Raw genomic sequence first — 57,671 nt, 5'->3', positions numbered from 1 at the left:
GAGGCTTCAGAAGGCCGGCAATTTCACTCTCGAAGCACTCTGCAGTACAAATGTTGCGAACTGATGCAGACAGGTCCGCAAACCTTTCACCGGCTGCTGGCAAAAGGCTAAGCTACGGATAATTCAGTGTCGGCATCGTCGACACTTGTCATGGTTTTTCTGTCCGGACGTCTCATGCGCAGTCGCCTTTTCAATCTTTTGTCGTGTTTTTTACTTTCTGCCGCTGCCGTTCAATCCGCCCAGGCGGTGGACCTGTCCACCCAACGCCAGTATTACGATGAAGCCAAACGCGCCCTGGCCAAGGGCGACACCGGCCCCTATTTCCGTTACAGCCAGGCCCTGGCCGACTATCCGCTGGAACCTTACCTGGCCTATGACGAGCTGACCGCACGCCTGAAAACCGCGAGCAATGCCGAAATCGAAAAATTCCTCGCCGAACACGGCGACCTGCCCCAGGCCAACTGGATGAAGCTGCGCTGGTTGCGCTGGCTGGCGGATCGCGGCGACTGGGCGACCTTCGTCAAGTACTACGACCCGAAGATGAACTTCACTGAACTGGACTGTCTGAACGCGCAGTACCAGATCAGCCACAACCTCAAGGCCGAAGGTTACGCCAACGCCAACAAGCTCTGGCTGACCGGCAAGTCCCAGCCCGCAGCCTGCGATGCGCTATTCGGCATGTGGGCCGCCGAAGGCCAGTTGACCGAACAGAAACGCTGGGAACGCACCAAGCTTGCAGCCCAGACGCGCAACTACCCGCTGGCCACCAGCCTGGTCAACGGCCTGACCACCCTCGCCCCTCGCGGTCGCCTGCTGATCGATGTGGCACAGAACCCCGAACTGCTCAATCAGCCGTCACGCTTCACGCCGGCGGATGAGGCGATGTCGGACGTGGTCAGCCTTGGCCTGCGCCGTCTCGCCCGACAGGACCCGGACCGGGCCATGAACCTGCTGGACGGTTACGCCAGCAGCATGCACTTCTCCCGCGATGAAAAAGTGGCGATCGCCCGGGAAATCGGCCTGACCCTCGCGCGCCGTTTCGACAGCCGCGCGCTGGACATGATGACCAAGTATGACCCGGAACTGCGCGACAACACGGTGTCCGAATGGCGCATGCGCCTGCTCCTGCGCCTGGCTCGCTGGGATGATGCCTATCAGCTGACCCGCCGATTGCCTCAGGACCTGGCCACCACCAATCGCTGGCGCTACTGGCAGGCCCGCAGCCTGGAACTGGCACAGCCGCAGAATCCGGAAGCGCAAACCCTGTACAAGAGCCTCGCTCGTGAACGCGACTTCTACGGTTTCCTCGCCGCCGACCGTTCGCAATCGCCTTATTCGCTACTCAACAAGCCACTGGTGCTGAGCCAGGCCACCATCAACAAGGTGCGCAACACGCCCGGCATTCGTCGCGCCCTGGAATTCCATGCCCGCGGGCAGATCGTCGACGGTCGTCGCGAGTGGTACCACGTCAGCCGCCACTTCAGCCGTGACGAAATGGTCGCCCAGGCGAAGCTGGCCTACGACCTCAAGTGGTATTTCCCGGCCATTCGCACCATCAGCCAGGCCCAGTACTGGGACGATCTGGACATCCGTTTCCCGATGGCCCACCGCAACACCCTGGTGCGTGAAGCGAAGAACCGCGGCCTGCATTCGAGCTGGGTGTTCGCCATCACCCGTCAGGAAAGTGCCTTCATGGACGACGCCCGTTCCGGCGTCGGTGCCTCCGGCCTGATGCAGCTGATGCCCGCGACCGCCAAGGAAACCTCGCGCAAATTCAGCATTCCCTATGCTTCGCCGCAGCAGCTGTTCGATCCGGACAAGAACATCCAGCTCGGCGCCGCTTACCTGAGCCAGGTCCACAGCCAGTTCAACGGCAACCGCGTCCTCGCCTCCGCCGCCTACAACGCCGGCCCCGGCCGTGTTCGTCAGTGGCTGCGCGGCGCGGACCACCTGAGTTTCGATGTGTGGGTGGAAAGCATTCCGTTCGACGAAACCCGTCAGTATGTGCAGAACGTGCTGTCGTATTCGGTGATCTACGGGCAAAAACTCAATTCGCCGCAGCCGCTGGTGGATTGGCATGAGCGGTATTTTGATGATCAGTAATTCGTGAATGCACTACCCGTGCAGGAGCTGCCGAAGGCTGCGATCTTTTGATCTTGAAAGATCGCAGCCTCGTTTCACTCGACAACTCCTACACAGCTCCTACACAGTTTTTACGGGTAAAGATCGAATTCGCTCTTGCCATCACTGAACTGCAACGCCGCCAACCGCGCATACAGCGCATTACTGGCAATCAACTCCTGATGCGTCCCCACCGCCACCAGCTTCCCTTGATCCATGACCGCAATGCGATCGGCATTCTTGACGGTCGCCAGTCGATGGGCGATGACCAGGGTCGTGCGGTTTTTCATGAGGCTAGGTAGCGCCTGCTGGATCAGGTGTTCGCTCTGGGCATCGAGGGCGCTGGTGGCTTCGTCGAGCAGCAGAATCGGCGCATCCACCAGCAGCGCCCGGGCGATGGCCAGGCGCTGGCGCTGACCGCCAGACAAACCTAGCCCACCATCCCCCAGATGCGTCTGATAGCCGTTGGGCATCGCCTGGATGAAGTCATGGGCGTAGGCGATTTTTGCTGCTTCCTGAACCTCTCTCAAAGTCGCCGTCGGCTTGCCGTAGCGGATATTGTCTTCAATGCTGCCGAAAAACAGCGCCGGGGTTTGCGAGACCAGGGCGAAGCAGCGACGCAGGTCCAGTGGTTCGAGCTGTGTCAGTGGCACGCCATCGAGCAGAAGGCGCCCTTCGGCGGGGTCGTAGAAACGCAGCAACAAGTCATACACCGTCGACTTGCCCGCACCGGACGGCCCGACCAGCGCCAGGGTTTCACCGGCCCTGACCGTCAGATTCAAGCCATCGACCGCGTAGCTTTCCGGACGTGACGGGTAGGAAAAGCGCACGTCCTGCAGTTGCAAATTGCCCTGCACCCGCGCAGGCAGCTTCACCAGGTCGCTAGCCGGTGGCACGATGATGTTTTCCGAACGCAGCAATTCCGCGATTCTTTCCGCGGCCCCTGCCGCACGCTGCAATTCGCCGATCACCTCGCTCAAGGTGCCGAACGCACTGCCCACGATCAGGCTGTAGAAAACAAACGCCGCCAGTTCGCCCGCGGAAATCCGCCCGGCAATCACGTCCATGCCGCCCACCCAGAGCATCACGCCCACGGCGCCCAGCACCAGCAGAATCACCAGGGTGATCAGCCAGGCACGTTGAAAAATACGTTTGCGCGCGGTGTTGAACGCCTCTTCCACGGTCGCGGCAAACCGTTGCTCGTCCTGCGCCTGATGGTTGTAGGCCTGCACGGTCTTGATCTGGCCGAGGGTTTCCGAGACGTAGCTGCCGATATCGGCGATGCGGTCCTGGCTCAGGCGCGACAGATTGCGCACTCGGCGGCCGAAGATCAGGATCGGCGCGATGACCAGGGGCAAGGCGACAACCACGATGCTGGTGAGCTTGGGGTTGGTGACAAACAACAGAACGATCCCGCCAATGACCATCAGCAGGTTGCGCAGGAACATCGACAGCGAAGAGCCGATCACCGATTGCAGCAGTGTGGTGTCGGCGGTCAGGCGTGACTGGATTTCCGAGCTGCGGTTGTTTTCGTAGAACCCGGGGTGCAGGTAAATCAGATGGTTGAACACCCGCTGGCGGATGTCGGCGACGCAGCGCTCGCCGATCCACGACACCAGGTAAAACCGCGCGAAGGTGCCCACCGCCAGGCCCATCACCAGCAGCATGAACAGACCGATGGACTGATTGAGCAAGTGTGGCGACTGGGTCATGAAACCCTGATCCACCAGCAAGCGAATGCCCTGCCCCATGGACAGGGTGATGCCCGCCGTGACGATCAAGGCGAACAAGGCGCCCAGCGCGTGCCAGCGATACGGCGCGATGAAGCGACTGGCGAGGCGAAGGGCGCGGCGGTGGCGAACTGAAAGCATCGGCATCATCCAACAGGAACAATTGACAGGTTCACCCTGCACTACTCAACGGAGCGGAACTCGGTGAATCACAATGAGTCAGGTTAATTATGACCGGCAATACCAGACCCTAGTCGTTATCGATCTAAAGTCCGGGTAGCAACGTCGAGTTATTTCTGGTGGACTGGTGTTGCCGTCATGAATGGATCGCAGGGAGTTGTCACAGCCCGGTCACCTGACGGATTTACATTAGGCACACAACCTGAAGAGGAGACAGGCCATGTCCTTGCAAAAAAGCAGCGATGACAAGATTCAAGTGATCCGCACGCAGCCACACCAGTCTCTGGGTTGCTCGATTATCGATAAGGACGGGCGCGAAGTACCGATCACTGAAGACATGATCCAGAAAGCATGCCGCGATCTGGACAAGCGATTGGTCAAGCCTGCCGAACAAAAGTGATATAGCCACCGTCTTCTGAACCCGGCCCTTGTTGGCCGGGTTTTTTATTGCCCGGAGTTTGATCGGCCCTGGTGCACTCGACAGCTCCTACAGAGTGAATGGGTTCAGCCAGTTAGATGGCGGTTGCGCCGAGGGCCGCTACGATCTGCCGCAATGCCGCGCTCTCGCCTTCGATCCGCACCTTCAACCCATCGATTTCCCGCCGCGACGGGTAGTTCTTGCGCAAGGCATCGAACGCTGCACGCTGCTGGCTGACGCTGCCGACCAGGCTGCGGCGGAAATCCGCGTCGTCACGGCGCGGGTCGTAGACGCCACGGCACAGCATCGCCAGCGCCCAGGCCGGGTCGGTTTCGGCGTCCAGGGCCACTTGTGACAGCCAGGGTGCAGGCAGCAAGTCGCTCAGGCTGACTTGAGCCGGCTGGCCGAGAAAATCGCAGTACGCCTGATAGATCTGCGCCGTGCCCCGCTGCTTGCCGTCGAGGCTGTAGCCGGCAATATGCGGCGTCGCCAGCACACAGAGATCGGCCAGCGCCGCGTCGACTTCCGGCTCGCCTTCCCAGACATCCAGCACTGCTTGCAGGTCTTCCCGGTCCAGCAGCACATCACGCAACGCCGCGTTGTTGACCACCGGACCGCGGCTGGCATTGATCAGCCAGGTACCGGGTTTGAGTCGATTCAGCTGCTTCTTGTCGAACAAATGCCAGGTCGACTGCGGGCCTTTTTTGGTCAGCGGCGTGTGCAGACTGATCACGTCGCATTGCTCGATGATCTGCTCCAGGCTGACGTAATCGCCCCCTTCGGCGGCTTGCCGTGGCGGATCGCAGACCAGGGTTTTCCAGCCCAGGCCCTGCAGGACCTTGACCAGACGCCCCCCGACCTGCCCGGCCCCGATGACGCCGTAGGTGCGTTGAGTCAGGTCGACGCCTTCGATTTCGGCCAGGGTCAGCAGGCTGCCGAGCACATAGTCGACCACGCCCCGGGCATTGCAGCCCGGCGCGCTGGACCAGGCGATGCCGGCCTGGGCGAAGTAATCCAGATCCAGGTGATCGGTGCCGATGGTGCAGGTGCCGACGAAGCGAACCTTGCTGCCCTCGAGCAGTGCGCGGTTGACGTTGGTCACCGAGCGCACCAGCAGCACATCGGCCTGTTCGACGGTGGCGCGGTCGATGGAGCGCCCCGGCACCCGGCGGATTTCGCCGAAACCTTCGAAGAAGGCGTCGAGCAGGGGGATATTTTCGTCGGCAACAATCAGCATGGCAGGCTCCTTTGGCGGATCGGCAGTGTAGGCGCAGAGCACGCCCGACGCCTAGCGCATTGATCCCCTGGAGCTGCCGAAGGCTGCGATCTTTTGACTTTGTTTTTAAAGCAAGATCAAAAGTTCGCAGCCTTCGGCAGCTCCTACAGGGAATCGGGTGAAGTTGCAGGTTTACAAATCCCCAACACAGTCTTTTCCTGACCATTGCGTCAAGGCGTAGAATGCGCCGCCTCGCGCATCAAAACCCTGGACGCTTTGCCTGTGAATTCCGTAACTGACACCACCGCTCAACTTCGTACGACCCCGGTTCGCGTCGAACTCAAGGGCCTGCTCGGGCTGGCCGTGCCGATCATGGTCGCGCAGCTGGCCACGACGGCCATGGGCTTTGTCGACGCGGTCATGGCAGGGCGTGTCAGCCCGCGGGACCTGGCCTCGGTGGCCCTGGGCAACTCGATCTGGATTCCGGTCTACCTGTTGATGTCCGGCGTGCTGCTGGCCACTACCCCGAAAGTCGCCCAGCGCTTTGGCGCCGCGCAGTTCGAGCAGATCGCTCCGCTGGTGCGCCAGGCGCTGTGGCTGGCGCTCTGTGTCGGGTTGATCGGCAGCGGTCTGCTGCTCAACGCCGAACCGATCCTGCACTGGATGAAAGTCGATCCGCAGTTGATCGAGCCGAGCATGGGCTACCTGCACGGCATCGCCTTCGGTTTTCCCGGCATTGCCTTCTATTACGTGCTGCGCTGCTACAGCGACGGCATGGGTCGCACCCGCCCGAGCATGGTCATCGGCCTGTGCGGTCTGCTGCTGAACATCCCGCTCAACTATGCGCTGATCTATGGCCATTTCGGCTTGCCCGCCCTGGGCGGCGTCGGTTGCGGTTGGGCCAGCGGCATCGTGATGTGGTTCATGGCCCTGAGCATGGCCGGCTGGACCTTCTGGGCGCCCTTCTATGCCCGCACCCGGGTACTGGCGCGTTTTGATCGTCCGCAATGGGCCGTGATCAAGCGTTTGGTGAGCATCGGCCTGCCGATCGGCATCGCCGTGTTCGCCGAGTCCAGCATCTTCGCGGTCATCGCTCTGTTGATCGGCAGCCTCGGCCCGACGGTGGTCGCCGGGCACCAGATCGCCCTGAACATCAGCTCGCTGCTGTTCATGATCCCGTATTCCCTGGGGATGGCGGTGACGGTGCGGGTCGGTCAGGCGTTGGGCGCCGGCAATCCCTATCAGGCGCGTTTTGCGGCCAAGGTCGGGCTGGGCGCGGCACTGGTGTTCGCGGCGTTCTCCGCCAGCCTGATCATGCTGCTGCGCGAGCCGATCGCTTCGATCTACACCCCTGACAGGGCGGTGATCCAGATCGCTTCGATGCTGATCGTGTATGCCGCGCTGTATCAGTTTTCCGATGCCATCCAGGTGATCTGTGCCGGTGCATTGCGCGGTTACCAGGACACCCGGGTGACGATGATCCTGACGCTGTTCGCCTACTGGGGCATTGGTTTGCCGGTGGGTTATGTGCTGGGGTTGACCGACTTGTTCGGCCCGGCCAGCGGCCCGAGCGGGCTGTGGGAAGGTTTGATCGCCGGCTTGAGCTGCGCGGCGCTGATGCTGTCGATCCGCCTGACACGCAGTGCGCGCAAGCGGATTCGCAGCGGCCATTCGGCGGGCTGAGCCCTCAAGCCGTACACAACCTGTAGCAGCTGGCGAAGCCAGCTGCTACATGGATTATCGTCAATTGGACTTCTTGCGAATCCAGTACAGATAGGTACCGGCGTCTTCGTGCTGCGCCACCAGTTCGTGGTCGAGAAACACGCAGAACTTGGGGATATCGCGGCGGGTCGACGGGTCGGTGGCGATCACCTTGAGCAGGCCGCCAGGCACCAGGTCACGGATGTGCTGGTGCAGCATCATCACCGGTTCCGGACAGTTGAGGCCGGTGGCGTCGAGGGTGCCGTCAACCGGCGTATCAAGCATTTCACTCATGATTCACTCCTGAAACTGGCCGGCATTGTCGCGCATTGTCGGGGGGCATAACAAATAACCTGACACACGACCATCCTCTGTAGGAGCTGCCGCAGGCTGCGATCTTTTGACTTTGCTTTGATGAAACAAAATCAAGATCAAAAGATCGCAGCCTGCGGCAGCGCCTACAAGGGAGGCGCGTACATTCCCGGGTTTAGCGGGACTTCGGCTTTTTCACGTCCATTCGACGCAAATGGCAGGTGACCTCTTCACGATCGTGGTACAGCTGCTTGCAGCCCACCTCGACCTTGATGCCCCGCGCCTTGAAGCCGTCGGCGATGCGTTCCAGCAGGCGTTTCACCTCGGCATACCGCTGTTTCATCGGCAACTTGAGGTTGACCACCGCTTCGCGGCAATGCCCCTCGCCGATCCACTCCTCCAGCATCGCTGCGTTGCGCGCCGGCTTCTCCACGATGTCGCAGACCATCCAGTCCACCGGTTGCTTGGGCTTGAAGGTGAAGCCGTCGGCCATCAGGTGCTGGACCAGGCCGGTTTCCATCAGGCTCTCAGCCATCGGGCCGTTGTCGATGGCGGTCACCAGCATGCCGCGGTTGACCAGTTGCCAGGTCCAGCCGCCAGGCGCGGCACCGAGGTCGACGCCAGTCATGTCGCTGTGCAGGCGTTCGTCCCACTGATCCCGCGGGATGAAGTGATGCCAGGCTTCTTCCAGCTTCAGCGTCGAACGGCTGGGCGCCTCCCGGGGGAACTTCAGGCGCGGAATGCCCATCGGCCACATCGCCTGATTGTCGGATTCCGCCAGGCCGACGAACACTTCACGGCCGCTCTTGAACGTCAGCAGCAGGCGCGGCTTACTGGCGTCGTCCACCAGCTTGCCGGCACCGACCAGCGCCTTGCGCAGCGGGCCCTCGAACTTCTTGCAGAAGGTCGACAGCTCCTTGCCATCGTTGGTGTCGAGCACTTCCAACCAGAGGCTGCCGCAGGTCGGAAAGTCCGCCAGATGGGCGAGGATCACGCTGATACGGTCGGTTTCCGGCAGTTCGACGAACATGCCTCGAGCCCATTGACGCGGGAAGATCAACTGGTCGAAACGCTGGCCGTGCATCAGGCGCTGGGCGCCGTCCGCTTCGCTGCAGACGAATTCGGCGCAGGCGCTGGCCGGCTTGGCCTTGGCGTAACCGGCCACGTTCAGCCGGGCGGCGATGTCGGAAATCTCCGAGCAGACTTCACCTTCGAAGCCCGGCCGGCAGTGCATAAAGAGGGTATTCATTCTTACTCCTGGGCAGATGGCACATTCGGCCACTGCGCGATGCCCAGACTTGCGCTGGAGCAAAGCCTGTCACGAAAACCGGCGCATGATAGCCGAGTTCGCAGCCCGGGACTTGCCTGATATCCATTGGTTTAGTGGCGCCACACCATCGGACGATGGCTGCCATCGAATCGAACGATCAGCATTGTCGTGGACTCTGAGTATCGTACCCACCGAGATGCCACACAGATCATCCGGTGGTTCGCCTTACGCACCAAACAGGGCTAGGTTTAATGCTCTGCCCGTTCCCTCAGTCCGTAGCCGTGCGGATGCAAAGGAGTGATCGCAATGCCGTCCCTCGATAGCCTGAACACCCTCAAAACCCTGCAAGTCGACGACAAGACCTACCACTATTTCAGCCTGCCGGATGCCGCCAAAAGCCTGGGCGATCTGGAGCAGTTGCCGATGTCGTTGAAAGTGCTGCTGGAAAACCTGTTGCGCTGGGAAGACGCAAAAACCGTCACCGGCGCCGACCTCAAGGCGATTGCCGCCTGGCTCAAGGAGCGCCGCTCCGACCGCGAGATCCAGTACCGCCCGGCGCGGGTCCTGATGCAGGACTTCACCGGTGTACCCGCCGTGGTCGACCTTGCCGCCATGCGCGCGGCGATGGCCCAGGCCGGCGGCGATCCGCAGCGAATCAACCCGCTGTCGCCGGTGGATCTGGTGATCGACCACTCGGTCATGGTCGACAAGTTCGCCAGCAGCAGCGCCTTCGAACAGAACGTCGACATCGAAATGCAGCGCAATGGCGAGCGTTATGCGTTCCTGCGCTGGGGCCAGAGCGCTTTCGATAATTTCAGCGTGGTGCCGCCGGGCACCGGGATCTGCCATCAGGTGAACCTGGAATACCTGGGCAAGACCGTCTGGACCAAGGACGAGGACGGACGCACCTATGCCTTCCCGGACACCCTGGTGGGCACCGACTCGCACACCACCATGATCAATGGCCTCGGCGTGCTTGGCTGGGGCGTCGGTGGTATCGAGGCGGAAGCGGCGATGCTGGGCCAGCCGGTGTCGATGCTGATTCCGGAAGTGATCGGCTTCAAGCTCACCGGCAAGCTCAAGGAAGGCATCACCGCCACCGACCTGGTGCTGACCGTAACCCAGATGCTGCGCAAGAAAGGCGTGGTCGGCAAATTCGTCGAGTTCTATGGCGATGGCCTCGCCGACCTGCCGCTGGCAGACCGTGCGACCATCGCCAACATGGCCCCGGAATACGGCGCCACCTGCGGCTTCTTTCCGGTGGATGAGGTCACCTTGGAATACCTGCGCCTGTCCGGTCGTGCGCTGGAAACCGTGAAACTGGTCGAGGCCTACAGCAAGGCCCAGGGCCTGTGGCGCCTGCCGGGCAAGGAACCGGTGTTCACCGACAGCCTGGCACTGGACATGGCCAGCGTCGAAGCCAGCCTCGCCGGCCCCAAACGTCCACAGGACCGCGTGTCGCTGCCGAATGTCGCGCAGGCGTTCAGCGATTTCCTCGGCGTAGCCCTCAAACCCACCAGCAAAGAGGAAGGTCGCCTGGAAAGCGAGGGCGGTGGCGGCGTGGCGGTGGGCAACGCGGACATGGCCGGGGAAGCAGACTATGAATTCGAAGGCCAGACCCACCGTCTGAAAAACGGCGCGGTGGTGATTGCCGCGATCACCTCCTGCACCAACACCTCCAACCCGAGCGTGATGATGGCGGCCGGTCTGGTGGCGAAAAAGGCTGTGGAAAAAGGCCTGCGGCGCAAGCCCTGGGTGAAAAGCTCGCTGGCGCCCGGCTCCAAAGTGGTCACCGACTACTATAAGGCGGCCGGTCTGACGCAATACCTGGACGAGCTGGGTTTCGACCTGGTCGGTTATGGCTGCACCACCTGCATCGGCAACTCCGGGCCCTTGCCGGAACCGATCGAGAAAGCCATCCAGCAAGCCGACCTGACCGTGGCCTCGGTACTGTCGGGCAACCGCAACTTCGAAGGCCGGGTCCACCCGCTGGTGAAAACCAACTGGCTGGCCTCGCCGCCGCTGGTGGTCGCCTACGCCCTGGCCGGCACCGTGCGTATCGACCTCAGCCGCGAGCCCTTGGGCGAAGACAGGAACGGCCAACTGGTTTATCTGCGCGACATCTGGCCGAGCAGCCAGGAAATCGCCGACGCCGTGGAACGGGTCAACACTTCGATGTTTCACAAGGAATACGCCGAGGTGTTCGCCGGTGACGCCCAGTGGCAGGCCATCGAAGTGCCGAAAGCGGCCACCTATGTCTGGCAGGACGACTCGACCTACATCCAGCATCCGCCGTTCTTCGACGGCATCGGCGGCCCGCCGCCGGTGGTCAAGGATGTGAAGGCGGCGCGGGTGCTGGCATTGCTGGGCGACTCGGTGACCACCGACCACATCTCGCCGGCCGGCAATATCAAGGCCGACAGCCCGGCGGGACGCTACCTGCGGGAGAAAGGCGTGGAACCGCGGGACTTCAACTCCTACGGCTCGCGACGCGGCAACCATGAAGTGATGATGCGCGGCACCTTCGCCAACATCCGCATTCGCAATGAAATGCTCGGCGGCGAGGAAGGCGGCAACACCCTGTACATCCCGACCGGGGAAAAGCTGGCGATCTACGACGCGGCCATGCGCTATCAGGCGGCAGGCACGCCGCTGGTGGTTATCGCCGGCCAGGAATACGGCACCGGATCGAGCCGCGACTGGGCGGCCAAGGGCACCAATCTGCTGGGGGTCAAGGCGGTCATCGCCGAAAGCTTCGAGCGGATTCACCGCTCCAACCTGGTGGGCATGGGCGTGCTGCCATTGCAGTTCAAGCTGGATCAGAACCGCAAGAGCCTGAACCTTCGCGGCACCGAGACGGTGGATATCCTCGGCCTGACAGGCGTCGAGCTGACGCCGCGAATGAACCTGACCCTGGTGATCACCCGTGAAAACGGCATTCAGGAAAAGGTCGATGTGCTGTGCCGGATCGATACGCTCAATGAAGTGGAATACTTCAAGTCCGGCGGGATCCTGCATTATGTGTTGCGACAGCTGATCGCTTCGTAGCGTTGCCGCTGACAAAAACACCGCCTTCGGGCGGTGTTTTTCTGGACGCAATTTCATGACTGACACAAAGCTGATGTGGGAGCGGGCTGCAGCACGCTGTAGATTTCACACCATTCAAGGATTTCACATGCTCGCTCTGCCATGGACCTGCCTGGCCCTCCTCTCCCTCGGTTACGGCATGGCTCTCGCCTACGGCCATCTTGGCGGATTCGCCGCCCTCTCCGTCGTGTTGCTGCTGATCGCCGGCTTCGCCGTCCGCCAACAGAGACTCGCCCTGGTTCGCTACCTCGGCCACGGCCTGTTCGTCGTCCTGGCTTTGGCCCTGGCGATCCACTGGCTGCCCGGTTTCTACAACGGCCGGGTCATCGACCCGCAACGCTTCACCAATGATGCCGTGCCGTTTTCCATGTACCTGAACCTGGACAAGCCCCTGATCGGCTTCTGGCTGTTGCTGGCCTGCCCATGGATCATGCGCCGACGCTCGCTGCCAATGATCGCGTATGCCACCGTTCTGTCGATGGCGCTCAGCGCGGTGCTGGCCTTGGGCGGTGCCCTGTTGCTGGGGGTCATCGGCTGGGCGCCGAAATGGCCCGAACACGCCTGGTTGTGGCTGCTCAATAACCTGCTGCTGGTGACCCTGGTCGAAGAGGCACTGTTTCGCGGATACCTCCAGGGCGGCCTGACTCGATGCTTCGAACGTCTGCCCCACGGAGCGAATCTGGCCCTGCTGCTGGCGTCGATTCTGTTCGGCCTGGCACACGCGGGGGCCGGCTGGCAATGGGTGCTGCTGGCCAGCCTGGCCGGTATTGGCTATGGCCTGGCCTACCGTTTCGGCGGGCTGGCGGCGGCCATTGCCACCCACTTCGGCTTGAACCTGCTGCACTTCGGGCTGTTCACCTATCCGATGCTCGCCGGCTGACGCAAGGGTCATTTTGCGACGCATCACTTAATTTCGGAAAAAACTCTCAACAAATCGCAACCGTGGCCGATACATCCCGTGAAAGCCTTGCGGACTAAAAAAGCCATGCGTAACAACCAGCCAATTACACAACGCGAACGGACCTTCCCGGCTCAGCAACGGTTGATTTCCACCACCGATGCCAAGGGCGTGATCACCTACTGCAACGACGACTTCGTCGAGATCAGCGGGTTCTCGCGCGAGGAGCTGATCCGCGCACCGCACAACCTGGTGCGTCACCCTGACGTTCCGGCCGCGGTGTTCGCACACATGTGGGCGACCCTCAAGCAAGGCTTGCCATGGATGGGCATTGTCAAGAATCGCTGCAAGAGCGGTGATCACTACTGGGTCAACGCCTATGTGACGCCGGTCTTTGAAGGCAATCAGGTGGTCGGTTACGAGTCGGTGCGGGTCAAGCCCACCGCCGAACAGATCAGCCGCGCCGAAGCGCTTTACCAACGCATCAACCAGGGCAAGCCGGCCGTTCCCTCCACCGATAAATGGTTGCCGGTGCTGCAGGACTGGCTGCCGTTCATTCTGGTCAGCCAGCTGAGCTTCATGATCGGTGCCTCGCTCAATTCCCAGTGGGGCTTTGCCCTGGCTGCCGGTCTTTCGGTGCCGCTGGGTCTGATGGGCCTGAGCTGGCAGCAGCGTGGCATCAAGCGCCTGTTGCGCCTGGCCGAGCAGACCACTTCCGATCCGCTGATCGCGCAGATGTACACCGACAGCCGTGGCGCCCAGGCGCGTCTGGAGATGTCGATCCTCAGCCAGGAAGCCCGTCTGAAAACCTGCCTGACCCGTCTGCAGGACACAGCCGAGCACCTGACCGAGCAAGCGAAACAGTCCGATGCTCTGGCGCACAACAGCTCCTCGGGGCTGGAACGCCAGCGCGTGGAAACCGAGCAGGTGGCGACCGCTGTGAATCAGATGGCCGCGACCACTCAGGAAGTCGCCAGCCACGTGCAGCGCACCGCCGACGCGACCCAGGAAGCCAATCGCCTGACCGGCCGTGGCCGCGATATCGCCGGGGAAACCCGCGAAGCCATCGAGCGTCTGTCGGTGGTGGTCGGGGAAACCGGCCAGACCGTGACTCAGCTGGCTCGGGACAGCGATGAGATCGGCGGCGTAGTCGATGTGATCAAGGGCATTGCCGACCAGACCAACCTGCTGGCGCTGAACGCGGCCATCGAAGCGGCCCGTGCCGGTGAGATGGGTCGTGGTTTCGCGGTGGTCGCCGATGAAGTGCGCCAGCTGGCGCAGCGCACCAGCGAATCCACCGGGCAGATCCATGCCCTGATCGCCAAGCTGCAACAGACCGCCGGCACCGCAGTGCAAACCATGGAGGCCGGGCATCGCCAGGCCGAGGAAGGTGTGGCGCGGGTACTGGAAGCGGATCAGGCGCTGGTGGGGATCAGCGAAGCGGTGGCCAACATCACCGACATGACCACCCAGATCGCCGCGGCGACCGAAGAGCAAAGCGCCGTGGCCGAGGAAATCAGCCGCAACATCAGCAACATTTCCGAACTGGCCGACCAGACTTCGGAACAGGCGCAGAACTCGGCGTTGTTGAGCGAGGAACTGACCAAGACGGCGAATACCCAGTATTCGTTGGTGGAGCGGTTTAACCGCTGATTGTTGGTGGCTCGAACAAAACCCGGACAGCGAAAGCTTCCGGGTTTTTTATTATTGGGCTCAAAGATGTGTTGCCAGCACCGGCCTCTTCGCGGGCAAGCCCGCTCCCACAGTGGATCGGGATGCAGGTGATTCTGTGATCGACACAAAACATCGTGGGAGCGGGCTTGCCCGCGAAGAGGCCCGCCCTGACAACGCAAACCTCACCGCAGAAACGCAGCCACCCGCTCCGCCGCCGCAGCCAAATGCTGCTCATGACTGAACCCCGAAGCCTTCAACGGCTTCAAATCATGATCCCCCGCTACCAGCCAAAACACCTCGATCGCCGGTGACAGTTCATACCCCGCCACCGCCTCGCGATTGCCCAAGGCATCGCGCTCACCCTGCACGATCAACGTGCGCGTCTTCAACCCGGCCAGATGCTCGACCCTCGGCTTCTCCGGCTTGCCCACGGCATAGAACGGATACCCCAGGCACACCAGCGCATCCACACCCAGCTCATCGGCCAGCAGACTGGCCATCCGCCCGCCCATGGATTTGCCGCCGATGGCCAGCGTCCCGGTGACATGGCGTCGCACCTGGGGATACACCTCGCGCCAGCATTCGAGCAGTTTCGGCGCCGGATTCGGCGGACGTTTGCCGCCATCGACACGCCGCTGCGCCATGTAGGGAAACTCGAAGCGCAGCACGTTGACCCCAAGCGCCGCGAGGCGTGTGGCCATGTCGTTCATCCAGTCGCTGTCCATGGGCGCGCCGGCACCATGGGCAAGGATCAATGTGGCCGAAGCCGTTGTCGCGGCGGCATTCCACAGCCATCCGTGATCGCGCACGCACTGCGCCCATTGATCCCCGTCAATACCGGCCTTGTGCCGTTTGTCCATGCTTGCCTCGCATTTAGTCTGCCTATAACTCCAGCCGAAGGATGCGCCGCTGGCGCGCTTGGGCTGAACCGTGGATGGGGAACCATGAACACTTCTATCAGTACCGCCTACAACTATAAGGTGGTCCGCCAATTCGCCATTATGACGGTGGTGTGGGGCATCGTCGGCATGGGGCTCGGGGTTTTTCTCGCTGCCCAGTTGGTCTGGCCCGAACTCAACTTCAACTTGCCGTGGACCAGCTTCGGTCGCTTGCGCCCGCTGCATACCAACGCGGTTATCTTCGCCTTCGGCGGCTGCGCGCTGTTCGCCAGCTCGTTCTACTCGGTGCAGCGCACCTGCCAGACACAACTGTTCGCGCCGAAAATTGCCGCGTTCTGCTTCTGGGGCTGGCAACTGGTGATCCTGCTGGCGGCCATCAGCCTGCCGCTGGGCTACACCAGTTCCAAGGAATACGCCGAGCTGGAATGGCCGATCGACATCCTGATCACCATCGTCTGGGTCGCCTACGCGATCGTGTTCTTCGGCACGGTGATGCAGCGCAAGACCAAGCACATCTATGTCGGCAACTGGTTTTTCGGCGGGTTCATCATCACCGTCGCCATCCTGCACATCGTCAACAACCTTGAGTTGCCGGTGAGCTTCACCAAGTCCTACTCGATCTACGCCGGCGCTACAGATGCCATGGTGCAGTGGTGGTACGGCCACAACGCCGTGGGTTTTTTCCTCACTGCGGGCTTTCTGGGGATGATGTATTACTTCGTGCCCAAGCAGGCCGAGCGTCCGGTGTATTCCTATCGCCTGTCGATCGTGCACTTCTGGGCGTTGATCACCCTGTACATCTGGGCCGGCCCCCACCACCTGCACTACACCGCGCTGCCGGACTGGGCGCAGTCGCTGGGCATGGTGATGTCACTGATCCTGCTGGCGCCAAGCTGGGGCGGCATGATCAACGGCATGATGACCCTCTCCGGTGCCTGGCATAAGTTGCGCAGCGACCCGGTCCTGCGCTTCCTCGTGGTGTCGCTCGCGTTCTACGGCATGTCGACCTTCGAAGGCCCGATGATGGCGATCAAGACCGTGAACGCCCTCTCCCACTACACCGACTGGACCATCGGCCACGTACACGCCGGCGCCCTGGGTTGGGTGGCGATGATTTCCATCGGCGCGCTGTACCACATGATCCCGAAAGTCTTCGGTCGCCCTCAGATGCACAGCATCGGCCTGATCAACGCGCACTTCTGGCTCGCCACCATCGGCACCGTGCTGTACATCGCCTCGATGTGGGTCAACGGCATCGCCCAGGGCCTGATGTGGCGTGCGGTGAACGAGGACGGCACGCTGACCTACTCCTTCGTCGAAACCCTGGTGGCCAGCCACCCGGGCTTCATCGTGCGACTGATCGGCGGAGCGGTGTTCCTCAGCGGCATGTTGCTGATGGCTTACAACACCTGGCGCACCGTGCGGGCCTCGCAGCCTGCCGAAGTCGCCGCTGCCGCGCAGATGGCTTGAGGAGCTCGCGATGAAACACGAAACGATTGAAAAGAACGTCGGCCTGCTGATGCTGCTGATGGTGTTCGCCGTGAGCATCGGCGGCCTGACCCAGATCGTCCCGCTGTTCTTCCAGGACGTGACCAACAAGCCGGTGGACGGCATGAAGCCCTACACCGCGCTGCAACTGGAAGGCCGCGACATCTATATCCGCGAAGGCTGCGTGGGCTGCCACTCGCAGATGATCCGCCCGTTCCGCGCCGAAACCGAACGCTACGGCCACTACTCGGTCGCCGGTGAAAGCGTCTGGGATCACCCGTTCCTGTGGGGCTCGAAACGTACCGGTCCCGATCTGGCCCGGGTCGGCGCGCGCTACTCGGATGACTGGCACCGCGCGCATTTGTACAACCCGCGCAACGTGGTGCCGGAATCGAAGATGCCGGCCTACCCATGGCTGGTAGCCAACGCGCTGGACAGCAGCCACACCGAAACCAAGCTGCGCGCCATGCGCACCCTGGGCGTGCCTTACACCAACGAGGACATTGCGGGCGCAACCGAGTCGCTCAAGGGCAAGACCGAAATGGACGCACTGGTCGCCTATCTGCAAGTGCTCGGCACTGCCATCAAGAGCAAGAGGTGATTCATGGTCATTGAAATGAGCACTGGAATGATCCGTGGCCTGGGCACCGTGGTGGTGTTCGTGGCCTTCGTCGGCCTGACCCTGTGGGTGTTCAACGCCAAGCGCAGTCCGGAGTTCGCCGAAGCGCGCCTGCTGCCGTTCGCCGACGAACCGCAACCCGACACGACCCAAGCATCCGCAACAAGGAGTACCCGGCCATGACCACCTTCTGGAGTACGTGGATCTGCGTACTGACCATCGGCAGCCTGATCGGCCTGACCTGGCTGCTGATCGGCACCCGCCGGGGCGAGACCAAGGGCAGCGTCGACCAGACCATGGGCCACAGCTTCGACGGCATCGAGGAATACGACAACCCGCTGCCGCAGTGGTGGTTCATGCTGTTCGCCGGCACCCTGGTGTTTGCCGTCGGCTACCTGATCCTCTATCCGGGCCTGGGCAACTGGAAAGGCATCCTGCCCGGCTACGAGAACGGCTGGACCGGCGCGCACGAGTGGGAAAAGGAGATGGACAAGGCCGACGCCAAGTTCGGACCGATCTTCGCCAAATTCGCCGCGATGCCATTGGAAGATGTCGCGCAGGATCCGCAGGCACTGAAGATGGGCGCACGCCTGTTCGCCTCCAACTGCTCGGTGTGCCACGGCTCGGACGCCAAGGGTGCTTTCGGCTTCCCCAACCTGACCGACAACGACTGGCGCTGGGGCGGCGACGCGCAGACCATCAGGACCACCATCATGGGCGGTCGCATGGCGGCGATGCCGGCCTGGGGTGAAATCCTAGGCGAGGCTGGCGTGAAAAACGTCGCCGCTTACGTGCGCCACGAACTGGCGGGCCTGCCGCTGCCGGCCGACGACACCGCCGACCTGCAAGCCGGCCAACAGGTGTTCAGCACCACCTGCACCGCCTGCCACGGCGCCACCGGCCAGGGCACCGAAGCCATGGGCGCGCCGAACCTGACGCATCCAGCCGGTTTTATTTACGGTTCGAGCCTGGCACAGCTGCAGCAGACCATCCGCCATGGTCGCCAGGGCCACATGCCGGCCCAGAGCGAACTGCTCGGCAACGACAAAGTGCAATTGCTGGCCGCGTATGTGTACAGCCTGTCCCACGGATTGAATACCGAGCGCCTGCAGGCCGAAGGCAAAAAACAGTAATCGCTGACCGCTCTACTGCCGCATTCTCCCGAATGCGGCAGTTCCCTCCTTCTTTGCGACTCATTGTCGCACCCTTCAATAGACCGCCTTTCGGTTCCCCGGATTCGGGTCTACGCTTTGACCGAAGCGGACTGGCCGATGCCGGTTCCAGGTCGACCCTGAACGATGTGTTCGACGAATCTGCCCGATGACAGGCCGCAAAGGCTGGTAGATACCGGCTGTCGCGACAATTGCCTTCGGTCACCAGATGGTTGCAATTGAACACACCTCGTAACATCCGACCTGACCCCCTCGCCTTTCCAGTCTTGAGTGGCAGTTTGCCCGTGGGCAAATTTGTCCTTACGCGGCGCATGGAAAGGCCGCAGAATCAGCTTTTGAAAGCATTGACCCAGGTCATGGCGCGTTGCAATGACCCCCTGCTTTCTACATACTTGCGCCGATTTTTAATCCTAATAAAACACCCAAACCGTGGAACCTTAGAATGAGCACAGCAATCAGTCCGACTGCTTATAACTATAAGGTAGTCCGCCAGTTCGCCATCATGACGGTGGTCTGGGGGATCCTTGGCATGGGGCTCGGTGTCTTCATCGCCTCTCAACTGGTCTGGCCGGAATTGAACTTCGGTCTGCCCTGGACGAGCTTTGGACGCCTGCGCCCGTTGCACACAAACCTGGTGATTTTCGCCTTCGGTGGTTGTGCACTGTTTGCCACTTCCTATTACGTCGTGCAGCGAACCTGCCAAACGCGACTGATTTCCGACAGCCTCGCGGCCTTCACCTTCTGGGGTTGGCAAGCGGTGATCGTCGGCGCCATCGTTACCTTGCCGCTGGGTTACACCACCACCAAGGAATACGCTGAGCTGGAATGGCCCCTGGCTATTCTGCTGGCCATCGTCTGGGTCACCTACGGTCTGGTGTTCTTCGGCACCATCACCAAGCGCAAGACCAAGCACATCTATGTCGGCAACTGGTTCTACGGCGCGTTCATCGTCGTGACCGCGATGCTGCACATCGTCAACCACATGTCGCTGCCGGTCAGCCTGTTCAAGTCCTACTCCGCCTACTCGGGCGCGACGGATGCGATGATCCAGTGGTGGTACGGCCACAACGCCGTGGGCTTCTTCCTGACCACGGGCTTTCTGGGGATGATGTACTACTTCGTGCCGAAACAGGCCGAGCGTCCGATCTACTCCTATCGCCTGTCGATCGTGCATTTCTGGGCACTGATCACCCTCTACATCTGGGCCGGTCCTCACCACCTGCACTACACCGCTCTGCCGGATTGGGCACAATCGCTGGGCATGGCGATGTCGATCATCCTGCTGGCGCCGAGCTGGGGCGGCATGATCAACGGCATGATGACCCTGTCGGGCGCCTGGCATAAGCTGCGCACCGACCCGATCCTGCGCTTCCTGGTGGTTTCCCTGGCCTTCTACGGCATGTCGACCTTCGAAGGTCCGATGATGGCGATCAAGACCGTGAACTCGCTGTCGCACTACACCGACTGGACCATCGGCCACGTACACGCCGGTGCCTTGGGCTGGGTGGCGATGATCTCCATCGGCGCGGTCTACCACATGATTCCGAAACTGTTCGGTCGTGCGCAGATGCACAGCGTCGGCCTGATCAACGCCCACTTCTGGCTCGCGACCATCGGTACCGTTCTGTACATCGCTTCGATGTGGGTAAACGGCATCACCCAGGGCCTGATGTGGCGTGCAATCAACGATGACGGCACCCTCACCTACTCGTTCGTCGAAGCACTGCAGGCCAGCCACCCGGGCTTCATCGTCCGCGCACTGGGCGGCGCATTCTTCGCCACCGGCATGCTGCTCATGGCCTACAACGTATGGCGCACCGTCCGTGCCTCGAACCCGGCAGAAGCTGAAGCCGCCGAACAGATCGCTGTAGTTGGAGCTCACTGATGAAGCATGAAGCAGTCGAGAAGAACATTGGCCTGCTGGCCTTCTTCATGGTCATCGCCGTCAGCGTCGGCGGCCTGACCCAGATCGTTCCGCTGTTTTTCCAGGACGTGACCAACAAGCCGGTCGAAGGCATGAAGCCTCGCTCCGCCCTTGAACTGGAAGGCCGCGACATCTACATCGCCAACGGTTGTGTCAGCTGCCACTCGCAGATGATCCGTCCGTTCCGTGCCGAAACCGAACGCTACGGCCACTATTCGGTCGCCGGTGAAAGCGTCTGGGATCACCCGTTCCTGTGGGGTTCCAAGCGTACCGGTCCGGACCTGGCCCGTGTCGGCGGTCGTTACTCCGATGACTGGCAGCGTGCGCACCTGTACAACCCGCGCAACGTCGTGCCCGAGTCGAAGATGCCGGCCTACCCGTTCCTCGTGGAAAACAAGCTCGACGGCAAAGACACCGCCAAGAAAATGGAAGTCTTGCGCGCGCTCGGCGTTCCTTACACCGACGAAGACATCGCCGGTGCCAAGGATGCCGTGAAGGGCAAAACCGAAATGGACGCGCTGGTGGCCTATCTGCAAGGCCTGGGCACCATCATCAAAAGCAAACGGTGATCTAAATGGATATCGGGATGATTCGTGGCCTGGGCACCGTCGTCGTGATGGTGGCCTTCGTAGGTCTGGCCCTGTGGGTGTTCAGCCCCAAGCGCAAGTCGGAGTTTGAAGACGCGACCTTGCTGCCTTTCGCGGATGATCCCGAAGCCATCAAGCACGTCGAGCAAGCTTCTAGGAGTAACAAAGAATGACTACATTCTGGAGTCTGTACGTCACAGTCCTCAGTCTCGGTACGATCTTTTCCCTGACCTGGCTGCTGTTGTCGACCCGCAAGGGCCAGCGCAGCGAGGCCACCGAAGAGACGGTTGGGCACTCTTTCGACGGGATCGAGGAGTACGACAACCCGCTACCGAAATGGTGGTTCATGCTGTTCGTGGGCACCATCGTTTTCGCCCTGGGCTACCTGGTGCTGTACCCGGGCCTGGGCAACTGGAAAGGCCTGCTGCCAGGTTACAACTACCTGGATAACGAGAAGCAGACCGCGTTCGCCAACGGCCAGACCGGCTGGACCGGCGTTCACGAGTGGGAAAAGGAAATGGCTCGTTCGGACGCCAAGTTCGGTCCGATCTTCGCCAAGTTCGCCGCCATGCCGATCGAAGAAGTCGCCAAGGACCCGCAAGCCCTGAAGATGGGTGGCCGCCTGTTCGCCTCCAACTGCTCGGTCTGCCACGGTTCCGACGCCAAGGGCGCTTATGGCTTCCCTAACCTGACCGACGCCGACTGGCGCTGGGGCGGCGAGCCGGAAACCATCAAGACCACCATCATGGGCGGTCGCCACGCGGTCATGCCGGCGTGGGCTGACGTGATCGGCGAGCAAGGCGTGGCGGACGTTGCCGCGTTCGTCGTGACCAACCTCGATGGTCGCAAACTGCCGGAAGGCACCAAGGCCGACCCGGCCAACGGCCAGAAGCTGTTCGCCGCCAACTGCGTGGCTTGCCACGGTCCGGAAGGCAAAGGCACCCCGGCCATGGGCGCGCCAAACCTGACTCACCCGGCAGCGTTCATCTACGGTTCGAGTTTCGCTCAACTGCAGCAGACCATCCGTTACGGCCGTCAGGGCCAGATGCCTGCGCAAGAGCAAATGCAGGGCAACGACAAGGTTCACCTGCTGGCCGCTTACGTCTACAGCCTGTCCCATGGCGAGAAAGCTCCGGCGCAAGATGCCCAGTAAGGCAGGCGCCTCGGGCGATTGAACCCAGGCAGCGCTTCACGAAAAATCCGATGCCAGTCTCCTGGCTTCGGATTTTTTTATGCCCGCCCCCTTCTGTAGGAGCGAGCTTGCTCGCGATGGTCGTCAACGATAACGCGGGACACCTGATACCCCGCGGTGTCTGGGCCTCCATCGCGAGCAAGCTCGCTCCTACAGGGGCAGGGTCACGCGCCGGATTCGGGATCGCTCGCAGGCAAGTCAGGGGACGTCTGCCCGGTCTCTTCCCGCTCAATCGCCTGCGGATCATCCTGCACTTCACCAACACCACTATGGGTTCCCGCCTGCGGATGTTCGCTGGACACCCTGTTGGAGACAGCCACATCCGTCATGTCTTCATCGAGCGGCGCCTCATCATCCGGCGCCAGCGGAACCTCGGACTCCCCTCGCCTCGGGTCATGCCCGGTTTCGTTGTCGGTCGTGCGCGTGACTTCCTGCTGCGACATGTTTCCAGGTGCATTCTCGTCAATGTCCATACTGCTTCTCCGTTCGCATGCGCGGGATATCCGCTCTTAAACGTGAGAAACAACACAGCGGCGTGAGTGCCTTGCATTGGACGAATGGTGAGCAGCAGACATAGATTTCGAAATCGAGCGCATCGTGATTAATCATCGCCCATGAGCCTGCCTTGATGTAATCACTGACCACCGAAGCTGTATTCGAGCCCGGCAACTCGTTGGCCGATTGCCCCCTCCCTCGCGCAAAACCGGCCATAATTCACAAGTCAATTGATACAGGTCATTACACGGTCATTGGATTTCCACCAACGTGACCAAAGGTCGCACCCTTGAGCCAGAGCGACAGGCGTATCATTGCGCCACTGCGACACCCCTTTTTGACCGCGGTTGGCACGTACTGACCGAGGCATTTTTCCACTGCCGTGGGATGCAACCGATGAGCAACCAGATTCCGGTACACGACGTTACTCCGCCTGCCAAAAACGCGAATAACAGCGTCGACCTCTACGCCTCCCGGGAAAAGATCTACACCCGCGCCTTCACCGGCCTGTTCCGCAACCTGCGGATGGCAGGCGGTGCCGTGTTGTTCCTGCTGTACTTCGGTACGGTGTGGCTGAACTGGGGCGGGCACCAGGCTGTCTGGTGGAACCTGCCGGAGCGTAAATTCTTCATTTTCGGCGCGACCTTCTGGCCCCAGGATTTCATCCTGCTCTCGGGCATGCTGATCATCGCCGCGTTCGGCCTGTTCTTCATCACCGTGTACGCCGGCCGGGTCTGGTGCGGTTACACCTGTCCGCAGAGCGTCTGGACGTGGATCTTCATGTGGTGCGAAAAGGTCACCGAAGGCGACCGCAACCAGCGCATCAAGCTCGACAAGGCGCCGATGAGCGCCAACAAATTCCTGCGCAAATTCAGCAAGCACGCGATGTGGCTGCTGATCGGTTTCGTGACCGGCATGACCTTCGTCGGCTACTTCTCGCCGATCCGTGAACTGGTTATCGATTTCTTCACCGGCGAGGCTGATGGCTGGTCGTATTTCTGGGTCGGTTTCTTCACCCTCGCCACCTACGGCAACGCCGGCTGGCTGCGTGAGCAGGTGTGCATCTACATGTGCCCGTACGCACGCTTCCAGAGCGTGATGTTCGACAAGGACACCCTGATCGTTTCCTACGACCCGCGTCGCGGTGAAGGCCGTGGTCCGCGCAAGAAAGGGATCGATTACAAGGCCCAGGGCCTGGGCGATTGCATCGACTGCACCATGTGCGTCCAGGTCTGCCCGACCGGCATCGACATCCGCGACGGTCTGCAAATCGAGTGCATCGGCTGCGCGGCCTGCATCGATGCCTGCGACGCGATCATGGACAAAATGGAGTACCCGCGCGGCCTGATCAGCTACACCACCGAACACAACCTGTCCGGGCAGAAAACCCACAAGCTGCGTCCGCGCCTCATCGGCTATGCCGTGGTGCTGCTGGCCATGATCAGCTTGCTGATCACCGCGTTCTTCATGCGCTCGCTGGTGGGCTTCGACGTCAGCAAGGACCGCGTGCTGTACCGTGAGAACGCCGAGGGCCGGATCGAGAACGTCTACAGCCTGAAGATCATGAACAAGGATCAGCGCGACCACACCTATGTGCTAGAAGCTACCGGCTTGCCCGACCTCAGGTTGCAAGGCCGGCGCGAGATCAAGGTGGCGGCCGGCGATATCGTCAGCCAGCCGGCCGAACTGTCCGTGGCCCCGGAACACCTGCCATCGAGCACCAACGAGGTGAAATTCATCCTCAAGGACACCGATGACGCCAGCATTCACGTTGAAGCCAAGAGCCGATTCATCGGCCCACAAAATCGTTGAGAGAAGTGAACATGCCCGCAGCAAACGCCGCAAGCCCGTGGTACAAGCACCTTTGGCCATGGATCATCATCGGGATTCTGGCCTGCTCGGTGACGCTGACCCTGTCGATGGTGACCATCGCGGTCAATCACCCGGACAACCTGGTCAACGACAACTACTACGAGGCCGGCAAAGGCATCAACCGCTCCCTGGACCGCGAACTGCTGGCGCAGACCCTGTTGATGCGCGCCAGCGTCCGCCTGGATGACGTGACCGGAGAAGTCGACCTGCGCCTGAGCGGCAACAGCCAGCCGCAAACCCTGGAGCTGAACCTGATCTCCCCGACCCAGCCGGAGAAGGATCGCAAGATCATCCTGACCCGCAGTGAAACCGAACAGGGCCGCTACCTCGGCCAGTTGAGCGACAAGGTCGAAGGCCGGCGCTTCGTCGAACTGCTCGGCACCCAGGACGACCACACCTGGCGCCTGTTCGAGGAAGAAGCGGTCGATCATGAAAAGGACCTGCTGCTGGGCGACGAGCCGTTGCAGGGGGCGGAAGACCAGAAAAAATAAATGCAAACTCCCGTCCCTGTGTAGGGGGATTGTTCTGGATGATAGATTCGATTTGATGACCACCCCACTCCCCTGCTACCACTGCGCCCTGCCCGTCCCCGCCGGCAGCCGTTTCACTGCGGCGGTCCTTGGGCAAACCCGCGAATTCTGTTGCCCTGGCTGTCAGGCAGTGGCCGAAGCGATTGTGGCCGGCGGGCTGGAAAGCTATTACCAGCATCGCAGCGAAGCCTCGGCCAACCCCGAAGCATTGCCGGTGCAACTGGTCGATGAGCTGGCGCTGTATGACCGCGCCGAAGTGCAGCAACCCTTTGTCCGCCACGAAGGCGAGCTGGCGGAAACCACGCTGCTGATGGAAGGCATCAGTTGCGCCGCCTGTGGCTGGCTGATCGAGAAACACCTGCGCGCGCTGCCGGCGGTGGCCGAGGCGCGACTGAACCTGTCGAACCATCGCCTGCACGTGCGCTGGGCGGACGCGCAACTGCCCCTCAGCCAGGTCCTCAGCGAGCTGCGCCACATCGGCTACGCCGCCCACCCTTACCAGGCCGACCGCGCCAGCGAGCAACTGGCCAGCGAGAACCGCCTGGCCTTGCGTCAACTCGGAGTCGCCGGCCTGCTGTGGTTCCAGGCGATGATGGCGACCATGGCCACCTGGCCGGAATTCAACATCGACCTCAGCCCCGAAATGCATACGATCCTGCGCTGGGTCGCGCTGTTCCTCACCACGCCGATCGTCTTCTACAGCTGCGCACCGTTCTTCAAGGGCGCCATGCGCGACCTGCGCACCCGTCACCTGACCATGGACGTTTCGGTCTCGCTAGCCATTGGCAGCGCCTACATCGCCGGGATCTGGACTTCGATCACCGGCGTCGGCGAACTGTATTTCGACGCGGTGGGCATGTTTGCCCTGTTCCTGCTGGCCGGGCGATACCTCGAGCGTCGCGCGCGGGAGCGCACCGCCGCCGCCACCGCGCAGCTGGTCAATCTGCTGCCGGCCTCCTGCCTGCGCCTGAACCCGGATGGCCAGAGCGAACGCATTCTGCTGAGCGAACTGAAGGTCGGCGATCAGGTGCTGGTCCATCCCGGCGCCGTGCTTCCGGCTGACGGCAGGATCATCGACGGCCAGTCGAGCATCGACGAATCCCTGCTGACCGGCGAATACCTGCCGCAACCTCGCACCCCCGGCGATGCCGTCACCGCCGGCACCCTGAACGTCGAAGGCGCGCTGACCGTGCAAGTCCAGGCGCTCGGCCAGGATACCCGACTCTCGGCCATCGTCCGTCTGCTGGATCGCGCCCAGGCCGAGAAACCACGGCTGGCGGAAATCGCCGACCGCGCCTCGCAGTGGTTCCTGCTGCTGACCCTGATCGCCTCGGCCTGCATCGGCCTGTTGTGGTGGCAGCTGGATTCGGCGCGGGCGTTCTGGATTGTCCTGGCCATGCTGGTCGCCACCTGCCCCTGCGCTTTGTCCCTGGCAACGCCGACCGCCCTTACCGCCGCCACCGGCACCCTGCATAAACTCGGTTTGCTGCTGACTCGCGGCCATGTGCTGGAAGGCATCAACCAGATCGATACGGTGATTTTCGACAAGACCGGCACCCTGACCGAAGGACGACTGGCACTGCGCTCGATCCGCCCCCTCGGCGCCCTCGACAGCGATCAATGCCTGAGCCTGGCCGCCGCGCTGGAAAACCGCTCCGAACACCCCATCGCCCGGGCCTTCGGTCGCGCGCCACTGGCCGCCGAAGAGGTGCACAGCTCCCCCGGCCTGGGCCTTGAAGGACGGGTTGGCGAGCAGCGTCTGCGGATTGGCCAGCCCGGTTTTGTCTGCGCACTCAGCGGCGCCGCCGCACCCTCGATGCCGGATGAAGCCGGGCAATGGCTGCTGCTCGGCGATCAGCAGGGACCGTTGGCCTGGTTTGTCCTCGACGACCGTTTGCGCAGCGATGCCCCGGCCCTGCTGGCCGCCTGCAAGGCCCGCGGCTGGCGCACGGTGCTGCTGTCCGGCGACAGTTCGCCAATGGTCGCCAGTGTCGCGGCGCAACTGGGCATCGACGAAGCCCGGGGCGGCTTGCGCCCGGACGACAAATTGCAGGTTCTGCAGCAACTGCATCAGCAAGGCCGCAAGGTGCTGATGCTTGGCGACGGGGTCAACGATGTACCGGTACTGGCCGCTGCCGATATCAGCGTGGCCATGGGCTCGGCCACCGATCTTGCGAAAACCAGTGCCGACGCGGTGCTGCTGTCCAATCGCCTCGATGCCCTGGTGGAGGCCTTCAGCCTGGCCCGACGCACCCGTCGGGTGATCATCGAGAACCTGCTATGGGCCGGGTTGTACAATGGCCTCATGTTGCCGTTCGCCGCCCTCGGCTGGATCACGCCCGTGTGGGCAGCGGTCGGCATGTCCATCAGTTCGTTGACCGTGGTGCTCAATGCCCTGCGCCTGACTCGCCTGCCGGGTACGCAGGCCGCAGCCACCACGCCAGAAACCCGCCCGCTGCCGGCCTGAGCCGCGCGGGCATGGAGTCCAGATGCCAGCTCTCTACGTGATGATCCCGGCCGCACTGCTGATCGTGGCCATCGCTATCTACATTTTCTTCTGGGCGGTCGACAGCGGTCAGTACGACGACCTCGACGGTCCGGCCCACAGCATCCTGTTCGACGACCAGGACCCCAACCACACCGCAGCCGTCGACGAGGCCAGCGGCCAGCCGGCCAAACCCGACGACAAGGCGCCGCCCCATGCTTGAACTGGCGCCCCTGCTGGTGTCTGCGGTGATTCTCGGTCTGCTCGGTGGCGGTCATTGCCTGGGCATGTGCGGCGGCTTGATGGGCGCGCTGACCCTGGCGATCCCCAAGGAGCAACGCAGTCGCCGCTTTCGCCTGCTGCTGGCCTATAACCTGGGACGCATCCTCAGCTATGCCCTCGCCGGCCTGCTGATCGGCCTGGCCGGCTGGGCGGTGGCCAACAGTCCGGCGGCCATGTTCATGCGCGTGCTCGCCGGGCTGTTGCTGATTGCCATGGGCCTGTACCTGGCCGGCTGGTGGAGCGGCCTGACCCGCATCGAAAGCCTCGGCCGCGGCCTGTGGCGACACATTCAGCCCGTGGCGAACAAGCTGCTGCCGGTGTCGAGCTTCCCCCGCGCGCTGCTGCTGGGCGCGCTCTGGGGCTGGCTGCCGTGCGGCCTTGTCTACAGCACCCTGCTGTGGTCGGCCAGCCAGGGCAATGCGCTGGACAGTGCGCTGCTGATGCTGGCGTTCGGCCTCGGCACCTGGCCAGTGCTGCTCGCCACGGGGCTGGCGGCAGAACGGGTGACGGCGTTGTTGCGCAAACGCAGCGTGCGTATGACAGGCGGTTTGCTGGTGATCCTGTTCGGCATCTGGACCTTGCCGGGGCCGCATCAGCATTGGTTGATGGGGCACTAGAAGCAAAAGATCGCAGCCCTGTAGCAGCCGCCGAAGGCTGCGTCCGAGGACGCAGTCCTCGCAAATTCGAAATGCACGTAATTCCGGAAGATGGCAGACACAGGTTTTGCGACGGCTTCGCCGCCGCACGCAGCCTTCGGCAGCGGCTACAGAACCGCGTTCGCCGTTGACGCAAATCAAGATCCCCAAATGCCCCACCCCCTAGACTGGCCAGCACCGCCAGCCGATTCCGGGGGATGCCCGCATGCTGCTCGACACCATTCGTTGGGATACCGATCTGATCCGCCGTTATGACCTGGCGGGTCCGCGCTACACCTCTTATCCGACCGCGGTGCAATTCAACGCCCAGGTCGGCAGCTTCGACCTGTTCCACGCCCTGCGCGAAAGCCGCAAGGCCTTGCGCCCGCTGTCGCTGTACGTGCACGTGCCGTTCTGCGCGAACATTTGCTACTACTGCGCTTGCAACAAGGTCATCACCAAGGACCGTGGCCGCGCCCTGCCCTACCTGCAGCGCCTGGAACAGGAAATCCAGCTCATCGCCTGCCACCTCGATCCGCAGCAGAAGGTCGAGCAACTGCATTTCGGCGGCGGCACACCGACCTTCCTCAGCCATGACGAACTGCGTCAGCTGATGGCGCACCTGCGCGAGCACTTCAACCTGCTCGACGACGATTCCGGCGACTACGGCATCGAAATCGATCCCCGTGAAGCCGACTGGTCGACCATGGGCCTGCTCCGTGAACTGGGCTTCAACCGCGTGAGCATCGGCGTGCAGGACCTCGACCCTGCAGTGCAGCGCGCGGTCAATCGGCTGCAAACCCTGGAGCAGACTCGCGCGGTGATCGATGCCGCCCGCACCCTGCAATTCCGTTCGATCAACATCGACCTGATCTACGGCCTGCCGAAGCAGACTCCGGACAACTTCGCCCGCACCGTCGAAGAAGTCATCCACCTGCAGCCGGACCGGCTCTCGGTGTTCAACTACGCCCACTTGCCGGAACGCTTCATGCCGCAGCGGCGCATCAACGGCAATGACCTGCCGACGCCTGCGCAGAAACTGGAGATGCTGCAGCGCACCATCGATCAGCTGACCGCGGCCGGCTACCGCTACATCGGCATGGATCACTTCGCCCTGCCTGACGACGAACTGGCGATTGCCCAGGAAGAATCGACCCTGCAACGCAACTTCCAGGGCTACACCACCCACGGCCATTGCGATCTGATCGGGCTTGGCGTGTCGGCGATCAGCCAGATCGGCGATCTGTACTGCCAGAACAGCAGCGACCTGACCCAGTACCAGAGCAGCCTGGCCTCGGCGCAACTGGCCACCAGCCGTGGCCTGTTGTGCGACGCCGACGACCGTCTGCGGCGTGCGGTGATTCAACAGCTGATCTGCCATTTCCACCTGGTATTCGCCGAGATCGAACAGGCCTTCAATATCGATTTCCAGGGCTATTTCGGCGAACTTTGGCCGCAATTGCAGCAAATGGCCAAGGACGGGCTGATCGAACTGGATCGCGAAAGTATCAAGGTGTTGCCCGCCGGGCGTTTGTTGGTGCGTTCGGTGTGCATGGTGTTTGATGCCTATTTGCAGCAACACAGCCAGCAACGCTTTTCCCGGGTGATCTGACGGACTGCGTCAAATCCGCCATGCGCTGGCTTCAACGTCCTGCGCTGAGTTACCCTTACAGCCTATGTGTGTTTTCCCACAAGGATTGAAGAAATGTCCGAGCCAGTAAAACTGCGCACTCATAATCAGGCTCACTGCAAGGACTGCAGCCTGGCCCCGCTGTGCCTGCCACTGTCGCTGAATCTGGAAGACATGGATGCACTGGACGAAATCGTCAAGCGCGGCCGTCCACTGAAGAAAGGCGAGTTTCTGTTCCGCCAGGGTGACACCTTCGATTCTGTTTACGCCGTGCGTTCCGGCGCGTTGAAAACCTTCAACCTGAGCGATGCCGGCGAAGAGCAACTCACCGGTTTCCACCTGCCGAGCGAACTGGTGGGCCTGTCGGGCATGGACACCGAAAAGCATCCGGTGTCGGCACAGGCCCTGGAAACCACCTCGGTGTGTGAAATCCCCTTCGAACGTCTCGACGAACTGGCCCTGCAACTGCCGCAACTGCGCCGTCAGTTGATGCGGGTGATGAGCCGCGAGATTCGCGACGATCAACAGATGATGTTGCTGCTGTCGAAAAAGACCGCCGACGAGCGCATCGCCACCTTTCTGGTCAACCTGTCGGCACGGTTCCGCGCCCGGGGTTTCTCGGCCAACCAGTTCCGCCTGAGCATGTCGCGCAACGAAATCGGCAATTACCTGGGGCTGGCGGTGGAAACTGTGTCGCGGGTGTTCACGCGCTTCCAGCAGAACGAGCTGATCGCCGCCGAAGGCAAGGAAATTCGCATCCTCGACCCCATCCAGCTGTGCGCCTTGGCCGGTGGTTCGGTCGAAGGTTGATCGAGCCGATTTGCGGCTGAGCGAAACGGTTCAGCCGCCGTTATAATGCGCCGTTTTGCAGCCCTGCCAGGACACCACGACGATGGTCTTCGACTCCTTCGACATCAAATCCCTCATCCGCCCCGTGATCGACTTTCCCAAGCCGGGCGTGATCTTTCGCGACATCACCCCACTGTTCCAGTCGCCCACCGCCATGCGCGTGGTGATGGACAGCTTCGCCCATCGTTATGTCGAGGCCGATTTCACCCACATCGGTGCCATGGACGCTCGCGGTTTTCTGATCGGCTCGGTACTGGCCTATCAGCTGAACAAACCGCTGGTGCTGTTCCGCAAGCAGGGCAAGCTGCCAGCCGACGTGCTGGCCGAGGGCTACGCGACCGAATACGGCGAAGCCTTCCTGGAAGTGCACGCCGACAGCCTGTGCGAAGGTGATTCGGTGGTGATGTTCGATGACCTGATCGCCACTGGCGGGACCCTGATCGCGGCGGCGAACCTGATTCGCCGGATGGGTGCGCGGGTGCATGAAGCGGCGGCGATCATTGATCTGCCCGAGCTGGGTGGGTCTCAGCGGCTGGTGGATCTGGGGATTCCGACGTTCTGTCTGACGCAGTTTATGCTGTCCGAGAAGTAAGCGGCGCCTATCAGCAAGTCTTCGCGGGCAAGCCTCGCTCCTACAGGTTTCGATGGTGTATTGAACACCGCCCCACCTGTAGGAGCGAGGCTTGCCCGCGAAGGCGTCAGTCGCATCACCCTGGATTTCAAAGCCCCATCTGCTTGCTGATGATCTCGTTCATCACTTCCCGCGTCCCCCCGCCAATCGACAGTATCCGGTTATCCCGATACAGCCGCTCCACCAGACTCTCGCGCATGTAACCCAGGCCACCGAGGATCTGCACTGCCTCATGGGTGATCCGGTCAGCCGTATCGGTAGCCACGTTCTTGGCCATGGAAATCTCCTTGATCACGCTCTGCCCCACGGCCATTTTCGCCGCCTGCCGATAAGTGAATTCCCTTGAGACCTCCAGCGCCGTGGCCATTTCCGCGAGGCGGTGCTTGATCACCTGGAACTTGCCGATGGGCTTGCCGAACGCCTCACGCTCCCGAGCCCATTTCAGGCTTTCTTCCAGCGCAAGTTGCGCGGTCATGTTGGCCATCAGGGCCAGCGCCAGGCGTTCGCTCTGGAAGTTGCCCATGATGCAGGCGAATCCCATGTTCTCGCCGCCGATCAGATTGCCCACGGGCACCTGGCAATCATCGAAGAACAGTTCGGCGGTGTCCGAAGCCCACCAACCCATCTTTTTCAGCTGCCGGCCCACAGTGAAGCCGGGCGTACCCTTCTCGATCAGCAACAGGCTGATGCCGGCGAAACCGGGTTCGCCGGTGCGCACCGCGACCGTGTAGAAATCGGCGCGTACGCCGCTGGTGATGAAGGTTTTGCTGCCGTTGACCCGGTAGACATCGCCGTCGCGCACGGCGCGGGTCTGCAGGTTGGCCACGTCGGAGCCGCCGCCGGGTTCGGTGACGGCCAGGGCGCTGATTTTCTCGCCGGACAGCACCTGCGGCACCACCCGGTCACGGACTTCGGGCCTGGCCCATTTGAGGATCGGCGGCAGGCCGATGTCCAGCGAGCCGAGCCCGGCCACCAGACCGCCGGAGCCGCAGCGCATCAGTTCTTCGCTGGCGGCGACCTTGGCGAACAGATCGCCTTCATGGCTGCCGCCGAAGCGTTCCGGGTAACCAATGCCCAGAATTCCCGCCGCCCCGGCCTTGAGATAGAGCTCGCGGGGGAAGCTTTCGGCTTCTTCCCACTGGTCGATGCCCGGCAGAATCTCGCGTTCGACGAAACGCCGGACGCTGTCGCGGATCAGTTGGTGACTGGGGTCGAAGTAGTCGGCAAAGGCAGGCATCGGCGAACTCCACGGGAGGGGTTCGCCGACGTTAACCGAGCGCTTGCTTGGTTTTCAACCAATAAGAAGCAAGATCAAAAGATCGCAGCCTTCGGCAGCTCCTGCACGGGTATTGGCGTTTACCTGCAGGAGCTGCCGAAGGCTGCGATCTTTTGCTTTTTTACAGGGAAATAGGCTTACGCCCGGCAAACGAATGCGCCAGGGTCCCGCCATCGACCAGCTCCAGCTCGCCCCCCAGCGGCACGCCGTGGGCGATGCGCGAGGCGATCAGGCCTTTGCTGCTCAGCAGCTGGGCGATGTAGTGCGCCGTGGCTTCGCCTTCGACGGTGGGGTTGGTGGCGAGGATCACTTCGGTGAAGGTCCCCGCTTCCTCGATCCGCGCCATCAATTGCGGGATACCGATGGCTTCCGGCCCCAGGCCATCGAGGGGTGACAGGTGCCCCTTGAGCACGAAGTAGCGACCGCGGAAACCGGTCTGCTCCACCGCATAGACATCCATCGGCCCTTCCACCACGCACAGCAGCGTGTCGTCGCGCCGGGTGTCGGCGCACTGCGGGCACAGGTCGTCTTCTGTCAGCGTGCGGCACAGACGGCAGTGGCCGACCCCTTCCATGGCCTGGCTCATGGCCTGGGCCAGGCGCGCGCCGCCGCTGCGATCACGCTCGAGCAACTGCAACGCCATGCGCTGGGCGGTTTTCTGACCCACGCCCGGCAGCACGCGCAGGGCATCGATCAGTTGGCGAATCAAAGGGCTGAAGCTCATGGGGAAACATCCGACAAAACAACGAGACGCGGTTTATACCCGCGCCTCCGGTTAGCGTCAAATGGCCAGGGCCATCAGCCCTGGGCGACGCGAATCACCAGCTTGCCGAAGTTGCGTCCCTCCAGCAGACCGATGAACGCCTGAGGTGCGTTTTCCAGGCCATCGACCACATCTTCGCGGAATTTCACCTTGCCCGCACGCACCCAGGGCGCCATGGCGCTGCCGAACTCGGACTGACGGTCACCGTAGTCGTCGAACACGATGAAGCCCTGAATACGCACACGCTTGGTCAGCAGCGTGCGCTGCAACTGCGGCAGGCGATCCGGTCCGCTGGGCGCCTCGGTCGCGTTGTAGGAGGAAATCAGGCCGCACAGGGGAATACGCGCCTTGGGATTGAGCAACGGCACCACCGCATCGAACACCTTGCCGCCGACGTTCTCGTAATAGATGTCGATGCCCTGAGGGCAGGCCTTGGCCAGCTGATCGGCAAAGTCCGGGCTCTTGTGGTCGATGCAGGCGTCGAAGCCCAGCTCCTCCACCACGTAGCGGCATTTGTCGGCGCCACCGGCCACGCCCACCGCACGCAGGCCCTTGATCTTCGCCACCTGCCCGACCACCGAGCCCACGGCGCCAGAGGCGGCCGCGACCACCAGGGTTTCGCCGGACTTGGGCTGACCGATGTCCATCAGGCCCATGTAGGCGGTCATGCCGGGCATGCCCAGTACGCCGAGGGCCATGGAGGGGCTCGGCAGGCCCGAAGGGATCGGCATGATGCCGCGGCCATCATTGATGCTGTGGCTTTGCCAGCCCGTGGCGCCCACCACCAGATCACCTTCCTGGAACTTCGGATTGCGCGACTGCTCGACCCGGCTGACCGCGCCGCCGGTCATCACCGCACCGATTTCCACAGGCGCCGCGTAGGACGGCGCATCGCTCATGCGCCCGCGCATGTAGGGGTCCAGGGACAGGTAGAGGGTCTTGAGCAGCACCTCGCCGTCGGCCAGCTCGGGGAGCGCGACCCGCTCCAGGCGAAAGTTCTCCGGCGTCGGCGCGCCAACGGGGCGCGAGGCCAGGACGATGCGTTGGTTGAGGGTCATGGGGTCGGACATGGCAGCGTCTCCTTTGATCGATGGGTTCGGGGGTACAGGAAAGCAGACCTTTGGTTGCGCGATGGCGTTCGATGTTTTTCCGTTGTACCGAGTCGCGTTCTTCGCGGGCAAGCCTCACTCCTACAGGGTTCACCTCGGGCCTGCAGGAGCGAGGCTTGCCCGCGAAGGAAGGCGCCACATGCATTGGCCAAAAACAAAAATGCCAGGCGCAATGCCTGGCATTTTTTGTAGCTCATCCGACGCCCGACGGCGAATCAGAATGGCAGCTTCATGCCCGGTGGCAGTTGCATGCCGGCGGTCATGCTGCCCATTTTCTCCTGGCTGTTGGCTTCGATCTTGCGCACGGCGTCGTTGAAGGCGGCGGCGATGACGGCTTCCAGCATTTCCTTGTCGTCTTCGCTCAGGCCTTCGACCAGGCTCGGGTCGATGCTGATGCTTTTCACGTCATGACGACCGGTCATCACCAGGGTGACCATATCGCCACCGGCGCGGCCGGTGACTTCGGCGTTGGCCAGTTCTTCCTGCATCTTGGCCATTTTTTCCTGCATCTGCTGCGCCTGCTTCATCAGGCCGGCCATGCCACCTTTCATCATGGGAATCACCTCAAAAGTACCGGATTTAAACGTCGCCCGGCGCTATCGGCCGGACGCCTTCAGTTATTAGCCCTGACTGACCAGGGCTTCGACAGGTTCAATAGTATCGTTACGGATCACCGCACCGAACTGCTGCATCATTTGCTGGATGAACGGATCACCGTGGATCGATTTCTCGGCCTCGCGCTGGCGGTCTGCACGCCGGCGCGACGCCGCCTGGGCCGGGGTTTCCTGCTCGGGCTTGATCAGCTCCATGGTCAGCGTCAGGGTACGCCCGTGAAACTGGTTCAGCGCATCGTTCAGACGACGCTGCTGCGTGGCGTTGAACAGCGCGCTGTGGGCCGGGTCCAGGTGCAGCAGCCAGTTGTCGCCATCCACCGCGATCAGCGTGCAGTTGGCGGCGATGCTGCCGGTCATGCCGGAAATCGGCAATTTCGGGAACAGCTCCAGCCATTGCAAGGCCAGACCGGTGGCCGGCGCGGCGGCGGGCTCGGGTTCAGGCTCGGGCGCAGGTTCGGCGGCATGTTCGCTGGCCAGCTCATCGAGGTAGCTGTAGACCGAATCCATGTCCGGCTCGATGTAGTCCTCGTCCAGCGGCGGCTCGTCGTCCAGGTCCATGCCCGGCGTGGCGGCATCGACTTCGGCGACGGTCGGCTCCGGGATCGGCGCGGCGGCCCACTCCGGTGCGTCCGGGACCACGCTGTCAGGCGTCGGCGCCATCACCGGCGGCAACTCGGGTTGCTCGCTGACGGTGTCCAGCAGCGGCTCAACGGCGGGTTGCTGGGCTGCTTCTGGCTCCGGTTCTGGCTCGACCGGATCATTCCACGGCAGGTCAATCACCTCTTCGGCGACCGTCGCTTCGACCACAGGTTCGGGCGCCACCACCGGTGCAACGGGTTCAGGCTCAGGTTTCGGAACAGGCGCTGGAGCCGCCACCGGCGGCGCAGCGACCGGCGCCACTGCCGCAGCGACTACCGGTGCAGCAACCGGCGCGGCAGCCACTGCTTTCGCGGAATCAACTGTGGCCTGGCTGATCCCCACTGGCTTTAGCGCTTGCCTTGGGGCGTCAGCGGCGTCGGCAGGCCGGAAGGCGAGCATCCGTAGCAGCACCATTTCGAAGCCGCCCCGCGGGTCCGGCGCCAGAGGCAGGTCGCGACGGCCGATCAGGCCCATCTGGTAGTAGAACTGCACGTCTTCGGCCGGCAGAGCCTGGGCCAGCGCCAGCACCCGGTCACGATCGCCGTGACCGTTGTCGACGCCTTCAGGCAGGGCCTGGGCGATGGCGACACGGTGCAGCACGTTGAGAATTTCCGAGAGCACGCCGTTCCAGTCCGGGCCTTGTTCGGCCAAATGGCGCACCGCTTCGAGCAGTGCCTTGGCATCGCCTTCGATCAGCGCGTGCAGGACGTCATAGACCTGGCCGTGATCGAGGGTGCCGAGCATCGCCCGCACATCGGCGGCCAGGACCTTGCCTTCACCGAAGGCGATCGCCTGGTCGGTCAGGCTCATGGCATCACGCATCGAACCGTCGGCGGCGCGGCCCAGCAGCCACAGTGCATCGTCTTCGAACGGCACGTTTTCCACGCCCAGCACGTGGGTCAAATGCTCGACCACACGCTCGGGAGTCATGTTTTTCAGGGAGAACTGCAGGCACCGCGACAGAATCGTTGCAGGAAGTTTCTGCGGATCAGTGGTGGCCAGGATGAACTTGACGTAGGGTGGCGGTTCTTCGAGGGTTTTGAGCAGCGCATTGAAGGAATGGCTGGAGAGCATGTGCACTTCGTCGATCAGGTAGACCTTGAAGCGCCCACGGCTCGGGGCGTATTGCACGTTGTCGAGCAGTTCGCGGGTGTCCTCGACCTTGGTGCGGCTCGCGGCGTCGATCTCGATCAGGTCGACGAAGCGGCCCTCATCGATCTCGCGGCACACCGAACACTCGCCGCAAGGCGAGGAAGTGATACCGGTTTCGCAGTTCAGGCATTTGGCGATGATTCGCGCAATGGTGGTCTTGCCGACCCCACGCGTACCGGTGAACAGGTAGGCGTGGTGCAGGCGCTGGCTGTCCAAGGCATTGATCAGAGCCTTGAGCACATGGGTCTGGCCGACCATTTCGCGGAACGAGCGCGGACGCCATTTACGTGCAAGAACCTGATAACTCATCGAAAACCATCGCGGCGATAGAAGCGGAAGCGGCTAATGCTAGCGGAGCAAGGGCAAAATTGCATCCGGTGTACTCGTCTAAACTGGATAAGCTGCATTTCGGGAGCTTTTTATCAAAAATAGCGGAGCGTTTATGCGGCTGGCCATGGGGGCACTGCTGTCGATCAGCCTGAACGTATTCGCTGCCGAGACGCCGCTGCGCTTTGCCGTGTCCGACAGTTGGGCAATGCCGCTGGTGCAACTGGACCATGGCCGACCGACCCAGGGCATCCTGTACGACGTGATGCTCAGCCTCGCGACCCAGGTCGGCGCGCCCGCGGAGTTTCATGTGTTGCCCCGCAGCCGGGTGCAGATTGCCATGGAACACAACGAGATCGATGTTCGCTGCTACGTCGCCCAATCCTGGCTGCCGAACCTGCCCGACAACTATCTCTGGAGCGTCCCGCTCTGGACCCAGCCCGACCTGCTGGTCAGCCGCCCCGTCCCACCCACTGAGGTGATCCCGGCAAGCCTGCCACGCCAGACCATCGGCACCGTGCTCGGCTATAGCTACCCGACCCTGCAACCGCTGTTCGACGCCAATCAGCTGCTACGGGACGACGCCCGCAATCAGGAACTGGTGCTGGAAAAACTCCTGGCCGGCCGCAATCAATACGCCGTCAGTAATCAATGGACGCTGGACTGGTTCAATCAGCGATTGCTGCCGGATAGACAACTGCGCAGCGTGGCGGTGCTGCAGGAGCAAAGCCTGGGCTGCTTCGTGCGCAATGATCCGGATGTGCCGGCGCAACGGATCCTGCGCACGTTGGTGCGGATGAAAATGTCCGGGGAGATTGATGACATCATCAGGTTGTATTTCGGCGCCAAGCCGTAGCACCTTGTGGGTTTCAGACAACCTGATCCATCTGCCGCCACTGCGATGGCGCGACAAACCCCGCCACCCAGTCCGGCACTGCCGAAGGCGGCATCGGCTGGGCGATGAAGTAACCCTGGGCCACTTCGCAGCCCAATCGCAGCAGCAATTCACCGTGCTCGGCACTTTCCAGCCCTTCGGCAATCACCTGCCGGCCGAACGCCCGGGCCAGGCCGATCACCGCGGTGGTCAGGGCAAGGTCGTCGCGGTCATGCAGGATGTCGCGCACGAAGGACTTGTCGATCTTGATGGCCTGGGTCGGCAGGCGTTTGAGGTAGCTCAGGGACGAGTATCCCGTGCCGAAATCCCCCAGCGAAAACTGCACCCCCAGCGCCTGACAGGCCCGCAGGCAATCGCTGACGTGCTGGATGTTCTCGATGGCGACCGCCTCGACGATTTCCAGATCCAGCCGCTGCGGGTCGACGTCGGCGTGTCGCGCCAGCACGGTTTTCAGGCGTTCGACAAAGTCCGTGCGCTGAAAATGCCGCGCCGCGATGTTCACGCTCACCGGCCAGTCATGCCCGGCCTGCTGCCATTGATCCAGCTGCGTCAGCACCCGGTTCATCACCCAATCGCCGATCTCGACGATCAGGTCGGTCTCCTCGACCAGCGGCAGAAACTCCCGGGCAGGCACCGTGCCCTTTTGCGGATGGTCCCAACGCAGCAGCGCCTCGAACCCCACGACTTCGCCGCTGCGCATATTGATCTTGGGCTGAAAGTGCAGATGCAACTCGTCGCCTGCCAATGCCTGGCGCACCTGCTCCACGGTCTGGTAGGTGGCCTTGACCTCCTGATCCCGGGACACATCGAACAAATGAAAGCGCTTGCGACCGCTCTGCTTGGCCACGTACATCGCCTGATCGGCGTGGCGCAGCAGGGTTTCGGCGTCTTCATTGTCGTGAGGGAACAAAGTGACGCCGATGCTGGCGAACACATGCATTTCCTTGCCGGCCAGTGAGTAAGGCATCGATATCGCTTCCAGCACCCGATCCAGCGCGGCGTGCAGTTCCGGCAGATCCCGCACATGACGCAGCACCAGCACGAACTCGTCACCGGCCAGCCGCGCTACCACGTCTTCGCCGCGCAGGATGCCACGCAATCGTTTGGCTACCTCCACCAACAAGAGATCGCCCGTGGCATGCCCATAGCCATCATTGACCGCCTTGAAGCCGTCAAGATCAAGCATGCACACCGCCAATGGAGTGCCTTTGACCCTGGAGAACTCCAAAGCCTGGTCCAGCAGATCCGAGAGGAATGCGCGGTTGGGCAAGCCGGTCAGCACGTCGTGCCCTACCCGCCATTGCAGGGTGTGGAGCAGCTCGCGCTTTTCGCTGATATCGAAACGGATCGACAGATAACGCTCGACACGCCCCGTGGCCTTGTCGAGCACGGGCACCACGGTGCTCTCTACCCAATACAGGCTGCCGTCTTTCGCGCGGTTGCAGATTTCACCCTTCCAGACATTGCCTGAAGCGATGGTGCGCCACATGCCGGAGAAAAACTCAGCCGAGTGCGTGCCGGAATTGAGCAGACGATGGTTTTGCCCAAGCAGCTCTTCGCGGCTGTAGCCGGAGACTGCACAGAATTGATCATTGACGTGGGTAATCCGGCCGGTGGGATCGGTCTCGGAAAAAATCGCGGCGGCATCCACGGCCCTGCGGTACTTCTCATCCATGAGTCAGACTCGCTGTCGCTGACATTGGCGGTGCAAGCCTGTGAGGCAGCAGGCTGCCCAGAGACTCTCGAAACGCGGTTAAGCGAACGCCATGTTGGCTTCTATTTGTTTTTCGAACTTCCGGGAACAGGCCATTAACTACCTATTTGGGGCGGCGATTCTACGAGATGCGTCACATTTTGCAAGAAAAGGCGAAAACGGCTCTCAGCCGCAGATGCAGGGAAATCTCGTTAAGCTCTTGATTCGGAATGGAATTGAAGGTCGTTTCGATGCGTGAAGCGCAGACGACAAAACACCGCTATGGACGAGAGCCATGGCAGCAAAATCGAAGTATTCGGGGGAAAAAAGATGCGAGAGAGCACTCGCGAAGTCGTTAAGGTGGCAACCCCACCAGCCACACCCCGGCACACAATGTCACCGCTGCGGCTGCTCCCTTCCAGGCCTGACCGGGTTCACGGCTGATCGTTGCGGGGGGACCGATGGGGTCACCATAACGATGCTCACCTGACGGCGAGCCGCGCCATTGTACCTATCTGAGACGAAGTTACAACCGTTGGCGCGGATTAAAAAACATGAGGTGCTTCAAGGACATGCAGAACCAAAAAGATCGCAGCCTGCGGCAGGTCCTACATTGGAACGCATTTCCCTGCAGGAGTTGCCGAAGGCTGCGATCTTTTGACGTCAGACCGTAATGCCGTGATTTTTCAGAAACTCGACGAACGCCTCTTCATCCAACACCTTCAACCCCAACTCATTGGCCTTGGTCAACTTGGACCCCGCCCCCGGCCCCGCCACCACGCAATGGGTCTTGGCCGACACGGAACCCGCCACCTTGGCACCCAGACTCTCCAGCTTGTCCTTGGCCACATCGCGGCTCATCAACTCCAGCGAGCCGGTCAGCACCCAGGTCTGGCCGGTCAGCGGCAAGCCTTCCACCACTTTCTTTTCGCTCTGCCAGTGCATGCCGAAATCAGCCAGTTGCTTTTCCGCCTCGACCGCCTGGAGGCGATTTTCCTCGAGGGCGAAAAACTCGCGAACCGAGTTGGCCTGCTTCTCCGGCAAGGTCCGGCGCATGTCCAGCCAGTCGGCGTCGACCACCGCTTGCAGCGAACCGAACTTGTCGGCGAGTTTCTGTGCCCCGCCCGGTCCGACCGAAGGAATGTGCAGCTTGTCGAGAAAACCGCCCAGGGTGGTGCTGGCGGCAAACTCCGCGCCCAGCTCGCCCTGATCCTGGATTTGCATGCCGTGCTTGAGCAGATCGGCGATCACCTGCTGGTTGTGCGAATCCTCGAAGAAACTGTGGATCTCGTGAGCGACTTCCAGCCCGACATCCGGCAGGTAGGTCAACACTTGCGGCAGGGCTTTCTGCACCCGCTCCAGCGAACCCAGTGAACGCGCCAGCACCTTGGCCGTTTCCTCACCGACATCGGGAATGCCGAGGGCGTAGATGAAGCGCGCCAGTCCCGGCCTCTTGCTGTCTTCGATGGCGCTCAGAAGGTTGCGGCTCGACAGCTCGGCGAAACCTTCCAGATCCACCACCTGTTCGAAGGTGAGGGCGTACAGGTCGGCCGGCGAACTCACAAGGCCTTCATCCACCAGTTGCTCGACGCTCTTCTCGCCCAGGCCTTCGATATCCATCGCCCGGCGGGAAACGAAGTGAATGATCGCCTGCTTGAGCTGCGCGCCACAGGCCAGGCGACCGACGCAGCGATACACCGCGCCCTCGCTGACTGTCTCACGGCCCTTGCTGCGCTTGATCAGTTGCGTGCGTTCGACATGGGAGCCGCACACCGGGCACTTTTCCGGGATGTGCACGGGCCGGGCATCGTCCGGGCGCCGCTCGGTGACCACTTGCACCACCTGTGGAATCACGTCTCCCGCGCGGCGAATGATCACCGTGTCGCCGATCATCAGGCCCAGGCGCGCCACTTCATCCATGTTGTGCAAGGTGGCATTGGCCACGGTGACACCTGCGACCTTGACCGGCTTGAGGCGCGCCACCGGCGTGACGGCGCCGGTACGTCCGACCTGGAACTCCACATCGAGCAGCTCGGTGAGCTCTTCCATGGCCGGGAATTTGTGGGCGATGGCCCAGCGCGGTTCCCGGGCGCGGAAACCCAGCTCGCGCTGCGAGGCGATGCTGTTGACCTTGAACACCACGCCGTCGATTTCATAGGGCAGCGCGTTGCGGCGCTCACCGATATCGCGGTAGTAGTCCAGGCATTCATCGATTCCGTTCGCCCGTTTCAGCTCGTGGCTGATCGGCATGCCCCAGGCCTTGAGCTGTTGCAGGTTGCCGATGTGCGTATCGGCGATGTCTGCGGACACCTGGCCGATGCCGTAGCAGCAGAACTCCAGCGGGCGGTTGGCGGTGATCTTCGAATCCAGTTGGCGCAAGCTGCCCGCCGCCGCGTTGCGCGGGTTGGCGAAGGTCTTGCCGCCGACTTCCAGTTGGGTGGCGTTGAGCCGCTCGAAACCGGCCTTGGACATGAACACTTCACCGCGCACTTCCAGGGTCGCCGGCCAGCCGGTGCCGTGCAGTTTGAGCGGGATGTTGCGCACGGTGCGCACGTTGACGCTGATGTCTTCGCCGGTGGTGCCGTCGCCGCGGGTCGCGCCGCGCACCAGCAGGCCGTCCTGATACAACAGACTGACCGCCAGGCCATCGAGCTTCGGCTCGCAGCTGTATTGCACCGCCGCGCCACCACCGAACAGATCACCGGCCGGCAGATCCAGGCCTTCGGTGACCCGGCGATCGAATTCGCGCATGTCGGTTTCTTCGAAGGCGTTGCCCAGGCTGAGCATCGGTACTTCGTGTCGCACCTGAGTGAAGGCCGACAACGCCGCGCTGCCCACTCGCTGGGTCGGCGAGTCGCTGGTGATCAGTTCCGGATGCTCGGCTTCGAGGGCCTTGAGCTCCTTGAACAACCGATCGTACTCGGCGTCCGGGATGCTCGGCTCGTCCAGCACGTGATAGCGATAGTTGTGCAGGTCCAGCTCGGCACGCAGCTCTAGAATGCGGTCTTTGGCGGCAGTCATGGGTGGTCTCTCATAAAGCAAAAGAGCAGCCGTGGCTGCTCAATCTGTTGATGCGGTAAAAACATTGCAGGAGCAGAGCTTGCTCGCGATGGCGTCATTGAAATCGCTATCGCGAGCAAGCTCGGCTCCTACAGGTACAGGTCGCGTGGCGCGATCCTGATCAACGTTTCTGGGTCAGGGCGCGGCGTTCGAATTCGACGATGCGCTGACGGTAATGTTCGATGGTCTGGGCGGTCAGTACGCTGCGCTGGTCATCCTTCAGTTCGCCGTTCAGTTCCTGGGACAGTTTGCGCGCCGCGGCCACCATCACGTCGAAAGCCTGTTTCGGATGACGCGGGCCTGGCAGACCGAGGAAGAAGCTCACCGCCGGGGTACTGAAGTGGTCGATGTCATCCAGGTCGAACACGCCTGGCTTGACCGCGTTGGCCATGGAGAACCAGACCTCGCCGTTGCCCGCCATGCTTTCGTGGCGGTGGAAGATGTCCATTTCGCCGAAACGCAGACCGCTTTCCAGAATGTTCTGCAACAGCGCCGGGCCCTTGAAGCCGGCGGCGTCGCGGCAGATCACGCTGATCACCAGCACTTCTTCAGCCTGGGGTTGTTCCTTGTCGCTGGCCGATGGCGAAGCCTTGGTCTCTTCAATGTAATCGTCGTCGCGGCTGCTGAAGCTCGGGCCACCATCCAGATCGAGGTTGAGGTTCAGGTCGCCCTGGGATGGCTCGCCGCCACGCTTGCCACGCTTGGAACCCGATTCGCGGGGTTCGCGAGGCTCGCGGGCCGGCATGCTCACCGACGGCAGATCCTGCTCGTCCAGCTGCGGCTCTTTATGGTTGTCCAGTACGCGGGACGGGCCCAACAGCTCGGCGCTGGTGTCCTCGTCCGGCAGGTTGGACAGGTTTCGGTCAAGACGGAATTTCAGTTTTCCCTTGCCGCCGCGCATACGGCGCCAGCCATCGAAAAGAATACCGGCAATGACAATGATGCCGATGACGATCAGCCACTCGCGCAGACCGATTTCCATGTAATCCCGTGCCTCTATAAAAAATGCTGAAAAATAAGGGGTTTACAATCTGCAAACCGCTTTAAAACGTGGCGCCAACTCTATGTTCTGACAGGCGTTTTGCCCACGTATACGAAAAATTGACATTAAACTAGCACGACCAAAGGCAACTTTACACCGTCGGTCGAAATCGCTGCGCAATTTGTGTCGATTTGCCATCTTCATTAATCAGCTCTTACGTTTAATGAACTGCGCAGCTCAAGCTACAAGCCGCAAGTTTCAAGCTGCAAGCAGAACCCTCTTGCAGCTTGCAGCTTATCGCTCGAAGCTGCCGTCATGCATCCACCATCGCCATCGCCTCCTCGACATCCACCGCCACAAGACGCGAACAGCCCGGCTCGTGCATCGTCACCCCCATCAGTTGATCGGCCATTTCCATGGCGATCTTGTTGTGGGTGATATAGATGAACTGCACCGTCTGCGACATCTCTTTCACCAGACGCGCGTAGCGTCCAACGTTAGCGTCATCCAGTGGCGCGTCAACCTCGTCGAGCATGCAGAACGGCGCCGGATTCAACTTGAAGATCGCAAAAACCAGGGCCAATGCAGTCAGGGCTTTCTCGCCACCGGAGAGCAAATGGATGGTGCTGTTCTTCTTTCCGGGCGGCTGCGCCATGATCGTCACCCCTGTATCGAGTAGATCTTCGCCCGTCAGTTCCAAATACGCGCGTCCGCCACCGAAAACTTTTGGAAAAAGCGCCTGTAATCCGCCATTGATCTGATCAAAGGTATCTTTGAAACGGTTGCGCGTTTCCTTGTCGATCTTGCGAATGACGTTTTCCAGGGTTTCGAGCGCTTCCACCAGATCGTCGTTCTGCGCATCCAGATAACGTTTACGCTCGGATTGTTGCTGGTATTCGTCGATGGCCGCGAGGTTGATCGCACCCAGGCGCGCAATACGCGCGGCGATGCGCTCAAGTTCTTCCTCGGCAGCCTTTTCGCTGGCTTCGGCAGTCAGGGTGGCGAGCACGCCGTGCAGGTCGTAACCGTCTTCGAGCAACTGATCCTGCAGGGCCTTGCGTCGCACGGTCAGCGCCTGCCAGTCCATGCGCTGCTGCTCCAGCTGACCGCGAATAAGCTGCGATTGCTGCTCGGCCTGGCTGCGGCGCTTCTCGGCGTCGCGCAGTTCGCGGTCGGCATCTTCCATGGCGATCTGCGCGGTCTTGAGTTCCTCGTCGACAGTCATGCGCTTGTCGAGCAACTCTTCAAGCTTCAGACGCAACTCTTCCAGCGGCGCCTCGCCCTCCTCCAGATTCAAACTCAGCTGTTCACGCTTTTCGGTCAGGCGCTCGGACTGCATTTCCAGTCGTTCCAGGGCCTGACGCGTGGAATCGTGCTGTGCCTTGAGCGAACCCAGGCGCACCGCCAGTTGATGGGCGTGATCCTTGTGCTGGCGAGCCTCCTGGCGTACCCGGTCCAGACGTTCGCGCAGGCTGTCGCGCTGGGCCAGCAGCAATTCGCGCTGCTCGGTGTCCAGCGCCATGCTGTCGAGGGCGTCCTGCAAGTGAATACGCGCTTCGCCGATCTGTTCGTGCTCCAGCTCACGCTGCTCGCCCAGTTCGGCGATCTCTTCATCGAGACGGGTGCGGCGCAGGTTCAACTGTTCGGCCTTGGCCTTGCCGGCCGACAACTGGGCCTTCAATTCGCCTTGCTGACGGGCTTCATCCTGCAGCAGTCGACGCAGGTGTTCGCGACCGTTTTCCTGCTGACGCTGTTGCGCCCGAAGATTCTGCAGCTGGGTTTCCAGCGTCTCGACGGTGGCCTCGCGCTCTTCGCGCTCAAGGCTCAATTGCTGGATCTCCTGACCACGGGCCAGTACGCCGCTTTCCGCTTCGCTGGCGCGACGCACCCGCAGGAAATGCCGGCCGACCCAATAACCATCGCGGCTGATCAGGCTTTGCCCGGAGGCCAGCTGGCCACGCAGGGCCAGGGCCTGCTCAAGGTTTTCCACCGGTTTGACCTGCCCCAGCCAAGGCGACAGATCGATCTGCGCCTCGACCTTGTCCAGCAAGCTGCCCGGCACGCGTACACCGTCGCTGGAAGGGCTGAGCAAACGCAAATCGCCCTGGGCGAACCCGGACAGATCGAAATCGTTGAAATCATCCACCAGCACCGCTTGCAGGTCGGCGCCGAGTACGGTTTCCACCGCCAGTTCCCAACCCGCCTCGACCTTCAGGCCTTCAGCCAGTCGCGGGCGATCCGCCAGATGTTGCTCGCGCAACCATTCGGCGGTGCCAGTGCCTGGGTCGAGTGCGGCCTGCTGCAAGGCTTCCAGCGAAGCCAGTCGACCATTGAGCCGTTGCAGATCGCCCTGGGCCTGTTGCTGCGCCGACAGTGCCTGCTGCAATTGCTGGCGCAGTTGCTCGAGGCGCTCGACCTGGGCCTCTTCGCTGGCCTGCAGATCTTCGAGGGTCGCTTCACTGGTTTCCAGCTGCTCGCTGAGTTCCATGATCGCCGCGTCTTCCGGGTCCGCCGAAAGCAGCTCGCGCTCTTCGCCCAGACGCTTCTGACGATCGGCCAGACGCTCCAGGCTGGTTTCCAGCTGCTGGATGCGCGACTGCTGGACTTCCGCCTGACGGCGCGGCTCGGCGGCGGTCAGGTTGAACGCGTCCCACTGCTCCTGCCAGCCGTGCATGGTGGTTTCGGATTCTTCCAGCGCGGCGGCGGCCTCTTCGGCGGCGGCGCTGGTGACTTCCTGCTCGGGGGTGAGCATGTCCAGCTCTTCGCCGAGGGTCAGCAGCAAGGTGCGGTCGTGGCCCAGGTGCGACTCGGTTTCCAGGCGTGCGCGCTCGGCTTCCTTCAAGTCGTCCTGCAACTGGCGCAAACGCTGCTGCCCGTGCTGGATGCTCTGCTCGACCCGGGCGATGTCGCCGCCGACCGAATAGAAGCGCCCCTGCACCAGATTGAAGCGTTCGGACAGATCATGGTGCCCGTCGCGCAGGCGTTCGATGCTGGCGTCGGCGTTGCGCTGCTCGGCCACCAAGGCTTCGAAGCTGATTTCCTGGGTGCCGATGATCGCTTCACGCTGGCCGACCTGATCGTTCAGGTCCTGCCAGCGCAGGGCCGAGAGTTGCGCCTTGAGCTGGCGCTCCTCGCCCTTGTATTCCTGATACTTCTTCGCCGCCTCGGCCTGACGGTGCAGGCGTTCGAGCTGGCGTTCGAGTTCTTCGCGCAGGTCGGTCAGACGCTCGAGGTTTTCGTGGGTGCGGCGGATACGGTTTTCGGTCTCGCGCCGGCGCTCCTTGTATTTGGAGATGCCCGCGGCTTCTTCGATGAAGTTGCGCAGGTCTTCAGGCTTGGACTCGATCAGCTTGGAGATCATGCCCTGCTCGATGATCGAGTAGCTGCGCGGGCCCAGGCCGGTGCCGAGGAAGATATCGGTGATGTCGCGGCGACGGCACTTGGTGCCGTTGAGGTAATAGGTCGTCTGGCTGTCGCGGGTGACTTTGCGGCGAATGGAAATTTCCGCGTAGGCGGCGTATTCACCCAGCAATGTGCCGTCGGAGTTGTCGAACACCAGCTCGATGCTCGCCTGGCTGACCGGCTTGCGGCTGGTGGAGCCGTTGAAGATGACGTCGGTCATCGATTCGCCACGCAGGTTCTTCGCCGAACTTTCGCCCATTACCCAGCGAACGGCGTCGATGATGTTCGACTTGCCGCAACCATTGGGGCCGACAACCGCCGCCATGTTACTGGGGAAGTTCACCGTGGTCGGATCGACGAAGGATTTGAATCCCGCCAGCTTGATGCACTTGAGCCGCACGCTTATGCATCCGTCAGGGCAGAGATCACCAGCTCGCAACTGCGCTGGCCATAGGCCGTCAGTACTTCGCGGATCTGTACGAAATCACGGGCGATGACGGCGGCGAGCAGGCGTTCGAACAGCTCCAGGTACTCGCTCATCGAGGCCTTGCGCTGGTCGAGGGCCAGGAAATACGCACGGCTCATGGCCGGCTGCAGGTTTTCGACGGTTTCCTGCAGATAGGGATTGTCGGCAAACGGATAGGTGGCGCGCATCACGCTGAAACTTTCGTCGACGAAGGTGTGAATGTCCTGACGCTCGAAGCTGGCGGTCAGCCGCTGCTGGATCTGCACGAATGGCGCAAGGTCGGCCTGGACTTTCCAGCCGGTGGCCACGGCGTTGGCCAGCAGGATGTACATCTCGCTCATCAACGCGCACAGGCTTCTGACCTTGTGCGCGGTGAGTTCGGTCACGTGGGCGCCACGGCGCGGCAGGATCGCGATCAGGTGACGACGTTCGAGAATCAGCAACGCCTCGCGAACAGAACCACGGCTGACGTCGAGCGCCTGCGTGACCTTCTGCTCCTGGATGCGCTCCCCGGGCTTCATTTCACCGCGAATGATGCGTTCGGCGAGGTGGTGAGCGATTTGCTCGGCGAGGCTGTCCGGCGCCTTGAACGTCATGGTTGTCCTTCAAACTCTTCGATTTGCACAAGCGGCGCAGTGTAGCGCAATTGATGCTGGATGGCGGAGTGCCTGCCCGGTGGTTTTTGGCACGTTTCAAGCAAAAAGCAGCCTGTCCCGTGTAGGTCAATACTGTAGGAAACCCGTTGTTGATCGAGAAAATGATTTTTCCTGACCTTTAAGTCAGAAAATCATTGACCGAAAAGTCAGACCTGCTAAATTCGGTCACATCGGTTAACAACAATAATGAGTCTGCGAGGCCATCCGTGATCCAGTTTTTACTCAACCAGGAACTCCGTAGCGAGCACGCCCTGGACCCGAATCTGACTGTGCTCAACTATCTGCGCGACCACGTGGGCAAACCCGGCACCAAGGAAGGTTGCGCCAGCGGTGACTGCGGCGCGTGCACCGTGGTGGTCGGCGAATTGCAGACGGATGACAGCGGTCGCGAACACATTCGCTATCGCAGCCTCAATTCCTGCCTGACCTTTGTTTCGTCGCTGCACGGCAAACAGTTGATCAGCGTTGAAGACCTCAAGCACAAGGGCGAACTGCATAGCGTGCAAAAGGCCATGGTCGAGTGCCATGGTTCGCAGTGCGGTTTCTGCACCCCTGGCTTTGTGATGTCGCTGTTCGCCCTGCAGAAAAACAGCGACCAGCCAGACCACCACAAGGCCCACGAAGCACTCGCCGGCAACCTGTGCCGCTGCACCGGCTACCGGCCGATCCTGGAGGCCGCCGAGCAATCCTGCTGTGGCAAGCAGCCGGATCAGTTCGATGCCCGCGAAGCCGAAACCATTGCCCGCCTCAAGGCCATCGCACCCACCGACATCGGCGAACTCAACAGTGGCGACAAACGCTGCCTGGTGCCGCTGACCGTGGCCGATCTCGCAGACCTCTATGACGCTTACCCACAGGCCCGCCTGCTGGCCGGCGGCACTGACCTGGCGCTGGAAGTGACCCAGTTCCACCGCACCTTGCCGGTGATGATCTACGTCGGCAACGTCGCCGAAATGAAGCGCATCGAACACTTCGACGATCGCCTGGAAATCGGCGCGGCCACCGCCCTCTCCGACTGCTACGAGGCCCTCAAGGCCGAGTACCCGGACTTCGGCGAATTGCTGCAACGCTTCGCCTCCCTGCAGATCCGCAACCAGGGCACCCTGGGCGGCAACATCGGCAACGCCTCGCCCATCGGTGACTCGCCGCCCCTGCTGATTGCTCTGGGCGCGCAGATCGTCCTGTGCAAGGGCGACATCCGTCGCACCCTGCTGCTGGAGGATTACTTCATCGATTACCGCGTCACCGCGCGTCAGGAAAGCGAGTTCATCGAAAAGATCATCGTGCCCCGCGCCAGTGCCGAGCGGTTCTTCCGCGCCTACAAGGTTTCCAAGCGCCTGGACGATGACATTTCCGCGGTCTGCGCCGCGTTCAACCTGCGCGTGGAGAACGGCGTCATCACCGATGCCCGCGTAGCGTTCGGCGGCATGGCGGCGATCCCGAAACGCGCCAATGCCTGCGAAACCGTGCTGCGCGACGCGCCGTTCAACAGCGCCACCCTGGAGCGTGCCTGCGCCGCCCTGGCCGAAGACTTCACGCCGCTCTCGGACTTCCGCGCCAGCAAGGAATACCGCCTGCTCAGCGCGCAGAACCTGCTGCGCAAATACTTCATCGAACTGCAAACGCCTCACATCGAGACCCGGGTGACCGCTTATGTCTAACCATCACGCCGTAGAGAAGACCCAGGCCGAGCTGGCTGAGCTGTTCGCCAAGGACCTGACCACCGGTGTCGGCCGCAGCGTCAAGCACGACAGCGCCGCCAAGCATGTGTCCGGTGAAGCGCAGTACATCGACGATCGCCTGGAATTCCCCAATCAGTTGCACGTGTATGCGCGCCTGTCGGACCGCGCCCACGCGAAAATCATCAGCATCGACACCGCGCCCTGCTATGCCTTCGAGGGCGTGCGCATTGCCATCACCCACGAGGACGTGCCGGGCCTGAAGGACATCGGCCCGCTGCTTCCGGGCGATCCGCTGCTGGCCATCGACACCGTGCAATTCGTCGGTCAGCCGGTGGTCGCCGTTGCGGCAAAGGATCTGGAAACCGCGCGCAAGGCAGCGATGGCCGCGATCATCGAATACGAGGACCTTGAGCCGGTGCTGGACGTGGTCGAAGCCCTGCGCAAACGCCATTTCGTGCTCGAAAGCCATACCCACCAGCGCGGCGACTCGGCAGGTGCGCTGGCCACGGCCGAACACCGCATCCAGGGCACGCTGCACATCGGCGGTCAGGAACACTTTTACCTGGAAACCCAGATCTCCTCGGTAATGCCTACCGAAGATGGCGGCATGATCGTCTACTGCTCCACGCAGAACCCCACCGAAGTGCAGAAGCTGGTGGCCGAAGTGCTGGACGTGTCGATGAACAAGATCGTCGTCGACATGCGCCGCATGGGCGGCGGTTTCGGCGGCAAGGAAACCCAAGCCGCGAGCCCGGCCTGCCTGTGCGCGGTGATTGCGCACCTGACCGGCCAGCCGACCAAGATGCGCCTGCCACGGGTCGAAGACATGCTGATGACCGGCAAGCGTCACCCGTTCTATGTCGAGTACGACGTCGGCTTCGACAGCACCGGTCGCCTGCACGGCATCGCCCTGGAACTGGCCGGTAACTGCGGCTGCTCGCCGGACCTGTCGGCGTCGATCGTCGACCGCGCGATGTTCCACTCGGACAACTCGTACTACCTGGGCGACGCCACCATCAACGGCCATCGCTGCAAGACCAACACCGCCTCGAACACCGCCTACCGTGGTTTCGGCGGCCCGCAAGGCATGGTCGCCATCGAGGAAGTGATGGACGCCATCGCCCGCCACCTGGCCCTCGATCCGCTGGCGGTGCGCAAGGCCAACTACTACGGCAAGACCGAGCGCAACGTCACTCATTACTACCAGACCGTCGAGCACAACATGCTCGAGGAAATGACCGCCGAGCTTGAAGAAAGCAGCCAGTACGCCGAGCGCCGCGAAGCGATCCGCCGCTACAACGCCAACAGCCCGATCCTGAAAAAAGGCCTGGCGCTGACCCCGGTGAAGTTCGGCATTTCCTTCACCGCCAGCTTCCTCAACCAGGCCGGCGCCCTGGTGCACGTCTACACCGACGGCAGCATCCACCTGAACCACGGCGGCACCGAGATGGGCCAGGGCCTGAACACCAAGGTCGCGCAGGTGGTGGCCGAAGTGTTCCAGGTGGAAATGGACCGCGTGCAGATCACCGCGACCAACACCGACAAGGTCCCCAACACCTCGCCGACCGCAGCCTCCAGTGGTGCCGACCTCAACGGCAAGGCGGCGCAGAACGCGGCGGAAATCATCAAGAAACGCCTGGTGGAATTCGCCGCGCGGCAATACAAGGTCAGCGAAGAAGACGTGGTGTTCCACAACGGCCACGTGCGGGTTCGCGATCACATCCTGACGTTCGAAGCGCTGATTCAGCAGGCCTATTTCGCCCAGGTCTCGCTGTCGAGCACCGGCTTCTACAAGACCCCGAAAATCTACTACGACCGCAGTCAGGCCCGGGGGCGTCCGTTCTACTACTTTGCCTTCGGCGCGGCGTGCTGCGAAGTGCTGGTCGACACCCTGACCGGCGAATACAAGATGCTGCGCACCGACATCCTCCACGACGTCGGCGCCTCGCTGAACCCGGCCATCGATATCGGCCAGGTCGAGGGCGGCTTCATCCAGGGCATGGGCTGGCTGACCATGGAAGAGCTGGTGTGGAACAACAAGGGCAAGCTGATGACCAACGGCCCGGCCAGCTACAAGATCCCGGCCGTGGCGGACATGCCGCTGGACCTGCGCGTGAAGCTGGTGGAAAACCGCAAGAACCCCGAAGACACCGTGTTCCACTCCAAGGCCGTGGGCGAACCGCCGTTCATGCTCGGCATCGCGGCGTGGTGCGCGATCAAGGATGCGGTGGCGAGCCTGGGTGACTACAAGCATCAGCCGAAGATCGACGCGCCGGCGACGCCGGAGCGGGTGTTGTGGGGGTGTGAGCAGATGCGGCAGTTGAAGGCGGTGAAGCCTGTAGATGCTGAAGCCGAGTTGGCTCCGCTCTGAGACCGCGAAGAGCCCCGAACTGACAACCACGATGTCGAGGTGAACATGTACAACTGGATCGACGCCCTCGCCGACCTGCAAAACCGCGGTGAACCCTGCGTGTTGGTGACCATCATCGAAGAACTCGGCTCGACCCCGCGCAATGCCGGTTCGAAGATGGTCATCAGTGCCCGGCAGACCTTCGACACCATCGGTGGCGGGCACCTGGAATACAAGGCCATGCAGATCGCCCGCGAGATGCTCGCCAGCGGCAAGCAGGACACCCACCTGGAGCGCTTCAGCCTCGGCGCCAGCCTGGGCCAGTGCTGCGGTGGCGCCACGGTGCTGCTGTTCGAACCGATGGGCCAGGTCCAGGCGCAGATCGCCGTGTTCGGCGCCGGTCACGTCGGCCGCGCCCTGGTGCCGCTGCTGGCCAGCCTGCCCTGCCGGGTGCGCTGGATCGATTCGCGCGAAGACGAGTTCCCCGAACAGATCCCCCACGGTGTGCGCAAGATCGTCAGCGAAGAACCGGTGGAGGAAATCGACGACCTGCCCGCCGGCAGCTACTGCATCGTCATGACCCACAACCACCAGCTCGACCTGGAACTGACCGCCGCGATCCTCAAGCGCAACGACTTCGCCTACTTCGGCCTGATCGGCTCGAAGACCAAGCGGGTGAAGTTCGAACATCGCCTGCGCGACCGCGGTTTCGACAGCGGCGTGGTGCAACGCATGCGCTGCCCGATGGGCATTGGTGAAGTCAAAGGCAAATTGCCTGTGGAAATCGCCATCTCCATCGCCGGCGAAATCATCGCCACCTACAACGCGAATTTCGGCCAGCAAACCTCCAGCGCCGAACCGATTGCCAAGTTGCTGCCGGCCTCGCGCCGCAGCCAGGCGACTCAATTGCAAGCCACGAATTTGAAAGCCTCAAATTGATAAGCCTCATAAACAGAGAACGATCATGCCCTTGACTCGCAAAGCCTACCGCGCCGCCATTTTGCACAGCATCGCCGACCCCGCCGACGTGGGCATCGAAGCCTCCTACGAGTATTTCGAGGACGGCCTGCTGGTGGTCGATAACGGCAAAATCAGCGCCCTCGGCCACGCCAGCGAATTGCTGCCATCGCTGGCCGCGGACATCGAGATCACTCACTATCAGGACTCGCTGATCACCCCGGGCTTCATCGACACCCACATCCACCTGCCGCAGACCGGCATGGTCGGGGCCTACGGCGAGCAGCTGCTGGACTGGCTCAACACCTACACCTTCCCCTGCGAAAGCCAGTTCGCCGACAAGGCCCATGCCGACGAAGTCGCCGACATCTTCATCAAGGAGTTGCTGCGCAACGGCACCACCACCGCGCTGGTGTTCGGCAGCGTGCACCCGCAATCGGTGAACTCGTTCTTCGAGGCCGCCGAGCAGCTGGATCTGCGCATGATCGCCGGCAAGGTGATGATGGACCGCAACGCGCCGGACTACCTGACCGACACCGCCGAATCCAGCTACCTGGAAAGCAAGGCGCTGATCGAACGCTGGCACGGCAAGGGCCGCCTGCACTACGCGGTCACTCCGCGTTTCGCCCCGACCAGCACCCCGGAACAACTGACCCTCGCCGGCCAGCTGCTCACCGAATACCCCGATCTGTACATGCAGACCCACATTAGCGAGAACCTCAAGGAAATCGAGTGGGTCAAGGAATTGTTCCCGGAGCGCAAGGGCTACCTGGACGTCTACGATCACTACCAGCTGCTGGGCGAGCGCTCGGTGTTCGCCCACGGCGTGCACCTGTGCGACGAAGAGTGCGCGCGCCTGGCGGAAACCGGCTCGGCGATCTCGTTCTGCCCGACCTCGAACTTCTTCCTCGGCAGCGGCCTGTTCAACCTGCCGATGGCCGAGAAGCACAAGCTGAATGTCGGCCTGGGCACGGACGTCGGCGGCGGCACCAGCTTCTCGCTGCTGCAGACCCTCAACGAGGCGTACAAGGTCATGCAACTGCAGGGCGCGCGCCTGAGCCCGTTCAAGTCGCTGTACCTGGCCACCCTCGGCGGCGCCCGCTCGTTGCGCCTGGAAGACAAGATCGGCAACCTGCAACCGGGCACCGACGCCGACTTCCTGGTGCTGGACTACAACGCCACGCCGCTGCTGGGCTATCGCCTGAAACAGGCGAACAACATTGCCGAGACCTTGTTCGTTTTGATGACCCTGGGGGATGACCGCACGGTGCTGCAGACCTATGCGGCGGGGAATCTGGTGCATCAGCGCTAGGTTTTTCAGGCAAAAAAATCCCCCGTATCGTGAGATTCCGGGGGATTTTTATTGCCTGTCAGGCCGCCTTCGCGGTCTCGGATCAGATCTTGGCCGGCGACCGCCCAGGCTTCTTGGTCTGCAACAAATGCGAGAAAACCGCATGCAAATCATCCGACGCACTTTCCTCGTCGAGGTTGAGTTTGCTGTCGATGTGATCCATGTGATGCATCATCAGGTCCACCGCCAGCTCACCGTTGCGTGCTTCGATCGCATCGATCAGTTGGGTGTGCTCGTCGTAGGAGCAGTGGGAACGGTTGCCGCTTTCATATTGGGCAATGATCAGCGAGGTCTGGGACACTAGGCTGCGCTGGAAGCTGATCAACGGCGCGTTTTTCGCCGCTTCCGCCAGTTTCAGGTGGAATTCCCCCGACAGACGGATGCCGGCGCCGCGATCGCCACGGGAGAAGCTGTCGCGTTCGTCGTTGACCATCTGCCGCAATTCGGCGATCTGCTCGGCGGTGGCGTGCTGTACAGCCAGCTCAGTGATCGCCCGCTCCACCAGACGCCGAGCCATGAACACCTGTCGCGCCTCTTCCACACTCGGGCTTGCCACCACGGCGCCACGGTTGGGCCGCAGCAGCACCACGCTTTCATGGGCCAGGCGCGACAGCGCGCGGCGGATGATGGTGCGGCTGACCCCGAAAATCTCCCCCAGCGCTTCTTCGCTCAACTTTGTGCCGGGCGCCAGACGCTGTTCGAGGATGGCCTCGAAGATATGCGCGTAGACAATATCGTCCTGGGTACCGCTGCGCCCGGCTTTGCCTGCGCGCGGTTGTTTCTTGAGGGGCTGCAACTGTTCGTTCATGGGCACTCGAGTCGGGAGAACTGCGGCGAATTGACGGTGACTGTAATACGGCACAGTGGGTCGCTGGCAAGTATCGCGTAAAAAGTACCGCGATTGTACACAATGGTTAGTGGCGACACGACTGTATGGCTGTTTGTCGCTGCTGCTGTATGGCAATGCCTGCTTACATTTGAGTTTAGGCTTAAACCCTGTGGGAGCGAGCCTGCTCGCGATGGTCGTCAACGAAAACGCCGGGTGTCTGACGCCCCGCGGTGTCTGTGACGCCATCGCGAGCAGGCTCGCTCCCACACAGCGCCACCGATACTTTCACGAGAAACAGGACCACCGCCGTCATGAACGACGCCACGCATACGCAATTGCGCCCACTGGCCGATACCTCTCCATCGGCCATCGTCGCCGGTTTCATCGCGATGATGACCGGCTACACCAGTTCCCTGGTCCTGATGTTCCAGGCCGGACAGGCGGCGGGGCTGACCAGCGGGCAGATTTCGTCGTGGATCTGGGCGATTTCCATCGGCATGGCGGTGTGTTCGATCGGTCTGTCGTTGCGCTATCGCACGCCGATCACCATCGCCTGGTCGACCCCCGGCGCGGCGCTGCTGATCACCAGCCTGGGCGGCGTCAGTTATGGCGAAGCGATTGGCGCCTATATAACCTGCGCGATCCTGGTGACCATCTGCGGCCTGACCGGCAGCTTCGAACGCCTGGTGAAAAAGATCCCCGCCTCCCTGGCCGCCGCGCTGCTGGCCGGGATCCTGTTCAAGATCGGCAGCGAAATCTTCGTCGCCGCCCAGCACCGTACCGCGCTGGTGCTGGGCATGTTCTTCACCTATCTGGTGGTCAAGCGCCTGTCGCCGCGCTATGCGGTGTTGGGCGCGCTGTTGATCGGCACCGCGCTGTCGGGGCTCATGGGGCTGCTGGACTTCAGCGCCTTCCGCCTGGAAGTGGCCACGCCCGTCTGGACCACCCCGCACTTCTCCCTCGCCGCGACCATCAGCATCGGCATCCCGCTGTTCGTCGTCGCCATGACCTCACAAAACATGCCCGGCATCGCCGTACTGCGCGCCGACGGCTATCACGTACCCGCCTCGCCACTGATCACCACCACCGGCATCGCCTCGCTGCTGCTGGCGCCCTTCGGCTCCCACGGCATCAACCTGGCCGCCATCAGCGCGGCGATCTGCACCGGCCCGCATGCCCATGAAGATCGCAACAAGCGCTACACGGCAGCGGTCTGGTGCGGGATTTTCTACGGCATCGCCGGGGTGTTCGGGGCGACCCTGGCAGCCCTGTTCGCCGCCCTGCCCAAGGAACTGGTGCTGTCGATCGCCGCCCTGGCGCTGTTCGGCTCGATCATCAACGGCCTGAGCATCGCCATGAGCGAGGTGAAGGAACGTGAAGCGGCGCTGATCACCTTCATGGTCACGGCGTCGGGACTGACGCTGTTCTCCATCGGTTCGGCGTTCTGGGGAATTGTCGCGGGCGTCGTGACCTTGATGATCCTCAACTGGCGCAAGACTTAAACCTTCTCACCATCCCTGTAGCAGCTGGCGAAGCCTGCGTCCGGCTGCGCAGCAGTCGCAAACCCTGAA

Annotated in this window: 45 protein-coding genes and 1 other RNA gene; 28 read left to right on the top strand and 18 right to left on the bottom strand. The window is 62.1% G+C overall.

The features are described 5' to 3' along the window. Positions 1-174: 174 nt before the first annotated feature. Positions 175-2,103, top strand: coding sequence for a transglycosylase SLT domain-containing protein (locus HNO86_RS16385; protein ID WP_175377982.1), 1,929 nt, complete (start codon positions 175-177; stop codon positions 2,101-2,103). A 110-nt stretch (positions 2,104-2,213) separates the two neighbouring features. Here the strand turns inward: HNO86_RS16385 and HNO86_RS16380 are convergent, their stop codons facing one another. Beyond that, complete coding sequence (locus tag HNO86_RS16380) at positions 2,214-4,001, bottom strand: ABC transporter transmembrane domain-containing protein (RefSeq protein WP_175377981.1); 1,788 nt, start codon at positions 3,999-4,001, stop codon at positions 2,214-2,216. Between the two features lie 250 nt (positions 4,002-4,251). Between HNO86_RS16380 and HNO86_RS16375 the strand changes: the two genes are divergently transcribed. Further along, positions 4,252-4,431 (top strand): PA1571 family protein, encoded by a 180-nt coding sequence (locus HNO86_RS16375; RefSeq protein ID WP_175377980.1) that lies wholly within the window; start codon positions 4,252-4,254, stop codon positions 4,429-4,431. Positions 4,432-4,543: 112 nt separating this feature from the next. On the opposite strand, the gene pdxB is transcribed toward HNO86_RS16375, so the two are convergent. Then, positions 4,544-5,686, bottom strand: coding sequence for a 4-phosphoerythronate dehydrogenase PdxB (gene pdxB, locus HNO86_RS16370; RefSeq protein WP_175377979.1), 1,143 nt, complete (start codon positions 5,684-5,686; stop codon positions 4,544-4,546). A gap of 261 nt (positions 5,687-5,947) precedes the next feature. On the opposite strand from pdxB, the gene HNO86_RS16365 reads away from it, so the two are divergent. After that, entirely contained in the window at positions 5,948-7,348 is a 1,401-nt protein-coding gene (locus HNO86_RS16365; RefSeq protein ID WP_175377978.1) for an MATE family efflux transporter, read from the top strand. Positions 7,349-7,408: 60 nt separating this feature from the next. Here HNO86_RS16365 and tusA read toward each other — a convergent pair whose 3' ends face one another. Both tusA and rlmM read right to left on the bottom strand, forming a co-directional pair. Further along, a complete protein-coding gene (tusA, locus tag HNO86_RS16360) occupies positions 7,409-7,660 on the bottom strand; it encodes a sulfurtransferase TusA (protein ID WP_175377977.1) in 252 nt (83 codons plus the stop codon). A gap of 193 nt (positions 7,661-7,853) precedes the next feature. Then, on the bottom strand, positions 7,854-8,927 hold the full coding sequence (gene rlmM, locus HNO86_RS16355; RefSeq protein ID WP_175377976.1) for a 23S rRNA (cytidine(2498)-2'-O)-methyltransferase RlmM: 1,074 nt from the start codon (positions 8,925-8,927) through the stop codon (positions 7,854-7,856). A 327-nt stretch (positions 8,928-9,254) separates the two neighbouring features. Here rlmM and acnA point away from each other — a divergent pair, with 327 nt between their 5' ends. The 3 genes from acnA to HNO86_RS16340 all read left to right on the top strand — a co-directional run bounded on the left by acnA (position 9,255) and on the right by HNO86_RS16340 (position 14,586). Next, entirely contained in the window at positions 9,255-11,996 is a 2,742-nt protein-coding gene (gene acnA, locus HNO86_RS16350; protein ID WP_175377975.1) for an aconitate hydratase AcnA, read from the top strand. 127 nt (positions 11,997-12,123) lie between these two features. Continuing rightward, complete coding sequence (locus HNO86_RS16345) at positions 12,124-12,915, top strand: CPBP family intramembrane glutamic endopeptidase (RefSeq protein ID WP_175377974.1); 792 nt, start codon at positions 12,124-12,126, stop codon at positions 12,913-12,915. Between the two features lie 105 nt (positions 12,916-13,020). Beyond that, the gene (locus HNO86_RS16340; protein WP_175377973.1) at positions 13,021-14,586 is read left to right on the top strand and encodes a PAS domain-containing methyl-accepting chemotaxis protein; all 1,566 of its coding nucleotides are present in this window, start codon (positions 13,021-13,023) and stop codon (positions 14,584-14,586) included. Positions 14,587-14,789: 203 nt separating this feature from the next. On the opposite strand, the gene HNO86_RS16335 is transcribed toward HNO86_RS16340, so the two are convergent. Further along, positions 14,790-15,467, bottom strand: a complete 678-nt coding sequence (locus HNO86_RS16335; protein ID WP_256672656.1) for an alpha/beta family hydrolase — start codon at positions 15,465-15,467, stop codon at positions 14,790-14,792. 84 nt (positions 15,468-15,551) lie between these two features. Here HNO86_RS16335 and ccoN (HNO86_RS16330) point away from each other — a divergent pair, with 84 nt between their 5' ends. The 8 genes from ccoN (HNO86_RS16330) (at position 15,552) to ccoP (HNO86_RS16295) (ending at position 22,449) form a co-directional block, all read left to right on the top strand. Then, positions 15,552-16,976, top strand: coding sequence for a cytochrome-c oxidase, cbb3-type subunit I (gene ccoN, locus HNO86_RS16330; RefSeq protein WP_175377972.1), 1,425 nt, complete (start codon positions 15,552-15,554; stop codon positions 16,974-16,976). Between the two features lie 10 nt (positions 16,977-16,986). Next, the gene (gene ccoO / locus HNO86_RS16325) at positions 16,987-17,595 is read left to right on the top strand and encodes a cytochrome-c oxidase, cbb3-type subunit II (RefSeq protein ID WP_175377971.1); all 609 of its coding nucleotides are present in this window, start codon (positions 16,987-16,989) and stop codon (positions 17,593-17,595) included. 3 nt (positions 17,596-17,598) lie between these two features. After that, entirely contained in the window at positions 17,599-17,796 is a 198-nt protein-coding gene (locus HNO86_RS16320; RefSeq protein WP_175377970.1) for a cbb3-type cytochrome c oxidase subunit 3, read from the top strand. After that, on the top strand, positions 17,793-18,746 hold the full coding sequence (gene ccoP, locus HNO86_RS16315; protein WP_175377969.1) for a cytochrome-c oxidase, cbb3-type subunit III: 954 nt from the start codon (positions 17,793-17,795) through the stop codon (positions 18,744-18,746). Before HNO86_RS16320 ends, ccoP (HNO86_RS16315) begins: the two co-directional genes overlap by 4 nt. Before the next feature lie 481 nt (positions 18,747-19,227). After that, positions 19,228-20,670 carry a cytochrome-c oxidase, cbb3-type subunit I gene (gene ccoN, locus HNO86_RS16310; protein ID WP_110967184.1) on the top strand — a complete coding sequence of 481 codons (1,443 nt, stop codon included), beginning with the start codon at positions 19,228-19,230 and terminating at the stop codon, positions 20,668-20,670. Then, entirely contained in the window at positions 20,670-21,278 is a 609-nt protein-coding gene (ccoO, locus tag HNO86_RS16305) for a cytochrome-c oxidase, cbb3-type subunit II (RefSeq protein WP_095197330.1), read from the top strand. Before ccoN (HNO86_RS16310) ends, ccoO (HNO86_RS16305) begins: the two co-directional genes overlap by 1 nt. A gap of 5 nt (positions 21,279-21,283) precedes the next feature. Continuing rightward, positions 21,284-21,469 carry a CcoQ/FixQ family Cbb3-type cytochrome c oxidase assembly chaperone gene (locus HNO86_RS16300; protein ID WP_032831505.1) on the top strand — a complete coding sequence of 62 codons (186 nt, stop codon included), beginning with the start codon at positions 21,284-21,286 and terminating at the stop codon, positions 21,467-21,469. Further along, the gene (ccoP, locus tag HNO86_RS16295; RefSeq protein ID WP_175377968.1) at positions 21,466-22,449 is read left to right on the top strand and encodes a cytochrome-c oxidase, cbb3-type subunit III; all 984 of its coding nucleotides are present in this window, start codon (positions 21,466-21,468) and stop codon (positions 22,447-22,449) included. Before HNO86_RS16300 ends, ccoP (HNO86_RS16295) begins: the two co-directional genes overlap by 4 nt. 203 nt (positions 22,450-22,652) lie before the next feature. Here ccoP (HNO86_RS16295) and HNO86_RS30620 read toward each other — a convergent pair whose 3' ends face one another. After that, entirely contained in the window at positions 22,653-22,961 is a 309-nt protein-coding gene (locus HNO86_RS30620) for a hypothetical protein (RefSeq protein ID WP_175377967.1), read from the bottom strand. A 418-nt stretch (positions 22,962-23,379) separates the two neighbouring features. Between HNO86_RS30620 and ccoG the strand changes: the two genes are divergently transcribed. From ccoG to HNO86_RS16250, 8 genes are all read left to right on the top strand, one after another. Further along, positions 23,380-24,795: a cytochrome c oxidase accessory protein CcoG gene (gene ccoG, locus HNO86_RS16285; protein WP_175377966.1), complete on the top strand. Its 1,416-nt coding sequence runs from the start codon at positions 23,380-23,382 to the stop codon at positions 24,793-24,795. A gap of 11 nt (positions 24,796-24,806) precedes the next feature. Next, positions 24,807-25,346 carry a FixH family protein gene (locus tag HNO86_RS16280; protein ID WP_175377965.1) on the top strand — a complete coding sequence of 180 codons (540 nt, stop codon included), beginning with the start codon at positions 24,807-24,809 and terminating at the stop codon, positions 25,344-25,346. A 55-nt stretch (positions 25,347-25,401) separates the two neighbouring features. Further along, positions 25,402-27,852, top strand: a complete 2,451-nt coding sequence (locus HNO86_RS16275; RefSeq protein WP_175377964.1) for a heavy metal translocating P-type ATPase — start codon at positions 25,402-25,404, stop codon at positions 27,850-27,852. Positions 27,853-27,874: 22 nt separating this feature from the next. Then, positions 27,875-28,093 carry a cbb3-type cytochrome oxidase assembly protein CcoS gene (ccoS, locus tag HNO86_RS16270; RefSeq protein WP_175377963.1) on the top strand — a complete coding sequence of 73 codons (219 nt, stop codon included), beginning with the start codon at positions 27,875-27,877 and terminating at the stop codon, positions 28,091-28,093. Next, on the top strand, positions 28,086-28,769 hold the full coding sequence (locus HNO86_RS16265) for a sulfite exporter TauE/SafE family protein (RefSeq protein ID WP_175377962.1): 684 nt from the start codon (positions 28,086-28,088) through the stop codon (positions 28,767-28,769). Before ccoS ends, HNO86_RS16265 begins: the two co-directional genes overlap by 8 nt. A gap of 247 nt (positions 28,770-29,016) precedes the next feature. Next, positions 29,017-30,399, top strand: coding sequence for an oxygen-independent coproporphyrinogen III oxidase (hemN, locus tag HNO86_RS16260; protein WP_175378039.1), 1,383 nt, complete (start codon positions 29,017-29,019; stop codon positions 30,397-30,399). 93 nt (positions 30,400-30,492) lie between these two features. Further along, the gene (gene fnr, locus HNO86_RS16255; protein WP_110967175.1) at positions 30,493-31,227 is read left to right on the top strand and encodes a fumarate/nitrate reduction transcriptional regulator Fnr; all 735 of its coding nucleotides are present in this window, start codon (positions 30,493-30,495) and stop codon (positions 31,225-31,227) included. An 82-nt stretch (positions 31,228-31,309) separates the two neighbouring features. Continuing rightward, entirely contained in the window at positions 31,310-31,858 is a 549-nt protein-coding gene (locus HNO86_RS16250) for an adenine phosphoribosyltransferase (RefSeq protein ID WP_175377961.1), read from the top strand. A 127-nt stretch (positions 31,859-31,985) separates the two neighbouring features. On the opposite strand, the gene HNO86_RS16245 is transcribed toward HNO86_RS16250, so the two are convergent. The 5 genes from HNO86_RS16245 to dnaX form a co-directional block, all read right to left on the bottom strand. Continuing rightward, the gene (locus tag HNO86_RS16245; RefSeq protein ID WP_175377960.1) at positions 31,986-33,134 is read right to left on the bottom strand and encodes an acyl-CoA dehydrogenase family protein; all 1,149 of its coding nucleotides are present in this window, start codon (positions 33,132-33,134) and stop codon (positions 31,986-31,988) included. Between the two features lie 160 nt (positions 33,135-33,294). Continuing rightward, positions 33,295-33,897 (bottom strand): recombination mediator RecR, encoded by a 603-nt coding sequence (gene recR, locus HNO86_RS16240; RefSeq protein WP_175377959.1) that lies wholly within the window; start codon positions 33,895-33,897, stop codon positions 33,295-33,297. A gap of 74 nt (positions 33,898-33,971) precedes the next feature. Further along, on the bottom strand, positions 33,972-35,006 hold the full coding sequence (locus HNO86_RS16235; protein ID WP_175377958.1) for an NADP-dependent oxidoreductase: 1,035 nt from the start codon (positions 35,004-35,006) through the stop codon (positions 33,972-33,974). A 254-nt stretch (positions 35,007-35,260) separates the two neighbouring features. Then, positions 35,261-35,599, bottom strand: a complete 339-nt coding sequence (locus tag HNO86_RS16230) for a YbaB/EbfC family nucleoid-associated protein (protein WP_175377957.1) — start codon at positions 35,597-35,599, stop codon at positions 35,261-35,263. Positions 35,600-35,665: 66 nt separating this feature from the next. Beyond that, complete coding sequence (gene dnaX, locus HNO86_RS16225; protein WP_175377956.1) at positions 35,666-37,759, bottom strand: DNA polymerase III subunit gamma/tau; 2,094 nt, start codon at positions 37,757-37,759, stop codon at positions 35,666-35,668. Between the two features lie 133 nt (positions 37,760-37,892). Between dnaX and HNO86_RS16220 the strand changes: the two genes are divergently transcribed. Continuing rightward, on the top strand, positions 37,893-38,633 hold the full coding sequence (locus HNO86_RS16220) for an ABC transporter substrate-binding protein (protein ID WP_175377955.1): 741 nt from the start codon (positions 37,893-37,895) through the stop codon (positions 38,631-38,633). Positions 38,634-38,646: 13 nt separating this feature from the next. Here HNO86_RS16220 and HNO86_RS16215 read toward each other — a convergent pair whose 3' ends face one another. The 6 genes from HNO86_RS16215 to HNO86_RS16190 form a co-directional block, all read right to left on the bottom strand. Then, complete coding sequence (locus HNO86_RS16215; RefSeq protein ID WP_175377954.1) at positions 38,647-40,347, bottom strand: bifunctional diguanylate cyclase/phosphodiesterase; 1,701 nt, start codon at positions 40,345-40,347, stop codon at positions 38,647-38,649. A 385-nt stretch (positions 40,348-40,732) separates the two neighbouring features. Further along, positions 40,733-40,829: signal recognition particle sRNA small type (gene ffs, locus HNO86_RS16210), an RNA gene on the bottom strand. Between the two features lie 199 nt (positions 40,830-41,028). After that, entirely contained in the window at positions 41,029-43,386 is a 2,358-nt protein-coding gene (gene ligA, locus HNO86_RS16205) for an NAD-dependent DNA ligase LigA (protein ID WP_175377953.1), read from the bottom strand. Between the two features lie 160 nt (positions 43,387-43,546). Continuing rightward, positions 43,547-44,407, bottom strand: coding sequence for a cell division protein ZipA (gene zipA / locus HNO86_RS16200; protein ID WP_175377952.1), 861 nt, complete (start codon positions 44,405-44,407; stop codon positions 43,547-43,549). 313 nt (positions 44,408-44,720) lie between these two features. After that, complete coding sequence (gene smc, locus HNO86_RS16195) at positions 44,721-48,209, bottom strand: chromosome segregation protein SMC (RefSeq protein ID WP_175377951.1); 3,489 nt, start codon at positions 48,207-48,209, stop codon at positions 44,721-44,723. A 2-nt stretch (positions 48,210-48,211) separates the two neighbouring features. Then, positions 48,212-48,871, bottom strand: a complete 660-nt coding sequence (locus HNO86_RS16190; RefSeq protein WP_175377950.1) for a GntR family transcriptional regulator — start codon at positions 48,869-48,871, stop codon at positions 48,212-48,214. A 266-nt stretch (positions 48,872-49,137) separates the two neighbouring features. Between HNO86_RS16190 and xdhA the strand changes: the two genes are divergently transcribed. The 4 genes from xdhA to guaD are packed head-to-tail and all read left to right on the top strand — an operon-like array spanning position 49,138 to position 55,232. Beyond that, positions 49,138-50,592 (top strand): xanthine dehydrogenase small subunit, encoded by a 1,455-nt coding sequence (xdhA, locus tag HNO86_RS16185; RefSeq protein ID WP_175377949.1) that lies wholly within the window; start codon positions 49,138-49,140, stop codon positions 50,590-50,592. After that, positions 50,585-52,984 carry a xanthine dehydrogenase molybdopterin binding subunit gene (xdhB, locus tag HNO86_RS16180; protein WP_175377948.1) on the top strand — a complete coding sequence of 800 codons (2,400 nt, stop codon included), beginning with the start codon at positions 50,585-50,587 and terminating at the stop codon, positions 52,982-52,984. The genes xdhA and xdhB overlap by 8 nt, the downstream gene beginning before the upstream one ends. 45 nt (positions 52,985-53,029) lie before the next feature. Further along, entirely contained in the window at positions 53,030-53,902 is an 873-nt protein-coding gene (xdhC, locus tag HNO86_RS16175; RefSeq protein ID WP_175377947.1) for a xanthine dehydrogenase accessory protein XdhC, read from the top strand. A 25-nt stretch (positions 53,903-53,927) separates the two neighbouring features. Continuing rightward, positions 53,928-55,232, top strand: coding sequence for a guanine deaminase (gene guaD / locus HNO86_RS16170; RefSeq protein WP_175377946.1), 1,305 nt, complete (start codon positions 53,928-53,930; stop codon positions 55,230-55,232). 82 nt (positions 55,233-55,314) lie between these two features. Here guaD and HNO86_RS16165 read toward each other — a convergent pair whose 3' ends face one another. Next, positions 55,315-56,079 (bottom strand): GntR family transcriptional regulator, encoded by a 765-nt coding sequence (locus HNO86_RS16165; RefSeq protein WP_110967145.1) that lies wholly within the window; start codon positions 56,077-56,079, stop codon positions 55,315-55,317. A 332-nt stretch (positions 56,080-56,411) separates the two neighbouring features. Between HNO86_RS16165 and HNO86_RS16160 the strand changes: the two genes are divergently transcribed. Continuing rightward, positions 56,412-57,602 (top strand): benzoate/H(+) symporter BenE family transporter, encoded by a 1,191-nt coding sequence (locus tag HNO86_RS16160; RefSeq protein WP_175377945.1) that lies wholly within the window; start codon positions 56,412-56,414, stop codon positions 57,600-57,602. Positions 57,603-57,671: the final 69 nt, after the last annotated feature.

Origin of the sequence: Pseudomonas sp. C1C7, from assembly GCF_013359595.1 — a bacterium.
In the GTDB taxonomy this organism is placed as follows: Bacteria; Pseudomonadota; Gammaproteobacteria; order Pseudomonadales; family Pseudomonadaceae; genus Aquipseudomonas.
The sequence above is the reverse complement of the archived record's forward strand: the minus strand, read 5'-3'. Positions and strand labels throughout refer to the sequence as shown.

Bases quoted from the DNA above. Each gene is read 5' to 3' on its own strand.
- HNO86_RS16385 (WP_175377982.1), top strand. From the start codon at position 175: ATGCGCAGTCGCCTTTTCAATCTTTTGTCGTGTTTTTTACTTTCTGCC.
- HNO86_RS16380 (WP_175377981.1), bottom strand. From the start codon at position 4,001: ATGATGCCGATGCTTTCAGTTCGCCACCGCCGCGCCCTTCGCCTCGCC.
- HNO86_RS16375 (WP_175377980.1), top strand. From the start codon at position 4,252: ATGTCCTTGCAAAAAAGCAGCGATGACAAGATTCAAGTGATCCGCACG.
- pdxB (WP_175377979.1), bottom strand. From the start codon at position 5,686: ATGCTGATTGTTGCCGACGAAAATATCCCCCTGCTCGACGCCTTCTTC.
- tusA (WP_175377977.1), bottom strand. From the start codon at position 7,660: ATGAGTGAAATGCTTGATACGCCGGTTGACGGCACCCTCGACGCCACC.
- rlmM (WP_175377976.1), bottom strand. From the start codon at position 8,927: ATGAATACCCTCTTTATGCACTGCCGGCCGGGCTTCGAAGGTGAAGTC.
- acnA (WP_175377975.1), top strand. From the start codon at position 9,255: ATGCCGTCCCTCGATAGCCTGAACACCCTCAAAACCCTGCAAGTCGAC.
- HNO86_RS16345 (WP_175377974.1), top strand. From the start codon at position 12,124: ATGCTCGCTCTGCCATGGACCTGCCTGGCCCTCCTCTCCCTCGGTTAC.
- HNO86_RS16340 (WP_175377973.1), top strand. From the start codon at position 13,021: ATGCGTAACAACCAGCCAATTACACAACGCGAACGGACCTTCCCGGCT.
- HNO86_RS16335 (WP_256672656.1), bottom strand. From the start codon at position 15,467: ATGGACAAACGGCACAAGGCCGGTATTGACGGGGATCAATGGGCGCAG.
- ccoN (WP_175377972.1), top strand. From the start codon at position 15,552: ATGAACACTTCTATCAGTACCGCCTACAACTATAAGGTGGTCCGCCAA.
- ccoO (WP_175377971.1), top strand. From the start codon at position 16,987: ATGAAACACGAAACGATTGAAAAGAACGTCGGCCTGCTGATGCTGCTG.
- HNO86_RS16320 (WP_175377970.1), top strand. From the start codon at position 17,599: ATGGTCATTGAAATGAGCACTGGAATGATCCGTGGCCTGGGCACCGTG.
- ccoP (WP_175377969.1), top strand. From the start codon at position 17,793: ATGACCACCTTCTGGAGTACGTGGATCTGCGTACTGACCATCGGCAGC.
- ccoN (WP_110967184.1), top strand. From the start codon at position 19,228: ATGAGCACAGCAATCAGTCCGACTGCTTATAACTATAAGGTAGTCCGC.
- ccoO (WP_095197330.1), top strand. From the start codon at position 20,670: ATGAAGCATGAAGCAGTCGAGAAGAACATTGGCCTGCTGGCCTTCTTC.
- HNO86_RS16300 (WP_032831505.1), top strand. From the start codon at position 21,284: ATGGATATCGGGATGATTCGTGGCCTGGGCACCGTCGTCGTGATGGTG.
- ccoP (WP_175377968.1), top strand. From the start codon at position 21,466: ATGACTACATTCTGGAGTCTGTACGTCACAGTCCTCAGTCTCGGTACG.
- HNO86_RS30620 (WP_175377967.1), bottom strand. From the start codon at position 22,961: ATGGACATTGACGAGAATGCACCTGGAAACATGTCGCAGCAGGAAGTC.
- ccoG (WP_175377966.1), top strand. From the start codon at position 23,380: ATGAGCAACCAGATTCCGGTACACGACGTTACTCCGCCTGCCAAAAAC.
- HNO86_RS16280 (WP_175377965.1), top strand. From the start codon at position 24,807: ATGCCCGCAGCAAACGCCGCAAGCCCGTGGTACAAGCACCTTTGGCCA.
- HNO86_RS16275 (WP_175377964.1), top strand. From the start codon at position 25,402: ATGACCACCCCACTCCCCTGCTACCACTGCGCCCTGCCCGTCCCCGCC.
- ccoS (WP_175377963.1), top strand. From the start codon at position 27,875: ATGCCAGCTCTCTACGTGATGATCCCGGCCGCACTGCTGATCGTGGCC.
- HNO86_RS16265 (WP_175377962.1), top strand. From the start codon at position 28,086: ATGCTTGAACTGGCGCCCCTGCTGGTGTCTGCGGTGATTCTCGGTCTG.
- fnr (WP_110967175.1), top strand. From the start codon at position 30,493: ATGTCCGAGCCAGTAAAACTGCGCACTCATAATCAGGCTCACTGCAAG.
- HNO86_RS16250 (WP_175377961.1), top strand. From the start codon at position 31,310: ATGGTCTTCGACTCCTTCGACATCAAATCCCTCATCCGCCCCGTGATC.
- HNO86_RS16245 (WP_175377960.1), bottom strand. From the start codon at position 33,134: ATGCCTGCCTTTGCCGACTACTTCGACCCCAGTCACCAACTGATCCGC.
- recR (WP_175377959.1), bottom strand. From the start codon at position 33,897: ATGAGCTTCAGCCCTTTGATTCGCCAACTGATCGATGCCCTGCGCGTG.
- HNO86_RS16235 (WP_175377958.1), bottom strand. From the start codon at position 35,006: ATGTCCGACCCCATGACCCTCAACCAACGCATCGTCCTGGCCTCGCGC.
- HNO86_RS16230 (WP_175377957.1), bottom strand. From the start codon at position 35,599: ATGATGAAAGGTGGCATGGCCGGCCTGATGAAGCAGGCGCAGCAGATG.
- dnaX (WP_175377956.1), bottom strand. From the start codon at position 37,759: ATGAGTTATCAGGTTCTTGCACGTAAATGGCGTCCGCGCTCGTTCCGC.
- HNO86_RS16220 (WP_175377955.1), top strand. From the start codon at position 37,893: ATGCGGCTGGCCATGGGGGCACTGCTGTCGATCAGCCTGAACGTATTC.
- HNO86_RS16215 (WP_175377954.1), bottom strand. From the start codon at position 40,347: ATGGATGAGAAGTACCGCAGGGCCGTGGATGCCGCCGCGATTTTTTCC.
- ligA (WP_175377953.1), bottom strand. From the start codon at position 43,386: ATGACTGCCGCCAAAGACCGCATTCTAGAGCTGCGTGCCGAGCTGGAC.
- zipA (WP_175377952.1), bottom strand. From the start codon at position 44,407: ATGGAAATCGGTCTGCGCGAGTGGCTGATCGTCATCGGCATCATTGTC.
- HNO86_RS16190 (WP_175377950.1), bottom strand. From the start codon at position 48,871: ATGACGTTCAAGGCGCCGGACAGCCTCGCCGAGCAAATCGCTCACCAC.
- xdhB (WP_175377948.1), top strand. From the start codon at position 50,585: ATGTCTAACCATCACGCCGTAGAGAAGACCCAGGCCGAGCTGGCTGAG.
- xdhC (WP_175377947.1), top strand. From the start codon at position 53,030: ATGTACAACTGGATCGACGCCCTCGCCGACCTGCAAAACCGCGGTGAA.
- guaD (WP_175377946.1), top strand. From the start codon at position 53,928: ATGCCCTTGACTCGCAAAGCCTACCGCGCCGCCATTTTGCACAGCATC.
- HNO86_RS16165 (WP_110967145.1), bottom strand. From the start codon at position 56,079: ATGAACGAACAGTTGCAGCCCCTCAAGAAACAACCGCGCGCAGGCAAA.
- HNO86_RS16160 (WP_175377945.1), top strand. From the start codon at position 56,412: ATGAACGACGCCACGCATACGCAATTGCGCCCACTGGCCGATACCTCT.